We start from the raw sequence: 57,671 nt of genomic DNA on the forward strand, positions 1-57,671 counted from the left end.
GACTATAGTTCTTACGTAATAGTAGAGACATGGGATTACAAATTGTGGCAGAGGCTTCCGTGCCTTACCTCCGTGGGGTGGCAGAAAAGCTCGGGGATGTTCATTACCTCCCCAACGAGGATTTCTCCCCTGAAAACATTGCCGGAGCCGATGCGCTGATAGTGCGCTCAGTGACCCGTTGTACAGAGGAGCTGCTCCGGGGGAGTGCAGTAAAACTGATTTGCACGGCCACTGCCGGTTACGACCACATAGACGTCGACTATTGTCGTAGAGCCAACATTGCTTGGCGTACGGCAGCCGGCTGCAATGCCTCAGCGGTTGCTCAGTACGTAATTTCGGTTTTATCCTCTCTGATTCTAAAGGGGCATTTGTCGGAGCTTTCTGGGCGAACAATAGGCATCATAGGGGTCGGACATGTTGGCAAAGAGGTGGACCGACTTTGCTCGGCCTTGGGAATGCGTGTTCTGCGCAACGACCCACCCAGAGCTGAGCAAGAAGGGGCCCAAGGATTTGCCTCTATCGAACAGATTTGGGCAGAGAGCCACATTATTACCCTACACACCCCTCTCACAAAACAAACGACCCACCCTACTCACCATTTAGTAAACACTCCTTTCCTGGATCATCTGGAGCAGAATCCTCTCCTCATCAATGCAGCCAGAGGGGGGATCTGTGACACCCCTGCTTTGATCAGAGCTATCCACAATGGTCAAATCTCCGGTTTAGTATGTGATTGTTGGGAAGGGGAACCACAAATAGACCGCGAGCTGGTACAGCTCTGCAACATTGCTACCCCCCATATTGCCGGCTTTTCCGCAGATGGGAAAAGCAACGGAGCACGTCTTTGTCTCGAAGCAATAGCTGACTTTTTTGGTGTTTCTTTTCCTGCCAAAGAAAGTATGCAACCACCAGCACCCCAAAATTCCGTGATAGATCTTGATCTTTGGAGCCAGAGTGTTCCTCAATCCGAACTTGTGTACAGAGCTATTTTGCATACACTCGACACGGAACGCACCGACTGCGCTTTGCGAAAAATGCCGGAGCAGTTCGAGCAGATGCGCAAGAGCTATATTTATCCTCGAGAGCCACAGGCTTATCACATCCGTGGTGGAGAGGCAGGTATAAGAGAGATTTTACGAAAGATAGGATTCCAACTGAGCTAAGAAGGATAGCCAGACAACAATCATACCTCTGTGAACAATGAAACAGACAGTAACAACAACCGACGAATACATCAGTCTCAAAGGTGTACGAGTAAACAACCTCAAAGAGATTGACCTGGAGATACCCAGAGGTCGTCTGGTAGTGGTGAGTGGCTTGTCGGGATCCGGCAAAAGTTCTCTGGCCTTCGATACGCTCTATGCTGAAGGACAGAGAAGGTATGTAGAAAGTCTTTCGGCTTATGCTCGCCAGTTTCTGGGACGCATGCCCAAGCCTGAGTGTACCTATATCAAGGGTATCCCTCCAGCTATTGCTATCGAGCAACATGTCTCGGCCAGAAGTCCACGCTCTACCGTAGCCACATCAACCGAACTATACGAATACTTCCGCTTGCTTTTCGCTCGCATAGGCAAGACGATCTCGCCTATCAGTGGAGAGGAAGTCAAGCGAGAGGGGATCAAAGATGTGGTAGAAGCCGCAATGAATTTGGCCGAAGGCAGTCGCTGCTACTTACTGGTTGATTTGTCGTTACCGGCCAAACGGAGGAAAAACGACTACAGTGCCTTAGATCTGCTTCTTCGGCAGGGCTACAGTCGCATGATGTGGCATCAGAAGATTTTGCGCATAAGTGATTATTTGCAAGATCCCTCGCAAGCTCCGGTAGAGGAACTTAAATTGATGATAGACAGGCTGCTCATCGACCACTCCGACTCGGCAAATTTGCGGAGCCGGTTGGCAGATTCGGCCGAAAATGCCTTTTATGAAGGGCATGGTCACTGCCTCCTGCGTGTAGAGCAACCTGATGGACAATGGCAGGAGCTCCTCTTCAGCAAAAGCTTTGAACGGGATGGTTTGGAGTTCAAAGACCCAACACCTCAACTTTTCAGTTTTAACACCCCTATAGGAGCCTGCCCTACATGCAATGGATTCGGTGCCGTAATGGGGATAGACGAACAATTGGTAATCCCCGATCCCACCCTCTCCGTCTACGAGGGGGCAGTAAGCTGTTGGTCAGGTGTAAAAAGCCGAGAATGGCTTGAAGCTTTCATGCAAAATGCCTCGGCCTACTCGTTCCCTATCCATAAGCCTTACCGCGAATTGGCAACAAGCGAACGAGAGTTGCTTTGGAAAGGAGTAAAAGCTCAGAACGGCTACCCCAAAATAGAAGGTATAGACGACTACTTTGCCATGCTCCAGGCCGGAATGCACAAGATCCAAAACAGAGTACGTCTGGCTCATTTCAGAGGGCGTACTATCTGCCCCGACTGCAAAGGAGCACGCCTATCGCCCGAAGCTCTCTGTGTACGTATCGGAGGGCTCAACATAGCCGAGCTATGCGACAAGACCATCGCCGAGGCAACAGACTTCTTTATGCGCTTGAATCTATCCGAGCAAGACCAGTATATCGCCAAGAGGCTCTTGAATGAGATCAATCAGAGACTATACTATCTGGTAGAGGTCGGGTTGGGTTATTTAGGATTGTCTCGCAAAATGGATACCCTCTCCGGAGGAGAAAGCCAACGTATCAGTCTGGCAACTCAACTGGGGAGCAATCTGGTTGGCTCGCTCTATGTCTTGGATGAGCCAACGGTTGGGCTTCACCAAAGAGATACAGCCAGATTGATAGCCGTGATGGAGCAATTGAGAGATGCTGGCAATACTGTTGTGGTCGTAGAGCATGACGAAGAAGTAATTCGCAAAGCCGATTTCCTGATAGATATGGGACCCGAAGCAGGAAGTGGAGGGGGTAGAGTTGTATATAGCGGTGATCCTCGGAAAATCGACAGACAAACACCGGGCTATACAGCTGCTTTCCTAAGCGGTCGCGAACAAATATGCATACCGGCACACACCCGACCCGTGAATCGATACATAGAAGTGAAGGGGGCATACCTGAATAATCTGAAAAATTTGGATGTACGCTTCCCTCTGAATTGCCTCACTGTCGTATCAGGGGTGAGTGGATCTGGCAAGACAACCCTTGTCCGGGATATTTTCTACGAAAATGTTCGCACTCATTTCTATGAGCCGGGAGGAGCTATCAAGGGATGCAAGTCTATCCTCGGGGATCTCAACTTGATAGACGATGTGCAGTATGTAGATCAATACAGCATTGGCAGGTCTACTCGCTCCAATCCGGTCACCTACATAGGAGCATACAATCACATCCGAGAGCTGTATGCACGACAGCCTCTCTCGGATCAAATGGGCTATATGCCTTACTTCTTTAGCTTCAACAAAGAGGGCGGACGCTGCGAAAGCTGCAAAGGAGAGGGAGTTGTGACTGTAGAGATGCAATTTATGGCAGACCTGACTTTGGAATGTGAGGAATGCCATGGCAAAAGATTTAGGAAGGAAATTCTCGATGTGGAGTATCGCGGAGTGAATATCTACCAACTACTCAATATGAGTGTAGATGAAGCAATCGAATTTTTCTCTCAAGATCGAGATGTAAGTATTTGCAAGACGATCGTAAACAAGCTAAACTCCCTTCGGCAAGTTGGTCTGGGTTACATCAAACTGGGACAAAGCAGCTCCAGCCTCTCGGGTGGAGAGAACCAAAGGGTGAAACTGGCCTCCTATCTGGGAGTAGAGCTACTGAAACCCACCCTGTTCATTTTCGACGAACCGACTACCGGACTTCATCTCAAGGACATCAGTACTCTGCTGGATGCTTTCCATGCTCTTATTGACAAGGGGCATTCCATCGTGGTTGTTGAGCATAATATCGAAGTGATCAAGTCAGCCGATTATCTGATAGATCTGGGGCCGGAAGGAGGAGAAAATGGTGGTCATCTGTTGGTTGCCGGTTCTCCCCAGGAGGCCTCTCTATGTGGAGAATCGATGACAGCAAAATATCTCCGCCCCTACTTTCCTCAAGGTTAATGAGTAAGAGGAATCGATCACTCCTTCTATTATTACCCCTCATCCTTGGGGTATCGTATGTATTTGCCGTTCATGGAGAAGCCCCTCTTCGGTCGTACAAGCGCATTCGCCTGATGCAGTGGAATGTGGAAAACCTTTTCGATTGCCAACACGATCCCGAGAAAAACGATTATGACTATCTCCCCGATGGACGCTTGCAGTGGACAAGGGAGCGATTGTTTCGCAAACTCGATCGGATAACGGAGGTAATATCTCATGTAGGGGAAAGCGACTGGCCGACTCTTGTTGGTTTATGCGAAGTAGAGAACGACAGCGTAATGGAGATGCTGGTATCTCGCCCTCCACTCGCTGAACAAGGCTATCGTTATGTAATTTCACACAGTCCTGACAAAAGAGGAATAGACGTGGCTCTACTCTATCGTCCCGACTGCTTTGCCCTACAATACAAAAATGAGATAGAAGTTTGCCTACCGGAAGAGCCACAATTCTCCACTCGAAATATCTTATATGCCAAGGGATTATTACCATCCTGGCGTAGCCTGCATATTCTTTTGTGTCACTTTCCCTCACGTCGTGGCGGAGTTATGGCCACCAGCAAGTACAGGCGAGCTGCTGCCACGCAACTCCTTGCTGCGATAGATAGCATCCGCCAAAAAGAGCCAAGGCCCTTGATAGTGGTAATGGGTGATTTCAACTCCGAACCGTCGGAATTGAATTCGACCGATATGTTGGGATGTAGGAACGTGCAAGAATACCTCTCATCCACAGATACGATTTCCCATTCTTTCGCCCTGATCAATGCCTCCACCTTATCCCCACAGCCCAAAGATCCGCCTGGTAGCTATTTGTATAGATCAGTTTGGAGCAAAATAGATCAGATATTGTATTCTTCTTTTGCACTGCAAGACACAGCCCTGCGTATCCTACCTCAGAGTTTTCGTGTTGTGGCAGCACCGATAGCCGTAGAGCCACGTTCTTTCGGCTCGGTACAAATCCGCCCTCGGCGGACCTACCGAGGGAGTTACTATCACGGTGGAGTGTCCGATCACTTCCCTGTTATGGTAGAGGCCGAAATGCTTATCCCGAAGGGAGGTAAATAATGCAAATCGGATATTTAGCTGTTTGAGGACTACAATCTCCTATTTTGCTTCAGCTCGTCAGCCAAAAGGCCTCTTGTGTTACATAACACCCCCATCATTGCCAAACTTCATATTTTTGCAAAACTTTCATATACAACCTTGATGACAATGCAAGAACTCCAGGCTGTATTTGGACAAAAAAAGGGGGATGGATACACAATAAATGTAATACCTTTGCGTTCCGGAAGGTGAAACTTTCTACTAATTCACATAATCAACTTAGTGTTTTGATCAGTAGCCGGATACCTCATGACTCAAAACCTCTCAATGAGGGGGCAGACCAAGGTTCGGACACCAATGGGACAGCATCGACCCTTTCTGAGGCACCATATGCTTCGGACTGTTTTTCGGTTTTGATGTCTGTCTACTACAAGGAAAATCCCAACTTTTTGCATGACAGTTTGCAGTCGATATTCGAACAGAGCTTGCCGGCACCGGAGGTTGTGATCGTCTGGGATGGGCCATTAACGAAGGAATTAGAGACAATCTTGTGCGACTATAAGCAGCATCACCCTCAAGAGATCAAATACATACGTCTGCCTCAAAACAAAGGTTTAGGGAATGCCCTCAATATAGGCCTTCGACATTGTTCGCACGAGTTGATTGTCCGCATGGATACGGATGACATAGCTCATCGCAATCGCTTTGAACAACAGGTTGCCTACCTGCAGGCTCATCCCGAAGTCGATGTGATCAGTAGTGCCATAGACGAGTTTACAGATTCGCCCGAGGATATTGTCGCCGTTCGTCGATTGCCTGAGCAACATCAAGAATTGGAACGCTTTGCCAAACATCGCAGTCCGATGAATCATCCGGCTGTAGCTTTTCGCAAAAGCAGTGTGCAGCGAGCCGGAGGTTATGTGCACTTTCCCTATTTCGAGGATTACTATCTCTGGGCACGTATTATCCAGCAGGGAGGACGGCTCTATTGTTCGCCAGACTCACTGCTCTCCTTCCGAATGAATCGGGACACCTACGGCCGGCGTAAAGGCTGGCGATACGCCCTGAGTGAAGTTCATTTGCAAAACACTTTCCTCAAAATGGGCTTTATCAACAAAGGGCAGTATGTACGCAATCTGTGCCTTCGTGTCCCCCCTCGCTTCATGCCACGTTCGTTGCTATCGATAATCTACAAACACTGTTTGCGAAAAAAGAGAAAAGCCTGACTTTTCGGATTTTCTTTGTGGTGAAACTCTTCTCGTTCTACCCTTTCAAGCTCCACGTTTGATATTTTGATATATGTCTTGTTCTCTCTCTATAGTCGTGCCCGTGTACAATGAATGTGCAGTGTTGCCAGAGTTGTACGAGAGACTCTCGATAGCAGCCCGTCAGACCTGCTCCGATTACGAATTGATAATGGTGAATGACGGTAGCACAGACAAATCTCTAGGTCTTATCAAACAATTAGCTGAAGCGGACCCACATCTTTTTTACATTGACCTGAGTCGCAATTTTGGTCAACAAGTAGCGATCTCTGCTGGCTTGGACTATTGTCGAGGCAAAGCCGTTGTCATTATAGACGGAGATTTGCAAGATCCTCCCGAGCTGATCCCTCAGCTCTACCAAAAACACATGGAAGGATACGAAGTGGTCTACGCCCAACGCCGGCACAGATCGGGAGAAGGGTGGATCAAAAGAACTACAGCAAAGATGTTCTATCGATTCCTGCACTCAACGTCCCCTGTACATATTCCTCTCGACACCGGGGACTTTAGACTCATAGATCGTAAGATCGTGGATTGCTTAAAACGTATGCCTGAGCGGAACAAATTCCTTCGGGCTCAAATTTCCTGGATAGGCTACCGCCAGACAGCAGTCCTTTTCGACAGAGATCCACGTCGACATGGTAGGAGTGGTTACTCCTTCGGCAAAATGTTCACATTGGCAATAGATGGGATCACAGGCTTCACGACAAAACCCTTGGAATGGGTTGTTCGTTTAGGTTTTTTTGTGTCAATCGTCTCTTTTCTGTTGATTTTGTACGCCCTTGCCTCCTACTTCTTCGTCGGTCAAACGATGAGTGGTTGGACCTCTCTTTTAGTCAGTACAATGTTTATCGGGGGGTACAGTTGCTGGCTATCGGCACAATCGGCAGCTACATTAGTCGCATTAATCAAAATGTTGTAAATCGGCCTCTCTACTTGGTGGCAGAGTCTAACTGTAGCCTCGGTAGTGAGTTGCCAAATCAATGTGATCTGACAACAGCAAATTAGGTTTTAGTATCTTTCTCCAAGTATTACAGAAGTTGCTTCATTGCCTCTCTCGCAGTTTGCGACATTTGCACTTTCGCAAAGACTCATTATCTTTGACGCGAGTAAAAAGAACTTTGAAAACTCAACGATTATGAAAATTAAGTATTTCGTTTCTTTGGCAGTCGCCACATTGGCTATATTGATTTCTTCAACCTCTTGTGTTAATGAAACTTGCCAAGGTCCAATGGACTATCCTTTCTTGGCTCACTCGGATGTCATAGACTCTCCGATACCACAAGAAGGCAAGGTCGTTAATGTGTATGTTACACCGGAACGCTATGCCGCCGCTTGGGAAATTTTAGTGGTAGAGGGAGATGAAAGCCATGTAATTGCTGCTTCTGCTAGCCCTACGGCTGTAACAATTTCTGCTAATGCCACCGGTAAGGAACGTATGGTAGAGATCAAAGCCAGACCAAATGGTCAAGAACGCTGGCTCTTTATCACCAACGCCATTCAGCAGAAATAAGAAGAGATCAGTCCTCGTTGCAGGTACTGCAAAGAAGTATCCCCTAAAAGGCTGTCATCCCCTTGCATTAGAGGTTGGGGATGACAGTTTTTTTGTGCACAACACATTTCCTCGAGCTAAATACAAAACAACATTAAATCAGAATAAAGGACTTATGGGATTTTTCCGTAATCTGTTCGGTACAGCCAAACAATCGACTACAGAAACAAGCAAGTCAGGACAAAGAAGCGATGAAAACACCTCTATCGAAGGCTCTATTTTATCAGAGAAAGAGAAAAGTCGACAAGAAAAACAATCTGAACGGCAAGCTGATACACTTAAGTTCGATGCCATACGTGCCATGCGTGTTGGAGAACTACGATTTGCCCTATCAGCACTGGAGAAGTCACTGGAGCTGAGCACTCAGTTCGAGACACGCTACTATTATTCGGAAGCTCTGCTTATGGCTGGAAACAAAGATGAAGCCCTCCGGCAAATGGGGCTCTTGCTGGATGAAGAACCGAACCACCTACCTACCCTATTAAGTCGTGGCCGATTGTTGTTAGAAATGGATCACTATGCCGAAAGCTTGTCTGATGTGGACAAAGCATTGGCAATTGAAGCCACTCTTGAACCGGACAAAGAAGATCTAAGTCGCTACCAACTCTCCATGATCAAGGCTCGTGCACTCAGAAGCCTGGAACGCTACGAAGAAGCAATCTCTCTCTTGAATTCTCTGTTCGACCTGTACCTGGAAAGGGGACAAATCCTCCTATTAAAAGCAGAGATAGAGATTTCCGCCAATCTCCCCACTGAGGCAGACAAGAGTCTGCAGCAAGCTGTGGAGTTATTGCCAGAAGAAGAACGCGTTCCTTTACTCATGGCACAGTTGGCCCAATCAAGCTACAATCATGAAGCAGCAATCAGATATTACGAACAAGCTTTGAATCTGAATCCTTTTTGTATCGAAGCTCTTGTTGCCAAAGCCAGGCTTCGCAGTGAACTTGGAAATACCGATGCAGCTATTCGAGATCTATTAGAAGCTAAGGAGGGAATGGCTCCTTCCAGAGATCTATTGCAGGCTCTCATCGAACTATACAACTCTCTGGGCAATATCGAAGAGGTTCAGAATTTGGAGAAAGAGCTTTCTGACGAAAAATTTGTCGACACAGAGAGTGGCAAAAACAATTTCGATAATCTTTACAGCGGAGGGATATATTAGACAATGAATCGCAAGCAGAAATGCTATGTTGTTTGGAAAGGACACAACCCCGGTGTGTACGATGATTGGCTTGAATGCAAAGCTCAAGTAGAGGGATACAATAATTCCAAATACAGAGCCTACCCCAACCGAGAAGAAGCAATCGCAGCATACGAAGCTGGCTATCATGCTGCTTCGAAAAGCTCCCGAACAGAGGAAAAAGGAGGGGAGCATAAGCCAATTTGGCGAAGTCTGTCTGTTGATGCTGCTTGTAGTGGTAACCCCGGAGATATGGAGTATAGAGGTGTGTTCACGTGGAGTAAAGAGCTTGTCTTTCATGTGGGGCCTCTACCAGGAGGGACTAACAACATTGGTGAGTTTCTTGCCTTGGTGCATGGTCTGGCTCTGTGCAAACAGAAAGGATGGGATCTACCCATCTATACAGATAGCCGTACCGCGATGGCTTGGGTGCGAGAGAAGAAGTGTAAGACATTGCTTTTGCCTACAAAACAAAATGCGAAGATCTTCGATCTCATCAAACGGGCAGAGAACTGGCTTCTGCATAATACATACACAACTCCCATATACAAATGGGATACGGGAAGCTGGTCAGAAATCCCGGCGGATTTCGGGCGCAAATGAATCAGTTATTTCTCTTTAACCCGGGAAATGAAGCCAGCTATATGTTCCCTAAAGCATCGGCCTATACTCCTCCCTCCATAGTACGACGCATGGAGCAGGATCTCTCATCTGTATTTGCCGCACTAGGGACAGAGAGGGATGCTGTTTTTTGCCCTTCCTCCAAAGGAGATTTATTGCTTTGTGCTGGACAACCGGCCATTGCCTATGCCAAGGAGAGGGACCTTCCACGACATCGGATTTCCAATGAAGCAATGCTCTTGTGTCCATGGGGACCACAAGCTTTCGGCTTTGCAAACTACCAAAAAAGAATAGAGAAGCTGGGGCAAAAATTACTTCCTCTTGCTCCTGAACATCCCCATGTTCGTAATTTGATCGATCGCACAACCGCTGCACGATTGATGAGGGAACTATCTCAAAACCTTGATTATCCTGCCGAACTCGTTGCTATCCCGTTCCACTCGTCTTCCGAGATAACCAATTTGCCACCCTCCTTTTCCGGTCATGCTTTGGCCAAACAACCCTATTCTTCTTCCGGGAGAGGGATTATTCCTCTTTCCATTCCTCTGTCAACAGCAAATCGCCAGGCTATAGACAATGCTCTTCTCCGATCCGGACATCTCATGCTTGAGCGACGACTTGATAGAGTGGCCGACTTAGCATCGGAGTGGGTGATAGAAAAGGAGGGGCAAGTGTACTTGTGTGGTTATTCGGCTTTTCGGACGACTGAGCGTGGCAGCTACATCGGAAATTGGCTCTATCCGCAAGAGGAGATTAGACAAAGGTTATCTGAACTGGTGGGAGGAAAGCTCCTGCGAGAGACGGAAAGAAGGACAAAAGAATTTATAGAGAGGGAATTAGCTCCTTTCTATCATGGTCTTGTGGGGATCGATCAACTTATTTATCGAAATAACGATCGACTCGCTTACTATCCGGCCGTGGAAATCAATCTGCGTATGACAATGGGGCATTTGGCAATTAAGCTCGCTGAGCGACTTCTATCCCCGGGAAGCCGAGGAGTCTTCCGATTAGGGATCGCTTCGGGGGAGGATCTACCTACTCCTTCATTTGATTCGGATGGCCTACTCCGTACGGGAGCTATCAAGCTCAGTTCACGAGCAGCAGATGCTCGTTTCGAAGCTATCATCGTAGCACAGCAAGAAAGCTCTGCACCCCCTTTTAACCAAGTATTCCCAGCTTAGTTTACCTTCCTTTCGTTTGGGATTATCAACTACCTTTGCGCCATATGGATTGGAATACTATATCAACTTTTCTACAAGAGAATGCCATAGAGCTTCTGGCCGCAGCAATAACTTTTCTCTGGATCTACTTCGAGATAAAGGCTTCCATGTGGATGTGGCCATTAGGTGTCATACTTCCTATTTTCTGGATCTATATCTCTATGGAATCTCGCTTCTATGGCAACGTAGTTGTCAATACCTACTACCTGATAACCACGATTATTGGCTGGGTCATGTGGGCCCGCAACCCCAAAGGGACAGAACAAGGCCAAATACGCACACTCTGGGGAAAACTTCTTGCTCTGAGTTTATTAGGTATGGTGCTCCTTGCTGTTCCTACTTATGGTTTGTTGAGCAACTGTTGGGGTTGGTTTGATATTCCGGCTGAGAATACTAGTTCTCTGCCTTGGGCTGATACTTTGGCCACATTGATTAGCTTCGTGGGGATGATATGGTTGGCTCTCAAAGTCAAGGAGCAGTGGTTGTGTTGGCTTTTTGCCAATATCTTCTCTTCTATTATATTCTTTCACACTAGATACTGGATCTCCGGGGTCGTATTTGTGGTTAATGTCTCCCTCTCCGTGATCGGTTACAGACAATGGATTAGAATGCAGAGAGCCCAGTCCCAATCACATTATTCGGCTACTTAGAGATATTTTGCCATGCAACAACACACACTGATAATCCCTGCTATTTCTGCGAGCAATGCACCATTAGTCTCTATTCTGGCTGCTGGAGAGTTTCCAGCCGAAGGAAGCCTGAGTGCTTCCATATTGTCAGCCTCTTATGTAAAGTCTGACCGACGTCTGGTATGTTGCGATGGAGCATTCGACAGATTGCAGAAAGCCGGGTATGGACTGCCGGATGCAGTGGTGGGAGATTTAGATTCTATTTCTGAAAAAAGTCTCAAAGCCTTGGGAGATCAGGTTCATCGTATGAACGATCAAGAGACCAATGATTTGACCAAGACAGTGCATTATGTGCAGAGTCGCTATGCTCCTTCCTCTCTGTGCATTCTGGGTCTTACCGGATTGAGAGAGGATCACACTTTAGGCAACATCGCCCTGCTTCCCTCCTATATACGCATGGGTTTCGAACTGATTGTGGCTCCTACGCCTTATGGATGCCTCTATGCTTTTGAGGGGAAAGCTCGCATTTTCGGTTCTCCCGGCCGGCAAGTATCTCTTTTTGATTTTTGTCATTCACCCCTCAGTACAAAAGGGCTCAAATGGGAGCTTCACCGGCAGGTTTTGTCTGAACTCTGGATGGGGACACTCAATGAGATGCAGGCAGAGAGCTTCGAGGTGAACAGTTCGGCCCCAATTGTTATATCTCTGCAAGACGAGACAAAAAAACGCAGCCGGTGAAAAAGACCCGACAGTCAGTCCAAAGCCGATGGTGGCAAACCCTTTTGTTTTGCCTGTTTTTTTCGGTCATCCCAGCTGTAGCTCAGCGGACCAACACTGGTATAGAGGGAGTTGTGGTAGATTCCATCAGTGGGGATCCACTCCCCTACGTAACAGTTGTTTTTGAAGAAAATAGCCAAGAAGGAACTAGTACGGATGAGAACGGCTACTTCAAACTAACCTCTTCTAAAGGATACCGCAAGGTCGTAGTGAGCTATGTAGGCTTTGCCTCTCAGCATATCACACTCAAACCCGGGGAGATGCGTCGAGGAGTAAAGGTGCGGCTCTCCTCCGAAAGCGTCCATCTATCCACCCTCTTTGTTCGCCCGAAACGGCAGAGATACAGACGCAAGAACAATCCGGCTGTGGATTTAATCAACAGAGCCATTGCGGCTAAGAAACGAAACCGTATTGAGTCTAAACAACGTTATCAGTACGACACTTACGAACGCTTAATTCTCTACAGCGATCACTACCAGCCCGGTCGGAAAATGTTCGGTCTGGATTCTGTCCGTTCGAGACAAATGGCCGACACATCTTCCTTTTCGGATAATCTGATTTTTCCTCTTTCTGTGCGAGAAAAGATCAGTCGAGATACGCACAATGAGGTTGATGGGCGATTGAGCAGAGGTATCGTACGCTATCACAGAGGGATAGAGGAAGAGGTGGATGAAGGTCCCCTATCAGCCAACATAGATGAGATTTTCCGTCCAATAGACATCTATGACGCAAATATCCCCATCCTGTTACAACGTATCCCTTCTCCTCTGAACACTGCCTTTGCCACGAGTTTCTACAAGTTTTTTATTCAGGATACATTACATATCGCTGGGGCCAAGTGTGTAGAACTCACCTTTGTGCCCTTTGAACCTCATGCACCGGGATTCTCGGGGCGTATTCGCTTGGCCCTCCCAGAGTGTGCCGTGCAACATGTAGAGCTGAATATGCCTGTTGCAGCTAATGTCAATTGGGTGCGCAAGCTACGTTTGAGACAAGATTTTCGCCCCATAGTCCTTCCCGAGACATCCGGCCAGGACAGTCTACCCAACCGCATATGGATACCCGACAGGCAAACAACTGAAGTTTTGATCACCGCGGATGATCTTTTCTTGCCCGGAGGCATAGAGGCACATCAGACACGTGTCTTCTATGACTTTCATTTCGATGATGAGGCCGAACCTATGCCAGCCGAATGGAAAGAACGACCTGAAGGATATGTACCGTTCCTTCCTGATACCAAACGTTGGGAAGAACTCCGCCCTGAGCCGATGCCCAACGGAGGATTGGCTGTCTACGAATTGATGAATGTCCTGCAAAAAACCAACAACTATCGTTTCCTGACTTTCCTCACTCGTTCTGTCATGTCCGGCTATGCCTCTTTGCCCGCCGGCACTCTGGATGGAAAAAAGCTAAGCAAGGTAGATATAGGCCCGGTTGAAACTTTTCTCAGCGGAAATGCTGTAGAAGGTTTTCGAGCTCGAATAGGAGGAGGAACCACAGCTAACTTGTCACAACACTTTTTCCTGGATGGCTATCTGGCATACGGATTCAAGGATGAGAAGCTGAAGTATCGTGCCAATCTGACCTATACACCCTTGAAGAAAGAGTACTTTGTGGACGAGTACCCTCGCCGTAATTTGTACCTGACCGCTCAGTCCGACATACTCATCCCAGGAGAAGTTTCCGATGCCGTCTATCGAGGCAATGTGTTGGATATACTCGGAACGAGAAAAAATACTAATCGCACTTATGTAGACAATTATCGTCTGGGATTTGCAGCTGATTGGACCCGCAGCGTTTCTACTCAAATCTATGCCGATTACCGTCAGGTAACACCTACCGGCACACTTGTATATGAATCGGTAGATGAGAACGGCAACCTGCATCGTATCGACAATTATCGAACCACAGAGTTCGGGTTTACTCTGCGGTGGGAACCGATGAGAGTGATCTACAATGGGCGTCGAGGAGCCGAATCCGGCTTCAATCTGACAAAGCGTGGCCCCATATTCAGACTAAGTCATCGTATGGCTTTTGCCGGTCTGTTCGGCAGCGATTATGGATTCCAACGTACGGATTTGTCCTACTATCAGACTTTGCGAATGTCCTTCCTTGGCTTTATAGATATGCGATTCAACGCAGGCATTCTATGGACGAAAGCTCCCTATCCCCTCCTAGCTATTGCTCCCTCCAACAGCAGCTATGTACGTCGGAACGACGCCTTCCAACTTTTATCGCTGACCGATGGGCCGGGCTGCACGCCACCTATCACCTGAATGGATTGATATTGAACCGCATTCCTCTATTGCGAACATTAGGACTGCGCGAAATCGTTTCGGCTCATGTTCTTTGGGGAGATCTGACTTCTAAAAATCAACCACCTGCTCCCGGGCTTTTTATTTTCCCAGAAAATGTTGGTCCAATGCAGAATACATGGTACACAGAAGGAAGCGTCGGGTTGGAAAACATTCTCAAGTTCCTCCGCTTAGAGTATTTCTATCGCTTTTCACAACAAAATAAACCCGGAGTCCCTCGTCAAGGGCTTCGATTTGGATTTGCCTTACGTTTCTAAATAGGGAGTATTTACCCCGGTTTCATTGGAGGTAAGAATCTCTGATCTCCGATGGGTGGGAGTATGCATACCGAACATTACTCTCGAAGAGAAAGTGAAATCCTCTCCCAACCTCGACACAAGGCCAAAAGCCTCCCTACTCATTTAAGCGGGATTTCTCCCGATTTTCTTTTGCCAGTCTCTAAAAGTTGTACAGATCCGAAAGTGATACGATGGGGCATTTCAGCCCGTGCCAATCGAGGACGAAGCCATGCTCGCAATGCTTCTTCGCTCAGAGGATATTCCTTATTGCAACACTCCACATGGGCAGCCAATACCTGTCCGAAAGAAGGATGAGGGATAGGGAAAACCTTGGCGGTAAAGACCTCCGGGTGAGCAGCGATAGTGCGTTCCACCACTTCCGGATAGATATTTTCACCTCCGGAAACGATCATCTGATCGGCACGTCCTTGATAGAAGTAATACCCTTCTTGATTACAACGCATCAAATCGCCTGTGGCCTGCCATTGTTTATCTCGCCCTTGCATAGCCCAACCCGAACGAACCCATAAGACTCCTACCCCATCAGCACTGACCTGCTCCAATCGACAATGCACACCTCGTATGGGACGGCCAAGCGTGGTCTCTGTGTATCGCTCCAAATCATCAGGAGTGGCCAAAAGAAAGAAACCAGCCTCAGAGGTACCATAAAGATTGTAAACCACCTTACCTAACTTCTCGTGTGTCTCTTGAATAAGTTTTCTCTCAAGTCGATCCCCTCCACATATAATACAACGAAGAGAGGCCAGTTGCTCTGCCGAAGAAGATTTTTGAAGCATCCGGGAGAGCATGACAGGTACCAAGGGAGCCACTTCGATACCATGCCTGTGAATAGCTTGCAGAGCTTGCTCTGCGTCGAAATGACGAGTAAGTAAAATTTCCTTGCCCATAACAAGCGAAGTGATGAGCGTTGCCAAACCGAATCCATGGTAGAGAGGGAGGGCTATGTATACATTCCGATAGCGATGTATGCCAATCTGCCGGAGTAGAGCCAAAAGAGGCGGGAGGAATTGTGTGGCAGAAGGGCGTCGAGAAGCAGCCTTGTAATGACCGCTCGATCCTCCCGTGAGCACAGTTAGCTCGCCGCCTCTTCGTATGCGAGGTAGTTTTCCTTGTGGTACCAGATTCCGCGTCAACAGGCTTTCAACATTCTCTATAGTGACAAAAGCAATCGAAAGAGAGGAGGGAAGACTTTTCTCACGGAGATTTTCGTCGAGAATAAGCAAATCATACCTTCCTCCCTTATGAAGCAACTCATCCAACTTCTCTCCTCCCATCTCGGTATTGAGCAGATGCGTATGCACGCCAAGACGAGAGAGAGCGGGCAAAAGTAATACAGCCATGCTGTGATTGCGACAGAGAAGTCCGACTCGTTGCCCAGCCTTGAGCTCATAGTGCCCCTGAAGCAAGTAGGCTAACTGTGTTGCTCTTTGATACAACTCGCTATAAGACAAAGAAGCTCCGTCGGAGGGGAGAAGAGCTGTTTGATGCGGATAAGTCTGGGCAGAAAAACGCAAGAGAGCCATGAGGGTAGTACCCTCAGAAAGCAGGCTCTTTACCCAGCGATACAATCCCTTAGGAGTAATGAAATGCAGCTTAATAAGAGTCTGAAAGACAGAATATGTCTGGGATGTCTTCATAAGAAGTCGGAAGTGTGTGTTAGAAAATCTGCACAATGGTGTCTCCTTGCACTTGAATTTGTACCCTGTATAAGGGTATCTCGTCGTCTTAAAGGGGCTGCTTCAAAACATAGATTTTGAAGCAGCCCCTTTTTGTTGCTACCTAAGACTATCTAAGGTCTTTTACTTTTGATTTTCGTAATCAAATGCCATCATTAGCTTGACCAGTTTTTGCTCTGCTTTTTCGAGCGCATCAGCCCGTTCTCCAGTAGTTGGTACGTATCCCCCGGCCTGCAAAGTGATGAATGTATCCACATTGCTTAAAGTCTCATCGATGATAGGCATTGCTTTTTCTGGATCTTCCTCAGACAGTTTAGCCCTAATACTTCCCGCAATCAGGTTAGCATTATCTCCAATTGAGATAGCAAGTGTATCCATCAGACTGAATGTGCGTGACTGGTTAGAAGTAATTCTCCAGTTTACAATGGCTTTTGCCAAGCCTTTGATCCATTTCTCACGCAAGGCTTTGGGAGCGACCAGACATTCGCCAAAGACATTTTGAGAAGGAGTCCAACCCTCACTTATCAGTTTTTTGATGGTACTATTAGACATTTCAGGCTCAAGCTGGTTGGTAGAAACACAGAACAATCGTCTCAAATCAATAGCAATATCAGAAACGAATAAACCACTGGCACGGCTGTTACTCGGAATCCATTTTCTGCTCAAACTTCGATCTTCCCCTTCAAGAAAAAGCATAATTTCTTCTTCCGAAAGGACTCGCCCTGTTTCATCTCTTACAATAGCTCGATTATTGGGTCTGTCACTTCTATCAAACGAAATATCTTCCGTACTCAGCCCGGCTAAAAGGGGATGGAGACCTCTCATAGCTGAGATAGAGAGAGGACTTCTTCTTTTTAATGTTCTCCCTCTATCCTCTTGTTCTTGCCCCTCTCCTTCCTCCAAAGTCTTTTTCTTCTTTTTCTTGTCCTGAGATTTTTTTTCAGCTTTCATCCAGCCTCCGAAGAGTTGGTCTACATAGGAAGGGTCACAAGTAGCATAGACCTCACCCTCTTTAAGTTCCTTTTGCTTGGTCACATCAAAGAGAAAAGTCGTAGGGCTCGGGGTTTCTCCCAAGTACTCGCAAATCGCATCCAATATGGACCTTTTGACCTGTTGCCCACTTGAGAAAGGAATACGACGACTAAATTGAGGGTCGTAGTAGTATTTCTGACCATCTGCAACACAGAAAACAGTGTGCTCTGCTCTTTTGAGCGTACGGATATAAATGGTGTTCATAGTCTTGTATGTTTATTGTTTATGATTGTTTTTCCACAAAGGTGTAATCAAACTTGAGCAATGTATTGAAATAGACGAACTCCTCATTGGTCATCAAATGCACCTCGTCTTTCAAAGTTTTCAATTGTGCCAAATCGTCCTTGTCTACTCCTGCCAGCATCTCCGTAAGAGCTTCTATAAACTGCTTCTTGGTTTTTACATCAAAAAGTTTCTTTTCGATCAGATTCTTCCGTTCTGTCCCCGAAGCCCCTTGCCTATAGCGCAGAATTAGATTTGCCAATTCTGCAGTATAGTCCGTAATCTCTTGCTTATTCCTTGACAACATAGCAATTAACCAGGTTTTATATGATTGATAAATATTTATTTCTTCTTCTTTCTTGATTGTGAAAGTCTTTGCCTCCAGCATATATTTCTCCAAATTTTTCGGGCGCAATGCTTGTAATCCTATACTTCCTAATTCACAAGCCCTTTTGATATGTCTTCCGTACAAGGCTTGAAAATCTTTACTGTCGAAACGATCAGCCCCTTCGTAGAGCTGTCTGTAAACATCTCTTAGCCTCGTACCCGATTTCAAATAGATGGGAATAAATCCGATCGTTTTATTAGTCTGTCCAAAGCTGTAGACGTAGGAGGTCAATTCTCCGTTGGGATAATGCCGTGAAAGGCTAAAAAACAGATTGGACCAATCAACTGTATTGACCTCTATCTGACTCTCATTCACCGCAAATATGCCTTCATTTTCGAGGGTTGAGAAATCAAAGTCTTCGCGATAACTTTTCCCCAATCTGTAAGTGAGCCACTGCCCATTCCAGGAGTTTATCTGATTGCCTCGCAATTTCTCAAGAGTGGGGTCGTTCAGGTACTTGCGATAATATCCCCATCCTTCAAATACGAGTAGCAACAGTTCGGGGTCGTCGATCAAGAAGTTGTACCCTCCTGCTACTCCAATGCCCAGCCCCGAGCCAATCCAAGAACAATAGATATCCTCCTTGTCACTCTCTGTAACAATATCGGTTGTGAGCCCCGATGTACTCGCAAATTCTGTTTCTTCCGATGCAGGGTAGCCCAAAGCAAAACTGGCATCAGGAGATTCGTTCTCTATTTTGTCGTAAAGGTTTTCCAGCTTCTCCTTCCTTTCGTCGGGAGTCAAGAGGTGCACCTTCTGTCCCTTACTCATCTGGACAAAGGGGGAATTGGTCACCCACTGCATATACTTAGGATGATTAAAGAACAACTCGAAATAGACCTGACTAAAGAACTCTTTGGCAGATAACTTTGAGTTATTTTTCTCGTTAAAGGCTTTTAGGAACGTCTTTCCAATTACAGAGGTTATCATATTATCACTCCTACATTGTTGTTTATCATATCAATATCTAAGCCCATTTCGGAGGAATAGGCTTCGTCCGGCACAATGAAAGGGCGGTTTCCCTTTTCGAGTTGTCTCCTTTGTGCCACAGCGGAGAAATAAGAGGGTATTTCCAACTGAAGTCTTGTCTCCAAATCTCCTTTCTCATATTCGTACACATCACTCTCTGTTACGCAAACAACGCTATCGATATCCAGTAACTTGAATAGTATCGCCTTGCTGTTGTGCGTCAGACAGTCTATCGTAATTCTGCCGTCGGCCTTGAAAATCGAATGCTCTTCGATCTCCAAAAAGTCGATAGAAGTAAATACCTCATCTATTTTGGACTGCAATTCTCTTTCTCGTAAAGGTTGGGCGTCTTCCAATACCTCAAACGATTTTTGCAGGATGTCCACATCATAAGGTTTGGCCTCTTTCTTACTCTCAGACGGGGCTATCACATAAATATCTTTCAGCTGCCCAATACGCTCCTTACTTCTTTTGCGATTGATTCGCCCGAAACGCTGGATCATGGCATCCAGAGGGGCACACTCGGTAATCATCACATCAAAGCTTATATCCAAGCTAACCTCCACAATCTGTGTTGCTACCACAACGCAAGCCTCATCCGAGGTATTGAACTGATGCAATGACCTACCCTCTTCATCAAGACCAAGCAAAGCTCTCTCCTTTTCATTTCGGTCTTTTCTTTTGAAACGACTGTGCAACAACAAAGAAGGTATCCATGGATATATCTCCCGAATTTGCTCATAGACTTCCTGAGCCTTCTTCACCCGATTTTGTACAATGAGGATTTTCTCTCCTTTCTCGATGGCCTGCCCTATGAGGGAGAAAAGGGATTCAAAAGAGGTCGCTTTGTGAATGATGTGCCGGTCATACCTATCCAACTCTTCGGAAGAGAGTTTTATTTCCAAAACATCGTCTCCCAAAATCTCCCCTATTTTGCGATAGAGCAAAGAAGGCATTGTAGCAGTACCGATGTGTACTCTACAGCCTATTCTCTTTAGGATCTGGACCAACTTCAATACAATAGCCTGCGATATGCCCGAGTAGGTATGTACTTCATCCAGAATAACATCACAGTCCTTCAGGTCAAGCAGCATGGCCTCATATCCTTTCATCCCGAAAGCCAAAGCCGACAACTGATGGGGAGTCAGTATCTTGACGGCAGAACCGATGTGCGACTGGAGTACCGTCTCCTCGTCTCTTCCCCGACGTTTTACGACCTGCGAGGTGGAGTGAAGCAAACGTATGTCGAGCTCCTGATTATCTCTCTCGAGATCATTGGCCACTCTCTGATACATGGCATTGATCGAAGCCTGGTAAGGAAGGGTATAAAAGACACGTCCGCTACATCTGCGGAACAGGTAGTCCGTCTTGCCTGCTCCCGTAGGGGCAACTACAATAGTATGCTTCTGGGGAGCATTGGCATCCAACAGCGAAAGAGAATAGAGAGGGTGAGGACGATTGTAGAAAGACAAATCAGGGCTTCTGAAGAGACGGGGAAGAAATGTTTGCACTGCTCCCGAAACTGCGGATGCAAAATGATCTGCTCCCATCAAGAGCCCTCTCCATTCCGAAACAGCTCTTTCTCTTGTCCGTTCTTCGCAATAATCAATAGAGTACTGCAAATTGTCAATAGCCTCCTCTACGGATATGTGCCGGTAAGGAATGCCCAGAGCAAGCAATACTTTCCAAGCTCTCTCGGACCATTCTTGCCACCTACCCAAATGGTAATCTACATAGTCGCACTCCTCTTCCAAATCAAGTAATCCCAATCCTGAAATGTCTCTCCTGACTGACTTATGATGGCCTACCACCATCTCTATGAGTGCATTCCACTGTTCCTTGGGAAAGGCAGAGAGGAAAAAGAGAGAGGCTATCTCGTGACGAAAAGAAGTACTGCTGGGTTGTGGAGCTTTTTCCAAACGATCCTGAAAAACATGATGTGCCTTGCCTATATCGTGCAGAATGGCTCCATTCCGAGCAATATTTATATCCACAGAAAGATGGTTCGCCATCTTTTCTGCGACCAAAGCAACCTGCTCTGTATGGGCAAGCAATGTAGCTCTCTCAGGACCCGATTTGGCAAACAAGTCGTCCATCAGTAACTCTTGACCGGAGAGCCCACTATTTTTAGCCAACCATACATCTGTTCCCCTGTTTTTCTGTTAACACCCACAGGGAAGGAGCGATCATTCCTCTCAAAAATAAGCTCGAAACCGGCCATCTGCTCTTCATCATCAAACTCACTTTCGGACAAGACCAGCATCTCTTGAGGAAACACAATGTCTTCGTTTCGTACAAGACAGATATGCTGAGAGAAGGCACGTTGGGCATCTTCCTGCTCTTTGAAAGCCAAGTAGAGCACAGGGTTGATGAGCACACCACGTATAATAATGGAGGTATCCCTCCGATACAAATAGTCACTTCCCTTCCTTGTCCTATTCCATCCCCTTGTTTGCATCATCTCCTGCTGTTGAGAGATTTGCTCATAAGAGAGCCTGTGTCTGACAATCTTCTGAATGCCGGAAACACTCAATAGCTCGGGAAAAAGTTTCCTCTCAATCCCCTCGACGATGCTGGGCGTTAGAAATTGTTGAGAGAAAGTCTCGCTATCTCTCACACTGGTCCACGGTTTGATGAAGCCGAAAGGGCCGGTATATTTCACAACATAAAGAGTTCTATCCATGGTCGTCTCTATTTTAGTGCCCCAAATCCTATTCCGGTGCTATTACCAATACCCACATTCCACGCAAAAGCAACCATTTCTGGACTCCCCTCCACGACTACGGGACAGAGATTAGCCTTGTTCTTTATGCCCTTGTAAGAGATGAGTTTGACCCTGGGATTGGGATAATCTCGGTCGAAGTAGACTTTCACATCCTCTGCTTCCAACCCTGCCATACGCGCCTTGGTCTTTAGTGTTTCGGTCATAAAAAGGTCTGCCTCCTTGTCCTGGTAGGTGTAATGCGTTTCTTTGACTTCGTTGTGTCTTTTTATAAGGACTGGACTGGCTAAGAAGAAACGCTCCTTTCGAGAAAAGTCCGGTGTAGGCTGAAGACGGATATCGACCACTCGTGTACCTGCAAACATTTCGGGTTGCTCCAAAATACTTTTGACCACTCTTCGTGCCGGCTCAGAATCATAAAAATTGAGAGTAAAGAAAGAGCCGTCCAGTAGCTTGATACCCTCTTTAGTCGTCTCGACATTCTGAAACCACGAAAATGAGTACAAACTCACTTGCCCATGCTCGCTATTCTCTCTTCCCAGCCATTTATGTACACAACCCGTGAGTAAGGATTGATAATTAAAATCGATCGGCCGATTAGAAGCCGATACCTTTATGTATAGTCTCATATCTTGATTGAATTATTTTTCCAAACAGTCTTTAAGGAATACATTTCACAAATCTTTCTAATCCAAAATAGAACACAACGAACGGAGCAGACATAGCTGGCAGGTCTTTCTGTAGAAATGCACTACGAGACCTCAAGCCTACCCTATCACGCTCAAAAAAGCGAGATCAGCCCTTCGGGCTCTCCTATCAAAAACCGCAGCGATTTTATTCGGATAAGAAAACAGAAATATGTTTTGCAAACATACAAATTAGATTCTATTGTCCTCTGATATGGATAAATCGTAGATTTTTTGTTTAGGAAACTTTGCACGGACTCCTAAATGGCGATTAAATCTTGCCTTTTATTGGCTCTGTGGAATGCGTTGATCTTGAAGGCATTGAGATGGAGCACACAAGGAGTATACTTACCATTATGAGCAAGCTCGAATATTGAAAATAAGGCAGCGAGTGCCAGAGGATAGAGGAATGCTCTCATCCACATATAATGTACAAGAGAAGGAGAAGTCTCCAGCTAAGAGCTAACGGAGCAGGCGATAGAGATAGAGCCAGCGTAGTAGAGGAGTGAAGAGGTGTGTCAGGGGAGCCGTAAGCCGAGCCCACCAAGGGACATAAAACAACCGTCTGCCGGTAGCCAAGCGAAGCAAAAGCATAGCTCCCTCGTCTGCGGTGTAGCAAGGTAAGTGCCTATAAGCCTTATTCGCCTGCGACATAGAGGTCGCCACTAATGGCATGTAGGCGATACGCACCTGAATGCCTTGTGGAGGGAGTTCCATTTGAGCTGTTCGGCACCAGAGATCAGCAGCTCCTTTCGAGGCATGGTAGGCTGACCAATGGGGAGTTTTCGGGTAGAGCAAACTCACCGAGGAAGTATAAATGATGCCCCCTTTAGCTCGCTTCAAACTGGGTATCAGCGCAAGAGCCAAGTGCACCATAGCTCTATAATTCAGGTCAATAGTGCGATCAAAGTCGTGTGCACGATCCAGACTCTCGAGAAGGGGCCTACATATAGATTTACCTGCATTGGCAAAGAAATAATCGACCGAAGGCAGCAGGCCGGGAAGCTCCTCACAAAGTTGCTCCAAATCATCTCTTCGACGCAAATCTACGGCTCGGTATATAGCGTGGCAACCTGCTCGCTCCGCCTCCTGGCAAAGAGCTTTTAGCTCTGTCTCCCGGCGAGCAATGAGAAGCAAAGAGGCTCCACAGCGAATCAATCGTCGAGCCAATGCAGCTCCTATGCCTGATGAACCCCCCGTAATGACAACCCAACGCCCCTTGAAGTGCACCTTTAGACGGTGTTCGGAGCAGCGAGGGGTAGGATAAAGCAGATGCATAACTGTGGTCGAAGAGAGAGGATCGGCCGAAAGGTACTACAACTAACCGAAACCGTTGCATTTCTCCGGCTCTGTTTAGAGTCCAAAAGAATCCCTCTCGATATGCCTCATTCTATTTATTTCTATGTTTTTCCATTTACACAGAAAGGCACTTTTTTCTACTCGAATTAGGGCTATTTTGATCGTGTTTTTCCTCCTTTTTTGATCCCCATAGGAGATATTTTTTGCTAACACAGGGGAAAAGGAAATTTCTCTCAGGAGAGAAAATCGACCCTCTCAGAACGCCCTATTCATCGGCATTCTGGAGGGTGGTAAAAAAGAGAATAAGAAGGAGGTTGCATACACTTGTCCACAGACCCTTTTTCTCCTCTATTTTCCGGTTTCCGCCACGACCAAAATTTACAAAACACACCAACTTCAATAAATAGAAATAGGTAATACCTTCAAGATTTCTAGAACAGCCTTTTGATAATCCACGCAACAGTCCTTAGAAAAAGGGAGACCTTTGTGCACAGATTGCAAAATACAGTAATCTTGAAGGGATTGAGACTGAGAGTGGGGAGTATACCTATCGTTATAGCCACGAATGCCAAGACGACAAAGCAAGTAGCGTGTCATGCAACGGTTTCTTAAGAGCAAAAAATATCTCCTGATAGAACAGCACTCTATCAGGAGATATCTTTCAGTTTTCTCAGAAAGCAAAAAAACTACTTTCTAATGACGGGAATTGACCTTTCTCCGACCTTGACAAGGTAAGATCCCTGTGGCAAATGAGACACATCAAAATCGGCAGCTCCATCCTCATTGCACTTTGCATTCATAATTGCTACGCCTTCAACAGTAAACAGTATTACCTCAACAAAGGCCTCAGCTCCTCTTATCTGAAGATTACTGGACATTGGATTAGGATACAGCTGCACTTGCTCTGATTGTACAACCTCTGCTGCAATTGGCTTCGACCCCATGTAGCGTATGGGCTGACCTCCGTTGTAATCTTCACATAACCATCCCTTTTCCCAAGCCAATCTCACATCTTCCTCATAACAAACATTCTCCTCCTTGTCGGATTGAGTATCTATAATACACAGCTTATTGTTATTTATGGGATGCGGATAGCTATGATCTGGTAGTGATTGAATAAAACGGGAGGTTGCTTCCCCATCCATTTTGTTCCTTTCGGCAAAAATTGAAAATAATTTATCCAGACCCGTTACATCTAGTTCTCGAAGAGCATTACTCGATACATCCATTATTGCCAAATCCTCTGCTTTATGAAATTCCGTAGAAACTACCAAGGTTTCCAAATTTTGATTGTTATTTAGTATAACCCCATTGAGCTTCTTTGCACGAGAAAGATCCAAACTTGACAGGTTAGTCTGCGAACAAGTTATTCCCTCCAGTTCTGCAAGCATAGACAAGTCAAGATTTGAGAGCGGATTATTGGAGCATCTCAAAGTCTGAATTTTCGTATTTGCAGCAAGATTTAAGTCTCTCAGGTTGTTATACGAACAATCTAAAAATCTCAACTCTTTCAACTCCTTTAGCTCCAAAGATTGCAAATTAGATGCACTGCAGTCGACATACTGAAGTTTTTTATTGTTCACAAGTGATAGGTCTAGCACTTGTGTTGAGGAACAACGAAGGTACTCCAACTCTAAATTCTTACTGAGATCTATCGAGTTTAGAGGGATCATTGAGCAAGATAAAATTTTCAATTGTGGGCAATTCAAAACATCCACCTGTGTTACTAAAGCATCTGTTATCTTGAAGGATGTTACTGTTCCATAAATTTCCACATCAAAAGATGGTTGATCGGGGTCTTGCGACTTCAGCTCGTAAGATACCCATTCTCCATTTTTCCAATCTTGAAGATTTTCAATCCCATTACTTTTGATGACAACAGCATCCTCTGCAACAATTAACAACGGCAATACTCCTGTAAATTTGTACGGAGAACCGTCTTGAGCTACAGAAGGATCGAACTTAAAAGTAATACAAGGCTCTGTTTGAGCTCTCGCTGTAACGAGCGAGAGAAATGAGACAATAAACAATACTGTCATTCTACAAAATAGCTGCAATATTCTTTCCATAATTTTATTTTTCCTATTCCTTAAAACACTCATTCTAACGATGAACAATACCTAGAACTCCTCCTTTCTTCACCTGCTGAATCATTATCGCCGTCACCTCTCCAAACGAGTATTCCACATTCCAGCGCAATAATAAAAAAAAAGCTATTTCCACCCAATCTCTTTGAGCATAGCCTTCCCTAACGCACTCTTATCATTACCTTTGCAGACTAGGTCTGCATACAAGATGCATGGGGACATACAACTGCCCCGATAAATTCAGTCAGACCCAAGAGGATAATCATATATATATATATATATCAATATCAAGATGAATTGGTTTGAATGCAAAGTTTCTTACGAGAAAACAGCCGACACCGGCCTTACAAAAAAAGTTGTAGAAAGTTATCTGGTCGATGCGCTTAGCTTCACTGAAGCAGAAGCTCGTATCATCAAGGAAGTGACTCCTTTTGTGTCAATGGGGGAATTTAATGTGAACAATATCAAACGTGCTAAGATAGCAGAGCTATTTACCTCTGCCAATGAAACAGAGGATCGCTACTATCGAGCTAAGGTTTTATACATTACACTTGATGAAAAAACAGCCACCGAGAAAAAAACTCCTGCCACAATGGTGGTGCAAGCCTCTTCGCTCGAGACAGCGGTCAAACGCCTGATAGAAGAGATGAACAAAGGAATGGCAACCTATGAAATTGCCTCTATAACCGACACCAATATTATAGACATCTATCCATTCGAGGGAAACCTAAAGGAGGTCAGCCGATGATTGCAGAGCGATTGGATGCCGTGCGGAGTGGCCTGCCGAGCACAGTGCGGTTGGTAGCCGTCTCCAAGTTTCACCCGGCAGAAAGCGTAATAGAGGCCTACCGTGCCGGGCAACGTCATTTCGGAGAGAACAGAGTACAAGAAATGGTCGGTAAGGCCGAAGCTCTGCAAGATATTTGCCCCGAACTGCAATGGCATCAAATAGGAACATTGCAACGCAACAAGGTAAAATATATCGCCCCCTTTGTCTCATTGATAGAAAGTGTAGACTCGATCAAGCTGGTAGAAGAGATCGAACGGCAAGCCGAACGAGTGGGGCGTGTGATAGACATCTTGCTGCAGGTACATGTAGCAGCCGAAGAGACCAAGAGTGGATTTGCCTCGAACGAGCTTCTTGAGGCAGCCCGGCTACTGGCCACCCCGGGAGCCTATCCTCACATTCGCACTTGCGGACTGATGGGAATGGGCACTCTTACTTCCGATGAGGAGCGTATCCGCTCTGACTTCAGGCAAATACGTCATCTTTTCTCATCCCTCAAACAAGGCTGCTTTGCTACATCCCCACACTTCTGCCAGCTCTCCATGGGAATGAGTGGTGACTATCGCATTGCCATAGAGGAAGGCTCTACTTCCGTACGCATCGGCACGGCGATCTTCGGAGAACGCAACCACATCTGAGACAGCAGTTTAGAGTCCAAGATTTAGCAACACTTTTGTTTGAGGCTTCCATTCGCTCCACAATCACAATACAGCAAATACAATACTCAAAAGGGAGACCGAAACAGATATTATGACAGAGACCAATCAGAATCAACAGTCGCAAAACCGCTGTCCTCGTTTGTGGCGGCGATATGGGGTACCGGTGGCAGTCATTCTTTTCTTCGCTGCCCTGTCCCTCGCATATTTTACCCCAGCAACATTCCAGGGGCGGGAGCTCTTCCAGCAAGATGTAGCCGGAGCCAGTGGCACGGCACAAGACGTGCGCGACCACGAAAAGGCTACCGGCGAACACTCCTACTGGACCAACAGTCTTTTCGGAGGAATGCCGATGTACCAAATCTCCCCCTCCTACCCCTCCACACAGGCCCTGCAGAAAGCACAATATGTAGGTACCCTTCGCCTGCCATTCGACCTGCTGGGGTCCTATGCTTGGCTGCTCTTTGCCATGCTTGGCGGATTCTACCTCTTTATGCGTTCCTTGCGACAAAAAATCCTGCCATCGATCATAGGAGCCGTGATGTGGACTTTTTCCAGCTACTTCCTTATCCTGATTGTAGCCGGACATATCTGGAAACTCACTGCTCTGTGTTTCATTCCTCCGACCATAGCCGGGATGGTTTGGTGCTACCGGGGCGAATATCTCAAAGGAGGCTTTGTGACAGCTCTCTTTGTAGCCTTGCAAATTCTGGCCAACCATGTGCAAATGAGCTACTACTTCCTCTTCGTGATGGCTGCTCTCTTTGTGGCTTTTCTGGTCGAAGCCATTCAGCAGAAACAACTCAAACGCTTCGGGATAGCCTCGCTTACCTTGCTATTTGCAGGCATCGTAGGTGTAGCTATCAATCTCACCAATCTATACCACACCTACCAATACTCACAAGAGACCATGCGTGGTGGCTCTGAACTGACCCTCAAACAGCAAGAAGGCGGAAATAGTGCCTCTCACGAAAATAAGAGTGGACTGGACAAAGACTATATCACGCGCTGGAGCTACGGCAAAGGAGAGACTTGGAGCTTACTTGTCCCCAATGTAAAGGGGGGAGGCAGCGGATACATGGGAGCCAGCGAAAAAACAGCGGAGATCATAATAGACAAGGTCTCTCATCCCGAGATAAGGAGTTATGTAGCCAGTAGCAATCATTACTGGGGGGATCAGCCTTTTACGGCCGGTCCTGTGTATGTGGGGGCTTTCGTACTTACTCTTTTCATCTTTGGTTGCATTCGAGTCAAAGGACCCATCAAATGGGCTTTGCTTGCTGCCACCATACTCTCCGTACTGCTCTCTTGGGGGCACAACTTGATGTGGCTCACGGATTTGTTTATCGACTACTTCCCGATGTACAACAAGTTCCGCACAGTGTCGAGCATTTTGGTGATAGCAGAATTTACGATACCGGCCCTAGCTATACTGGGGTTGAGCGAGTTGCTTCGTCATCCGGAAGAGGCTCTCAAAGACAAGTGGGCCATAGGTCTTAGCTTGGGGCTTACTGCCGGAGCCGCTCTGCTATTTGCCCTCTCTCCTTCTCTCTTTTTCGATTTCCTTTCTGTGCAGGAGCAAAACCATTTTACTCAGGTAATGGCAAAAAATCCACAGGTTTATGGTCAAGTGATAGATAGTCTCACTTCCGTGCGTATGGCAATCTTCCAGGCTGATGCCTGGCGCAGCTCGCTGATCATCGTCTTGTCGGTTATTCCCATTGTCCTGTACCTGTATCGCAAGCTCTCGGCCATACCCACTCTGTTGCTGGTAGGTGCAATCACGTTGATCGATCTTTGGGTGGTTGACAAACGTTACCTTAATGATGTCCATTTCATCAGCTCGCAAATGGTCAAGGCACAGGCAGCCCCGAAGAGCATCGCTGACGAATTGATTTTGGCTGACAAAACACCTGGTTTCCGTGTACTAAATCTCTCCGTAGATACATTCAACGACGCAACAACTTCTCGCTGGCATCACAGTGTAGGAGGGTATCACGCAGCCAAGCTGCAGCGATACCAGGATCTGATCGACCATCAGCTATCCAAGCGCAATCCACGCGTATTGGCCATGCTCAACACTCGTTATCTACTCATACCCGACGAAAAGGGTCAACCTCAGGTAATCCCCAACGCAGCAACCTATGGACCAGCTTGGTTTGTCAGTGAGATAAAGTGGGTAGAAGATGCCAATGCAGAGATGAAAGCTCTCGATACACTCGATCTGAGAAATATTGCTGTGATAGACAAACGCTTCGACTCGCAAACTTTGCGTTCTATACCCAAACTAACTGACAGCACAGCCCGTATCGATATAGAAAGTCATACCCCCAACAAACTTGTGTATAGAACCGAGAGCAAAGAACCAGCTTTGGCGGTATTGAGCGAAATCTATTATCCTCACGGTTGGAAAGCCACGATAGACGGACAACGGGTAGACATTGTCAGAGCAAACTATGTACTTCGGGCTATCGCCATACCGGCCGGAGAACACCGATTGGAGCTTAGCTTCGAGCCGGACTCCATACATAGAACAGAGCGTATAGCATACGTCATGTTCTACCTCCTTGTAGCAGCCGCCATCGCTTTGGTCTTGAAGCAGTTTGTTCACCTGCGAGCAAAAAAGATGGATAATAAAGAAGAATAACGAGCAACCTAATCCGTATTTTCCGGGTTTTACTGTCGTAGTTTTCCTTTAGGGTAAAAGAGCTGTTTTTTAGGAGTCTCACCCAAATAAAAATTTACAAGGAGAAGCAGTAAACACAGATAACCAGGAATAAAAAAGCGATGAAAATAATATCCTACAACGTCAATGGACTAAGGGCTGCCGTAAAAAAGGGGTTAGCCGAATGGTTAGCACAAGAGTCTCCAGATGTATTTTGCATACAAGAGACAAAGCTCCAACCGGATCAATTCGACCCGACTCCTTTTGTCGAAGCCGGATACCCCTATTCTTATCTCTATTCAGCCCAGAAGAAAGGCTATAGCGGAGTGGCTATCCTCTCCAAGATAGAGCCGGACAAGGTACAATCCGGCATGGGTATAGAGGCTTATGATAATGAAGGACGTTTTATCCGGGCCGACTTCGGCGACCTCAGCGTTATCTCTGCGTATCACCCCTCTGGACAAAGTGGAGATATACGTCAGGCTTTCAAGATGCAGTGGCTCTCGGACTTCCAAGACTATGTAGGCGAACTTCGTGCAAGCCGGCCAAAGCTGGTACTCTGCGGTGATTACAATATTTGCCATGAAGCTATAGACATACATGACCCGGTGCGCAATGCCACGGTAAGTGGGTTTCTGCCCGAAGAGCGTGCCTGGATGTCTCAATTCTTGGCCGATGGATACACAGACTCATTTCGCCACCTCTATCCCGAAGCAGTCAAATATTCGTGGTGGAGCTATCGAGCCGGAGCAAGAGCAAAAAACAAAGGATGGCGTATTGATTACTGTATGCTTACCGATAACCTTCGCTCCGAACTCAAAGAGGCCGAAATACTCAACGACGCTGTACATAGCGACCATTGCCCGGTAAGTGTTACACTTTGATGACTTCGTCTGAACAAAAGGATAAAGAATTGAGCCAGTAAGAAGCCTGAAACGTCATTGGGTCCCAATCCGACTTTATTGTTTTACTTTTGCCGGAGACTTGCTTGCGTGGCATGACTTAGCACAAAACAACGCTATTCTTAGATCAGCATGAAAAAAGTATTTCATCTACTCCTGCTCGGCTTGTTCCTCTGTACGGCAGCTTCAGCCCAGCAGCAATACATCAAGGTACCAGTAGCATTCTACAATCTGGAAAACCTCTTCGATACGGAAAAAGGGCCAAACCAAGACTCCGACTATCTTCCGGAAGGACGCAACAAATGGACGGAGGAGCGATACAAAGAAAAGCTCTCCAATATGGCCGATGTAATTAGTCGCATCGGGGGGAGAGGTCCGGCGGTGATCGGAGTATCGGAAATAGAAAATCGCCGTGTCCTGGAAGACTTGGTAGCTCAACCGCAACTGGCGCACTTGGGATACAGCATCGTTCATTATGATTCACCTGACTTGAGAGGGATTGACTGCGCACTGCTCTACAGACCAGAGATCTTTCGACTCACCAATAGCAGTGCACACCCGGTGAATATCCCTGGAGAGCCTCATATCAAAACACGAGACGTTGTTCTTGCTTCGGGTAAGATAGATGGGGAGAATTTCCACTTTCTGGTGGGGCACTGGCCTTCCAGAGCCGGAGGAGAGGCAGCATCCATACACAGACGTATGGCCGCAGCCCGTGTAATGCGCACCCTCACAGACTCCATCGTATCGGCCGATGAAACAGCCAAAGTGATTCTCATGGGAGACTTCAATGATGACCCCACATCTCCCTCTGTAGCGAAAGGTCTGGATCTAAAGGAAAAGGCTGATCCTTTAGCCTACAACGAACTTTTTACCCCCATGCTTCGGTTGTACAAAAACGGGATAGGCACATTGGCCTATCGTGATGTTTGGAACCTTTTCGACATCATTTGCGTCAATGGCAACTTAACAGGGAACAACTACAGCAGTTTCCGGCTATATCAAGATCCTAATACGGAGCATCTGGCCTTTGTTTTCAACAAACCTTTCCTTCGTCAAAAAGAAGGGAAGTTCAAGGGATACCCTCTCCGCACAATGGTAGGAGGGGCCTATCAGGGCGGATACAGCGACCACTTCCCTGTGTATATCTATCTAGTGAAAGAGATAAAGCAGTAAGTTTCGGGTTGCCCGATTATCACTATTTTTGCTCCGTCTTCACTCATTTCTCCAAATGAGAAGAGAGAAGAAAGACCACGTTCAGCTATTATCCAGAAACAATACTACAGAATAAATGGCAACGACAGCAGACTTTAGAAATGGTATGTGCCTCGACATCGATGGCCAGTACTACTTCATCGTGGAATTTCTCCACGTAAAGCCCGGCAAAGGTCCGGCTTTTGTTCGCACCAAATTGCGCAACGTATCTACAGGTCGCATCCTTGATAAGACATGGAACAGCGGTGTGAAAGTAGAAGAGGTGCGTATCGAGCGTCGTCCTTATCAATTCCTGTATCAGGATGAGATGGGTTACAACTTCATGCACCCCGAAACATTCGACCAGATAAGCATCCCGGGAGAAGGGATCCAGGGAGTGCAGTTCCTGAAAGAGGGCGATATGGTAGAGGCAATGGTACATGCTGCCAGCGAAACAATCCTCACCTGCGAACTCCCCCCACACGTAACCCTACGTGTTACATACACCGAGCCGGGTCTCAAGGGAGACACTGCAACCAACGCTCTTAAACCGGCTACCTTGGAGACAGGAGCCGAAGTACGTGTACCTCTCTTCATCAGCGAAGGAGAATTGATCGAAGTCGATACACGAGATGGCTCTTATGTAGGTCGTGTGAAAGAATAATTGCCCCAAAATCCCGACAATCGCCTTGTTGGTATTTCGGGATATGTCAATTTGTCAGAATGCCAGCTCCGAAATTCGGAGCTGGCATTTCTTTTGCACGTAGATAGAGTGTAATAGCAAAACAAACTAAAATCAAAATATTTAACAATGAACAAAAAAGGGCGTATTGGGGTAACGAGCGACAATATATTCCCCGTCATCAAGAAGTTTCTCTACAGTGACCACGACATTTTCCTGCGTGAATTGGTTTCTAATGCTGTGGATGCGACCAATAAACTACGTACTTTGGCATCAAAGGGAGAAGCCAAAGGAGAGTTGGGAGAGCTCAGTGTACGCATACAAATAGATCCCGAGGCAAAGACTCTCACCGTATCGGACCGGGGGATAGGGATGACTGCCGAAGAGCTGGATCGCTACATCAACGAAATTGCCTTTTCCGGAGCTGAGGAGTTTCTCGAAAAATACAAAGACGACAAAGCGAACATCATCGGACACTTCGGTCTGGGATTCTATTCGGCTTTTATGGTAGCCAAAAAGGTAGAAGTATTCACAAAAAGTCACCAAACAGAAGCTCCAGCCGTCTACTGGAGCTGTACTGGCGATCCTGACTATGAAATGACGGTTGGGGACAAACAAGACAGAGGTACCGATATAGTACTGCATATAGATGAGGAAAACAAAGAATTCCTACAACCCGAACGCATATCGGAATTACTAAAGAAATATTGCCGTTTTCTGAATGTGCCAATCATTTTCGGCAAAGAACAGGAATGGAAAGATGGCAAGTATCAGGACACCGAGCGAGACAATCAGATCAACGACACTACCCCGGCCTGGACGAGACAGCCGGCCGAGCTGAAAGATGAGGATTACAAGACTTTCTACCACGACCTCTACCCAATGGGGGACGATCCGCTCTTTTGGATACACCTCAATGTGGACTACCCTTTCAACCTCACAGGTATTCTCTATTTCCCGAGGGTAACAAATCAGATAGAATTGCAACGAAACAAGATACAGCTCTACTGCAACCAAGTATTTGTAACTGACGAAGTAGAGGGTATTGTACCGGACTACCTGACTTTGTTGCATGGTGTGATAGACAGCCCGGACATCCCTCTCAATGTCTCACGCTCGTATCTGCAAAGTGATGCCCGCGTCAAGAAAATATCCTCGCACATCACCAAGAAAGTAGCAGATAGGCTGGAAGAACTTTTCAAAAAAGATCGCCAGACATACGAGGAGAAATGGGATAGTCTAAAAATCTTTATCGCTTATGGAATGCTCACCGATGAGAAGTTCTATGACCGAGCACTGAAATTTTATCTCTTTACCGATACCGAAGGCAAGCACTATACCTACGAAGAATATACCGAGCTGGTACGTGGCGAACAGACTGACAAGGACGAACGGTTGGTAATGCTTTACACAACATCGAAGGATGAGCAATACGTACATGTAAAACGCGCTACAGACAAAGGATACAGTGTGCTGGTAATGGATGGCCAATTGGACGTCCATACCATGAGCCGTTTGGAGCAAAAGCACGAAAAGACAGCTTTCGTACGTGTAGACAGTGCCACCTCAGACAAACTGATCAATAAGGAAGAAAAAGCGGGAGTCAGCCTAGGACAAGAGGATAGCGATATACTCAGGGAAGTATTCGGAGCATGTCTGCCTACAGTGGACAAAAAGAGCTTCCACATACAATTAGCCTCCATGGGTGCCACAGCCGATGCCGTAACAATCACACAGGATGAGTTTATGCGTCGTATGCAGGAGATGGCGAAATTGCAACCCGGAATGAATTTCTATGGTCAGCTACCGGACAGCTACAATATCGTACTCAATACCGACCACGAATTGATTGTGCGTATACTGAATGATACCAAAACGCAAACAGACAAAGAGCTAACAACAGTGCGCCAACAGCTGAACAAACAGAAAGAGGAAGTAGCCAAATTGAGTGCCAAACAACAAGGCAAAAAGGATGAAGAAATCCCTTCCGCAGAGAAAGAGGCCTTAGAAAAAGCTCGTAAGGAAGAAGAAAAAATCAAAGCTGAAATATCGGAAAAGCTCAGCCAATATGGGAAATCCAATGAACTCATAGGTCAACTTCTGGACTTGGCTCTGCTCTCCGGAGGACTGCTTACAGGAGAAGCACTGGCCAACTTCGTGAGCCGTTCGCAACGCCTGCTCTGAGATAAGTAGTTTTAAGCTTTCTCTCTCCTCTCTTAGTGGAGGTCTTCCTTTAGATCTCTATCTTTGGAGTGTCTCACAGTAAGTGAGGGTGTGCCGAGATAAATTCGACACGCCCTTACTTATTTTTTTCCATAACGAGGCCGAGGACAGCAGAGCATATTTTCCAGCTGTAAGTACACCTCAATAGCAAAAAGGAGCCGTGCCAAAATTGAATTCTAACACAACTCTGTTACTTGGGTAGATTAATTAGAGAGTCTTCTTGTGCATATTCCGGAAACAAAATGTTCCTAGAATGGTCAAAGCATAAACTATGCTCCCACCTACAGTAATCCAGAAAAAGAAATCATCCCTGTCGAATGTGAAATAGAGCGAGATCAAAAAGTACATCAAAAACAATATCGTCCTTACACACTCCAAAAGAAGTGTTTCTTTTCCATCCCTACTGGTGTGATTATTTGTGAATATCCTCATAACAAAGTTATCTCCTAATATTTGTTACCAGCATCATAAGGAAAGCACACTTTACTATTGATCTTTCCTTATTGCCGAAGGTATAAACAATGGGCCATTCGGTAAAATATCTTTATGAGAAACATCTAATAACACCCATGCGATAAGCATGAAACATCGTTTTGTTATTAGCATACCCTCACGAAATTTAGACTAAGTGTTGCTTTTTTTTCGTAGAGTGTATAACCTCCGAAGGACAAAAAGCAGAGGGAAGAAGTTTCCACAAAAAAGACTACCTTTGTGGGGTTAATATGCGTATTGTATGCACAAAGCAGTATTTCGCCTCTTCTTGGTATTTGCCTCTCTGATCATGGGACTTAGCTCTTGTTCAGAGTTTGTGCGTGTACAGAAGTCGGCCAATAACAATCTGAAGTACGCCTACGCAAAGAAATACTACGAAAGTGGGAAGTACAGCAAGGCTATTGACCTGCTACAGGAAGTTGTCCCCGTATTCAATGGATCGGCAGAAGGGCCGGAATCTCTCTATCTGCTTGCCGACTCGTATTACAAAGACAATCGCCCTATTGCCGCTTCGGATTTCTTCGTTCGCTACTACAGTTCTTACCCCAAAGCCCCCAAAGCTGAGGAAGCTCGTTACAAGGCAGCCATGGGATTTTACGAAGCCTCTCCCGAAGCCAGACTCGACCAATCGGCTACCTATGAAGCTATTCAGGAGATGCAAGCCTATTTGGATTTCTATCCCGAAGGAGTACATGTGGAGAAAATCAAGCAGATGCTCTTCGATTTGCAAGACAAATTGGCCTACAAGGAATATCTCCACGCAGAGTTGTACTACAATTTAGGACTCTATATGGGTAATAACTACCGGGCTTGTATCATCACAGGCAAAGAGGCTCTCAAGGAGTTCCCCTATACGAAATATCGAGAGGATTTTCTCTATCTCATCCTCAGAGCCAGCTATAAAGAAGCTTCTTTTAGTGTGAACGAAAAAGTTCAGACCCGATACAGAGAGGTATTGGATCAGTATTATGCTTATATCAACGAATTTCCTGACGGTAAGTATCTGCGTCAGGTAAGACAGATCTATGAATTTGTGTCTAAGCATATATCCAAAAACGTATAAACATCGAACAATAATATATGGAACTGAAGAAAGTAAATGCCCCTACAAACACTGTCACAAGAGACACCTCTGTATTGAGTGCCGATACCGGTAATATCTACGAGACGGTGAGGATCATAGCCAGACGAGCCAATCAGATAGCTCAAGAGGTTAAAAAAGATTTGGAACAGCAGTTGCAGGAGGTAGCTTCGTATTCCGACACATTGGAGGAGGTGTACGAGAACCAAGAGCAGATAGAGATATCCAAAGCCTATGAGCGTATGCCTAAGCCCGTACTCATCGCAACAAAAGAGTACGAAGATGGGGTTCTGAGGTACTATATGCCGGGAGAGCAAGCCAAAGTATCCGGTCGTGTAGAAACCCCGGAAGCCACCGAAGGGTCTCAAGAAGCATAAACAAAGGAAAAGCTATGTGGCAACGAATACAAACCCTTTGGCTATTGTTGGCAGGAGTAGCAATGACTATGCTACTCTTTCTTCCTTTGGCAGTAGCCTATGGGGCCGATACTTATGAGATCACTACAGCCGGTATTCGCAGTATGAGTGCGCAGTTGGTAAAACCCACTTGGGGGCTATTTTTTGTAGACTTTCTCTCTGTATTGGTCTCTTTTATCACCATATTCTTATACAAGAGGCGCATCCTGCAGATCAGGCTGTGTGTATTCAACATCTTGCTCATCTTGGGCTTGTTGGTATACTTCGCCATGATCGCATACAGCTTTATCTCAGCCGAAGGGCTCAGCTTCAGCTTCAAACTATGGATGAGTTTACCATTTGTAAGTATCATCCTACTCTATCTGGCGATCCGAGGGATCGGAGCTGACGAAGCTAAGATTAGAGCTCTCAACCGCCTGAGGTAAGACAGAGAACAAGGCCTGACTGAGCAGACACATTTATTTGAATTTACTTTCGTAGTTACATCTACTAACAAAGAATAGAGAGCCGATTCGTCGGCTCTTGTTTCATAGCAATCAAAGATCGATATATGGACCGCAAAGTACGGGTGCGTTTTGCCCCAAGTCCCACAGGGGCTCTGCACATAGGTGGAGTACGCACGGCATTGTACAATTATCTCTTTGCCCGCAAGCACGAAGGAGAGATGATACTAAGAATAGAAGACACCGACAGCAATCGGTTTGTCCCAGGGGCTGAGGAATACATCATAGAGGCCTTGCATTGGCTGGGAATTCATTTTGATGAAGGGGTCGGATATGGAGGAGAGTATGGTCCGTACAGACAAAGTGAGCGAAGGGACATTTACAAAAAATATGTCGATCAGCTACTGCAAAATGGGAAAGCTTACATAGCTTTCGACAGCCCGGAAGAATTGGAAGCGAAACGCAAAAAGATAGAAAACTTCCAATACGATGCACATACCCGTATGCAGATGCGCAACTCCTTGGTGCTACCTGCAGAAGAAGTCTCCTCCCTTATTGAAGAAGGACATCAGTATGTTGTTCGTTTCAAGATAGAGCCCAACGAAGACATACACGTACAGGATATGATACGTGGGGAAGTGGTAATCAATAGCTCCGTGTTGGACGACAAAGTCCTCTACAAAAGCGCAGATAATCTCCCAACTTACCATTTGGCAAATATCGTGGATGACCACTTAATGGAGGTCTCTCATGTCATTCGTGGGGAAGAGTGGTTACCCTCAGCTCCTCTTCATGTTCTCCTCTATCGTGCTTTTGGCTGGGAAGACGCTATGCCTCGCTTTGCCCATCTCTCTCTTCTTCTCAAACCAGATGGCAATGGCAAACTAAGCAAACGCGATGGAGACCGACTCGGCTTCCCCGTTTTCCCATTAGACTGGATTGACCCAAAAACAGGAGACAAAAGCAGTGGATACCGCGAAGCCGGATATTATCCGGAAGCAGTGATCAATTTCCTTGCCTTGCTGGGGTGGAATCCCGGGGAGAATGCGGAAATTATGAGCATGGACGAGCTGATACAAAAATTTGAACTGGAGAAATGCAGTAAGAGTGGAGCCAAATTCGACTATGAAAAGGCTCGTTGGTTCAATCATCACTACCTACAGAAACAATCCGTTACGGAGTTGGCAAAGGCTTTCCTCCCTATTTTGAAAGCTCACGGCTGTGAGAAAAATGATATCCAATTGGTGGAAAAAGCGGTCTCTTTGACAAAAGAGCGAGTGAATTTCGTATCGGAATTGTGGGAGCAATCTTCTTTCTTCTTTGTGGCACCAGAAGTCTATGACGAGAAAACAGTAAAAAAACGCTGGAAAGAAGACTGTGGCACTTTGCTCTCTGAAATGTCGGAACAAATCGCAGCTCTTCCGAATGTAAAAGCCGAGCCGACAGAACAGGCTATCAAACAATGGATAGAAGAACATCAATATCCCTTAGGTAAGATCATGAATGCTTGTCGTCTGGCTCTTGTAGGAGAGGGAAAAGGACCTCATATCTTCGATATAATCGAACTCCTCGGACAAGAAGAAACTATCAAACGTATCCGACTTGCCATCGAAAGACTCGGATGAAATATTTCTACCACTTTATCGGGATTATCTATTCCTCCCTAATCAAGCTGGCGGTCTTCTTTAGCCCCAAAGCTCGGATGATGCAGCGAGGGCGTTGGAGATTATGGGCACGGCTACGCCAACGTATAGAACCGGGGACAGAGTACATTTGGGTTCATGCCGCTTCTCTGGGAGAGTTTGAGCAAGGACGTCCACTAATTGAACGTATAAAAGCGGAATACCCCGAAGAGCGAATACTGCTCACTTTTTTCAGTCCATCGGGTTATGAGGTACGCAAAAACTACGACTTAGCCGATGTTGTGTGCTATCTCCCTGGAGATAGTATCAATAACGCCCGACGCTTCATCCGGCAAGTCAATCCTAAAATGGCCATTTTCATCAAATATGACTTTTGGCCATGTTTTCTATTGGAACTTCGTCGTTTACGGATTCGCACCTATTTAGTTTCTGCAACATTCCGTCCATCCCAACTCTTCTTCAAATGGTATGGAGGAATATACAAGGCACTGTTGAAATGCTTCACCAAACTCTATGTGCAAGACGAAGCCTCCAAGATCCTGCTGGCTAAGCACGGGATCACAGAGGTCGAAATCACAGGTGATACGCGTCTTGACAGAGTTATTTCAGTCAGTAATAACCAGAAACCTCGCCCTCTATTCGAGGTTTTCCGAAACTCCACATCAAATCCGATCATTGTAGCAGGTAGTACATGGCCTCCCGATGAGGAAATCCTGTTGAGATATTTTAATGCTCACCCCGAAGTTAAGTTGATCTTAGCTCCGCACGAGATAAATAAGCCTCACTTGTTGGGCATTATCTCACATATCAAGAGACCTTTTGTCCGACTCTCCGAGGCCCAATTAGATACAATAGCAGACCAGGATTGTATTATCATCGATAGTTTTGGGCTCCTCTCCTCCGTCTATCGCTTCGGCAACTTAGCATACATTGGGGGGGGCTTTGGCAAGGGGATCCACAACACACCCGAAGCCGCTGTTTATGGTCTTCCAGTATTGTTTGGGCCTCGTTATCACAAGTTCAAAGAAGCTATAGGCCTAATAGAATCTGGGGGAGCCTTCTGCATCAATAGCTTGGACGAATTTACTCAAAAGGTCAATCATCTCTTTTCCGATGCCAAATCACTCAACTCTTCAGGAAAAGCGTCTCACGATTATATCTTCCGTAATGCCGGAGCCACCGAAAGAATTTTGGCTGACATCTTTGATTCTTGATCCCAGAAAACTTTTGGCTTTCCGTCTCTTTCTCCCTTTGCTCCGACAAGCCCATGTATCCCCCTGAGAAAAATTGGATAGTAAAACTCTGGCTCTGTTGGAAATACGCCGGAGCCATATTACTCATTTGGACTATCATCCTCCCTCTCATAGCCACCTTTTCTTGTGGATTAAGCAAGAGAGCTGAGCTGCCACAGTTTGCCTCACACACTCCGATATACAGAGAATGGCCCCGGCTGTCTGTACAAGAATTAGATAGTCTCCGGGAGATATACGGAAGAAATAAGCTTTTTCTGGAAGAGTATATTGAGCCGACTTTGATCGCTCTCTCTTATTATCCCGAATTGAGAGACGTACCAATCGAGTTTAAGTATTCGTCCGAAGCCACTACCATGGCAGCCCGTCCGATCTCTGGTTTTCTCTTGGGAAAAAGAAAATATGGAGTACTGATCAACGGAGATAAAAATTTTGAGGGAGTTTTGCTACAAGATACCCCATTCAATGCCCAAATTGGAATCATCGGCCACGAATTGGCCCATATAGCAGACTACAATAGAAAAAACATTTGGGGGATTTTGGGCTGCCTTTTTCGTTATTTAGATCAAGACCGTAGGCCACTATTCGAAAAAGAGACCGATATGGCTACAATAGAGCGAGGGCTCGGTTGGCAACTTTACGACTGGGCGGTCTATGCCATGTACCACAGTCCTAAAGCGACTGAGAGATACAAAGAATTTAAGCAGTACACTTACATGAAACCGGAGGAAATCTCCTATCTCATCAGACATTTCTCAGGCTACGCCTCCGTAAAAGACTCTATCTCAACTTTCTCCGAAGCAATAGGAAGACAGTAACATTGAACACTATTAAGAAGCCTCTATAGGGCAGAATTACTTCATCCAAATCTATCTCAAAGAAAAGAGGATGTATCATAATGATCCTGAAATGGATTTTCCAGCTATCAAAAAAAACTATAAAGACATCTTAATCATACAAGAAAACCGCTATCAAATAGGATTTCATCCTTTTGGTAGCGGTTTTTCTATATAAATGATGGTACCCTTAACTCTAAACTGAATTACGACACTCCCTCACTCTTCTTCTGTTTTTCCTTCTGATATGAGAGTCACAACTCCATCTCGGAGCTGATAAAGCTCGAGTGTCTCCGGGCAACTTGCAAACCCTTCCTCATCAAAATTCAATCTATGGGCCGCACGGCTAACCCAGCCGATTTGCCTGGAGGGATTGCCTACCACAAGGGCAAAGTCGGGTACGTCTCTTATCACTACTGCTCCAGCTCCTACCAACGCATACCGCCCAATTACGGTGCCACACAAAATCGTGGCATTGGCTCCGATACTCGAGCCCTCTTTCAGCAAAGTCTTTTTATATTCGGCCTTCCGGCTAATAAAAGCTCTGGGATTTAGCACATTGGTAAAAACACAGGATGGCCCCAAAAACACATTCTCTTCACATTCGACCCCGGTGTAGAGTGTTACATTGTTTTGCACACGGCATCCATCTGCCAAAACAGCATGAGGCATCATCACAACATTCTGCCCCAAGCTACAATTCTCACCAACCTTGGCCCCACGCATTAGATGACAAAAATGCCAAACATAGGTACCCCGTCCTACTTTACAGCCACGCTCTACAAGAGAGGAAGGATGAATGTAGATCATATCACTATCAACATAAAAAAGAGACCCCCTGCACACCTAAGCAGCCTAAAAAGACCGAGGGAGCATCCTGATTAAAAAAAGACACTCAACACTTTTAACGCCGACAAATGTAAGCAAATAATCCCTTATACAGGGCTTTTTGCACTTAGTCTATCCCTCTTATTGATCAAAATCTTCTTTTCAAAAAGAGAAAAGTATCCGAATTGTCCTTTTTTTCTGTCCTACTCCTACAAACAGAGACTGTTGCATGAGCTCCTACCAAATCCTCCAAGAAAGCATTTTGTTATGTACTATTTTGTTTATTTAAGTTCTTTGCTTGAGGTTTTTTTCTACTCTAATTCGAGGCTTTTGGCCTCGATTTTCCTGTGATTTTTTGATATCCATAGGAGTCGTTTTTTGCTGACACGGGAGAGAACGAAAATTCTCTCCTGAGAAAAAAAATATTCTCTCCTGTGTTAGCGAAATTTCTCTCAGGAGAGAATTTTGGCCCTCTCAGAACGTCCTATTCATCGGTATTTTGGAGAGTCATCATGAGCTAAAAAAAGAGGAATAAATTCGCTTGTCTATACAGCCCCTTTTTCCTCTATTTCTTCAGTTTTTGCAGCAAGCATGAATTTACAAAACATATCTATTTTAGCGACAGAAAACAGCCACTTGAGCCTCTTGCATGGACTCCAAAAAGGCAATCAAAACTCGCCTTTTTGTTGACTTCGCAGAATGCGGTAATCTTGAAGGCATCAAGACGAAAGGCACAGAGAATATACTTGTCGCATATGGCCAAGCCCGAATGTTGAAAATAACATACCAGTGCCACATTATGCCACAGTCTCAAGTAACGCTCCTCCCTCTTCCTTTCCAAACTTCTATTCTTCAACAAAAGGCCAATAGGATTTCCTGCCTCCTTTTGCCTCTCCTTTATCCATTCTCGCCTAAATTTGGGTTCTATAAGCATCTTTAGGCGAGCTTCTTTGTTCTCTACAGTAGAAAGGTTATCGACAAAACTCATGTTAAACATCGACGGACAAGACAAAGATCTTCTACAGTCTCCCTCTCTTCCGGGCAAAACAATGCGTAGGCATATCTATCGCTTGGCTTTGCCTAATATCATATCAAATGTAACCGTGCCACTGCTCTCCATGGTAGATGTTGGTCTGGCCGGCCATTTAGGTCGCCCAGAGGCAGTCGGAGCGATAGGGGTTGCCTCCGGAGTAATCTCGCTTGTCTATTGGTTGTTTGCTTTCCTTAGAATGGGGACTACTGGCTTCACTGCTCAGGCTTATGGGCGTAGCGATGTCACAGGCATTCTCATTCAGCTCTGTAGAGGTCTCTTGCTTGCCATAATACTGGGTATCATTATTTGGTTCGCCAGAGACCTCATGTATGCCGTTGGCATTTTTCTATCAGCCGGAAGCCAGTCCATAGCAGACGAGACAAAGACCTACCTACAATACGCCTTCGCGGGGGCCCCGGCGGCTCTGATGCTCTATGTCCTGAATGGTTGGTTTGTGGGCATGCAAGATACACGCATTCCCATGTGGGTAGCTATCGGACAGAATGTGCTCAATATTCTACTCAGTCTCATTTTGGTGAAATATGCAGGACTGGGGGTTGCCGGTTTGGCTATAGGAACAGTCTCAGCCCAATATGTGGGTGTATTGGCTTTACTGACAGCATTTGCAGTCAAATATACTCGACTCCTTGCCTTAATCTCCCAACGGCATTTTGTATCGACTCTCCATTTGGCTGTCTCAATGGGGATGGGAGGATTACTGCTGCTACGTACTCTTTTGCTGAGCGGAATCAGTCTATTTTTCACCTACGCTTCGGCTAAATTCGGAGCAAACACCTTAGCTGCCAATATTCTACTTATGCAGCTATTCACTCTCTTTTCGTATTTTCTCGATGGTTTGGCTTATGCCGGAGAGGCTCTTGCTGGCCGATATATAGGGCAACGCAATCCCTACCGATTTGCTCTAATGCGCAGACAGTTGTTCCGAATTGGTTTTTTTGTTGCTACTGCCATTGCTTTGCTTTATCTGCTATTCCCTTCTTTCCTACTAAGACTATTGACCAACGATGCGACTGTCTACAATGAAGCGATGAGCATGGTTTTCTGGATATCCTTAATTCCGCTGTGCAGTTTTGCAGCTTTCTTGTGGGATGGGATTATGGTGGGGGCCACAGCTTCGGGTATGATGTTGGCTACAATCTTGTTCGGAGCCATGTGTTTTTTCTCTTGCTATTTCATTTCGGTTGGCAACCTTGGCGTATGGGGTCTTTGGCTCTCTTTCGATCTCTATTTACTCTTTCGCTCCCTCGCTTCGTGGAAATTGGGTAAAAGACTGAGATGTAGCTACTAAGTTTCTCTCCTGCGCTACAAATCGACTATCTCTTATTACGAGGATGAAAAGTCTCTATCTGTACTCGTAGTTGCTCTCGATCTATGTGTGTATATATTTGGGTGGTAGAGATGTCCGCATGCCCCAACATAAGTTGTATAGCCTGCAAATTGGCACCTCCTTCCAATAAGTGTGTAGCAAAGCTGTGCCGAAAAGTATGAGGACTGATCACCTTGTCTATCCCTGCAGCCAAGGCAAGATCTTTGACAATCCGAAAGACCATGATTCGGGATATAGCCTTTCCCCTTCTGCTAAGAAACACATATTGCTCCTCTCCTTTCTTTGGCTGCGGAAGCTCTTCTATTCGAGACAAATAAGCCCGTATTGCAGCCACGGAGGGAGGGCTCATAGGCACTAATCGCTCTTTACGTCCCTTGCCGGGAATACGCAAAAAGCCCTCGTCGAGAAACATATTGGGGTAAGAAAGGGAGCATAACTCCGATACACGCAATCCACAGCTATACAAAAGTTCGATGATAGCACGGTTTCGCAGAGCAAAGGGAGTAGATGGGTCTATGACAGAGATCATCCGATCTATCTCATCCACACTGAGAACTTCAGGCAATTTGCTTCCTAAGCGGGGAGATTCGAGAAGTTCGGAAGGATCTTTTGGCAAATATTCATCCAAAACAAGAAATCGGCAGAAACTCCGAACTCCAGCTATAATGCGAGCAATGGAGCGAGGAGAAATCCCCAAATCGTAAAGCTCGGCCACAAATAGCTGCAGGTGCTCGTAGGTGAGGCCTCTCAATTGCAACCCCTCGGTCTCTATGTAAGAAAGCAATTTAGCTGCGTCACCGGTGTAGGCGGCACAGCTATTGTCAGTCAGATTTAACTCTAATCGAAGATAATCGGTATAACCGTCTAAGAGAAGTTGTTTGTCCGACATAAGTTCTCGCCTTCCTGCATCATAATTAGGGAGCAATGGCAGATCGTCCGGACTCCGATACATCATCGAAGTCAGAGAGAGTACAAAGTGAAAGGGTATGGCCATCCCACTCTGCCCAAGAATCGTAACGAATCCAATCCCCCAACAACAAAATACGTTTCTGTTCTGGCAAGGCTAAATCCACAAGCAAGTGTCTATGACCAAACATGAAAAAGTCTATCTCTGGATGCTTCTCCAAGTAGGCTTTGGCCTGTACTACAAGCCATTCATTTTCCAAATCGAAATAATCATTGTGGTAAGCATGAGGCACACGCCCCTCAGTTTGCTTCTCAAGCCCCTTACGACGTGAATGCAGCGAAAGCCCATAGGCCAGCCCGACAGTCCATCGAGGATGTATTGCTGCATAGAGTTTTCTCAATATCGGGTTGCGAAAAATACGGTATATCAGATCATTCCTCTTTTTCTGACAACGATATTCACTATCTCCATGAGAGAGACGGAAGCGTTTGTTTCCGTCGGTGAACTCAATGGCAGTGTGGTGCACCTGTGCGCCCAGTTCTTTCTCGAAATAGTCTGTCATCCAAGGATCATGATTGCCGGCCAGAAAATGCAACTCCACACCATCATCCGCCATCATGGCACATTGCCCGAGGAAGCGCACAAATCCACGCGGAACAACATATTTGTACTCAAACCAATAGTCAAACATGTCACCCAAGAAATATATGGCCTTGGCTTCTGCTGATATGGAACTGAGCCAACGCACCAATTTGCGCTCTACAGCCATAGAATCAGCATGGTATTGCGACCCCATATGTACATCAGACAGGAAATAGATTTTTGTCCTCATACTTTTCCCTGGCGTCTATCGGACAGACTTACATAAAACCCAACTCAAGCAGAGCTTCTTCACTCATCATCTCTTTGCTCCACTCCGGCTCAAATGTAATATCGACCTGCACATCACGAATACCTTTCACACTGCCGACCTTCATTTTCACATCCTCGACGATAAAATCGGCAGCCGGACAGTTGGGAGCTGTAAGCGTCATCGTGATGTGAGCCAATCCGTCGTCTTTGATGTCTACCTTGTAGATCAATCCCAAATCATAGATATTCACGGGGATCTCCGGGTCGTAAACCGTTTTGAGCATCCCTACTATATCTTCTTCTATCTGCAAAAATTCATTATCCATACCTATGAGAGTTTTTCTAACGAAAGAACCATCTACTACACCTTTCGTTGCAACAGCTAAAGTAACACAAAGGATGCGAACCGGCTGTTTGGCTCCGATCGATAAGAAAAAGACAACCGGCCGTTCTTTTGACAAGAACGGCCGGCTGTCTTGGTTGTACCTCTGATTAGGTAGGGATCAAAGGAATAAAAACTGTTGGTTAGCGCACTCGGCGAAAACGTTGTCCAGGCAAAGAGAGCAAATCTCCGGAAATGCGGTAGTCGTATTCTGTTTGAGTTTGCTTTCCTTGCTTGGAAGTAGAAGATATATCGAGTGTATAGAGGACATTATCTTTTGTTCGATAATAAACCTCCCTGCCATCCTCTATAATCCTGTCTCCGACACGCTTGTATATACGGCCTTCAGCTGTGTACACATAAGTAAGTGTTTGATCGGAGGGGACAGTAGGCCCTCCTTCCAGATAAGGCATCCAACGTCCGATAATCTCCGGATCATGTTGTCCGCTGATATAAGCGTTCTTGTCATCTATATCCTTGTCACAAGAAGTCAAGCTCAATGAGCCGACCAAGACAAGAGTGAAACAGATGAACAGCAAACTTATTTTCTTCATAAACGATGGTATTATTCTCATGGTATTATTCTCTTTGTGATTGTTTGTGCCGGATGCAGAAAGGGTTCTCTCAAAAGTTTTCCGGGAAACGATCAAGGTATTTATGACAGAGAGCTATTTCCTCTGCAGTGAGGACCTGACTGAGGCGTTGTCGGTTACGTTTTGTGATCGTAGAGCAAATCATACGAAGGTCTGCAGAAAAAGATTGATCCTTCGCATCCTCCACATTAATACGAATCTTAGCCGGCATCAATACTTCGGAAAAGAATTCTTCCGGATGATTGGCCATACCCAACAATTCATCCTCATTACTAAAAAGGATAGAAGCTCGGCAGGTAATGCCCGGCTTAACCTCTAATACTTCTCTATAAGCATCAGGATAAATTTCCGTCTGTTGCCTGACAAGGGGTCTGGGCCCCACAATACTCATATCACCGACAAAGACATTGAATAGCTGTGGTAACTCGTCCAGCTTGTATTTGCGGAGAAAATAGCCGGCAGTGGTAATTCGCTTGTCTCGCTCTCCTATAGTAATCAACAGTCCTGATTCCCACTCCTGACGAATCATAGAGCGAAATTTGTACAATCGAAAATCTCGTCCCTTGCATCCCACTCTTTTTTGGACAAAAAAAACTGTACCTGGAGAATCCAACTTGATCCAAACGGCTATCAACAACAACAACGGCGACAAGAGCAAGAGGCCCAAGCCCGATGCCATGAGGTCGAAAAGTCGCTTTCCTGTGTAAGCCATTTGATGCTCAACTACTGTATTGCTACCGATGTATGGAAGGCAAAGATAATTCAAAGCCTCCAAAGAGCAGTTCTAACCTTCCCTCGCCAATTCTTGCAAATTGACAATTCGACGTATCTGCCCATTGCTGATAATGAAAAACGTAGGCAAAGACTGCACGCCAAAACTATATAAAGACTCCTGCTTCGCATCATTGACTGTGATCCAAGGCAGAGTACGAACTGCATTTTGCCAGAAAAAGAGATCTCTATCAATACCTACCTCATATATCTCCAGTCCCTGTTTTCGATGCAGGCGACGAAGCTGCTGTACCAAATCGGGAGACCAATCAGCCTCATGAGAAGTAAAGACCAGAAGGAGCTTGCTGTGCGTCTTAGCAACATCAGCCAAGTCCTGAGCCTCCCCTCTCTTGTCTATGAGCTTTAGTGGAGGTAAGGCCGAGTGTTCTACACTATCAGACAGAGCCAGCTGCTGTCCGGTGTAGGCTCGCATTTGACGAATGGCTGCAATCCCGAGGAGAGTCAGTTGCCTAAGCTTGTCTGTATAGGGAGCTTGGGGGTAATATATTTCATAAGCAGTTGCTACAGCAGCAAAAGCTCTGGAGTCTTCAGGATTCTGCACATCGAAGTAGAGCAACCCTTCTTTGTCCTGAAACAAAGCGTAATAAGCCTCGGCCGATCTGGGATTGGGGAATATATACTTCTGAGAATACTGTTTTTTGAGGTAATCGACCTCTGCTGTCACCTTCTCTTTGTATTCAACTGGGGAAAGTTTCTTCTCTCGAAAAAGAGCTGCCAGACTATCTATACGAGCGGATGTTTCCACATTAAGCATACGTATTTGCCGTATTTTTCGGTTGCAGCTATCCGTTTCCTCAAGACTATAATCCCGTCCAAAATTTGAGGCTTTGGCACGTATATGAGTGCGACTAAGAGAATCCACAGCCAGATAGATATAGTCACTACCGAACCGTAAAGAATAGAAAGAAGGATAGTAATGCCCCTGCACTCCAAAAGCAAAACGACCATCGGCGGCAAGAGAAACCGAATCAATCATTTCACCTGCACTATCTCCCGTACGCAGCAGATAGACCATACTCCCTTCGGTAGCCCCGTCTATTTGTCCACTGATATTATATCGAGATTCTTCTTTGTTACAGCTCGCCAAAACAAACACAGCCAAGGCGATTGTCAGTATCTTCTTCATCATCCCTACAATAAAAACGTATGCTGAATCGGTATAATTATAATAGTTACCTTCCCCCACTGGAGTGAACGCCCAGAAGCACTCCTTTAGTATACAATCACAAATGACTGGCATACCCAAAAGAAACCTTCTCCGACCAAGAAGTAGAGGATAGTTGCAGTCACAATCATTCCTCCTCCAGCTCTCTACCACCCAAGTTAAGGATACGTTCGCAAAACTACGATAAAAGAAATACTCCCGCATAAAAACGATTCTATCTCCAGACTTCACAAGACAAAAACCTCTCGCAGAGGTCAATTTTGGGCCTTATAAACCAATGGGGCTGTATCATAAACTATGACACAACCCCACTGTTTTTCTCTTTACAGAAGTCCTATTCAACCAATATTTTTGCATAGCGATGGGGGTTATCCATTGACTTCAAGACATATATGCCAGTCGGAAGGCCCAAGGTAGAAACCTGACCATAACCCATACGGACCAATCGCCCATCCATGCCGTACAAATACAATTGTCCCGAAACTTCGCTGACTGCGACTCCAGACAGGCGATCATAGCGGTACCATCCCTCTGGGTTCTGAACAACCGGCAAAGCCAACGGACGATGATATACACCATCTATACCGATATCATGAAAAGGATTTCTCTTCCACCAATCAGTTTCGTAGACTGTACCGTCCGGAGCTACATAGCCTCGATACCCATCAATATTTGCATCCTTCAGTGGGACATCACACCATCCTATGCCAGTAAAAGTCCCGCCAATGGGATAGAGCTCATCTTCAAGTCTAAAAGGGTGATCTGCATAACAGTATGCGAGAAGGGGACGGCTCTTTCCTGAAAGGAAAAGGCAATAGCAATGAACAATACTTCCATCCCTTTGTTTTGCAACAAAGGTTAACTCCAACTCAGCCTCTCGGGGAGTCCCATTGTCGTCTATCGTAACTGACCAACGCTCTCCTACCTTTTTGTTGGGAGAATGAAACAGGTTACGGACTGCCTTCTCTCCCTCATCTTGGCCCCAAATATCTCCATTGGGCTGGACATATAGATAGGAAGTAAAGACGGATACTACTTGTTTGAGATAGTTGTATCGCGTGCGTACAACCGTTTTCTTGATCTCTGTATCCAAGGTTTCTTCAGCGGTCACCTCATTGACTATAACGCCAATGCAACGCTCTGCTTTGTTCATGTCATTGTCAGGAGGGCCAATCATCCAGCCAGCACTTTCCTGATTGTAATACCACTTTCCTCCCACAGGGAGAAGATCTTGTGTGGCCTCTTCTGTCTGCGCTTGCAACCTCAGCCCAAACCCAAATGCAAACAACAAAAACACCAACAATGTAATTTTCCTCATTGTCCTACCCTATTTATTAGTTTGATAACAGTATTCAAAAAGGTCTCTTAAGTCAAGGAGCAAGCAAAGGGCTGAAGAGAAAGCAAGAATCCAGACTACAATGGGATAAAAGAACGGAGAATGAACAAGATTTCAATCAGTGTAGAACGTTTTCTAGCAAACTCCACTCTCTTTCTCTGTCAGCTACACAAAGCTAATTATTTTTTTACTCAATAAAGAAACCCTATCTCCACGAAAAGCTCTCCTTGGGATTAGAGCGACATGCTCTGAAAAGCTTAGGTGCTTTCCGTCAAAAGCAATAAAGCTTTTCGGAGAAAGCTTAGGAGGAATTCTTACCCCTCTCAAAACGCCTTATTCATCGAGGTTCTGGGAGAGGCCTTTTTGGAGAAGAAAATTGCGAACAGAAAAGACTCAGAAAGCCAATAAAAAAGCAGAGGAAAGCTCCATCCCAACGATGGTAAACAATACACTTACAATCTGACCACAAGATATACTAACATCTTTCGCAAAACAACTGTCAAGCATAATAGACAAAGCCTTGCATTAACCTCATTATGTATCTTTGCCACATCAATAAAAACAACAGACACATAAAAATGGAAAAGATAAACTTCGTCGAAGAACTCCGCTGGCGTGGCATGATACACGATATGATGCCCGGTACAGAGGAAGAACTGAGCAAGGAGCTTTGCTCCGCCTATGTAGGCATAGACCCTACAGCCGACTCCTTACATATCGGTCATTTGGTATCGGTGATGATGCTGAGACATTTGCAACGTGCCGGACACAGACCTATCGCCCTGATAGGAGGTGCCACCGGAATGATCGGAGACCCGTCGATGAAATCGCAAGAGCGCAATCTGCTTGACGAAGAAACGTTGAGACATAACCAGGAGGCTATCCGCAAGCAACTCGGTAAATTCCTCGACTTCGACACCAAAGCTGAAAATGCAGCTGTGTTGGTTAATAATTACGATTGGATGAAAGATTATGGCTTTTTAGCTTTCATCCGCGACATCGGCAAACACATCACAGTGAATTATATGATGGCCAAAGACTCTGTAAAGAAACGCCTGGCAGCCAATACGCAATCGGGACTGTCCTTCACCGAGTTTAGCTATCAATTACTGCAAGGGTACGACTTCCTTTATCTCTACCGTCACTACAACTGTCGCCTACAAATGGGTGGGTCGGATCAATGGGGAAACATCACCACCGGTACCGAACTAATCCGCCGCATAGAAGGAGGAGAGGCTTATGCTCTCACCTGCCCTCTCATCACCAAAGCCGATGGTGGCAAATTCGGAAAGACGGAGAGTGGCAATATCTGGCTGGATAGAGAGCGTACTTCTCCCTACAAATTCTATCAATTCTGGCTCAATGTAGGTGACGAAGATGCAGTGAAATACCTCAAGATATTCACCAATCTCAGTCGCCAAGAGATTGAAGAGCTGGCAGCCGAACAGACTGCAGCCCCTCACTTACGTCCTGCTCAGCGCAAATTGGCCGAAGAGCTGACCGTGATGGTACACAGTCGTGAAGACTACGAAATGGCTGTCGAAGCATCCGAAATTCTCTTTGGCCGAAGCACCAAGGAACAGCTTACACATTTGGATGAAAATACTCTTCTGGAGATATTCGAAGGGGTACCTCATTTTGAGTTCGATGCAAAGACGCTCACAGAAGGAGTTAAGGCAATCGATCTGCTCACAGACATAGCTGCCATATTCCCTTCCAAAGGCGAAATGCGTAAGACAACACAAAACGGTGGAGTGAGCCTGAACAAGGAAAAGTTGAGCTCGCACGAAGATCTCATACGAACAGAAAACCTTTTGGCCGGTCGTTACCTCATCGCCCAAAAAGGAAAGAAGAACTACTATTTGCTGATAGCTCGCTAAATGTCTTTCTTGCGCCATCTGCTCCCTTTGTGCTTACTGCTCAGTCTCCTTGGAGTGCAGACACAGCATCTCGATGCACAGGATTACTACTTGGCAGCCACCCGGGAGCCGGCTCTTGATTCGATACAGCCATACAAACTTGGTCTGAGCTGGCAAGCAGAGAGTTTTTTCCGAAACAACGAGTACAACTCATCCCTTTTCACCGGTTATACTCTGCCGGGCTATCGACTGTCGGCAACCTTTGACTATCGGGTAGATGCTCTCCATGGTGCACGACTTTCCGTGGGAGCCTACTCTCTCCAGTACTGGGGTGCCAGTCGCTATCCGGCAGCATCTGCATACCGGGACATCGGTTATTGGAGTGACCTTAAATCAAGACGAGGGATCAGGGTGCTGCCTTTCGTTCGAGCTGAGATCAAACCGGGACCTCGTTCAATCCTTGTTTTGGGAAGCATATATGGAGGAGCTTCACATCGGCTCATCGAACCACTCTACAATCCGGAGCTCAACCTCACCGCTGATCCTGAAAATGGGTTACAGTATCGATACCAAGGAGACCGGCTGACAACCGACCTTTGGATAGACTGGCAAAGCTTCATATACAAGCGCGATGATCATCAAGAAGCCTTTGCTGCCGGGATGCATACCAAATGGATTATAGCTGGTGAGTTGGAACAAAAGCTCTGGCAGATGAACCTTTCCCTGCAGGGCACAGCAGTACATCGAGGCGGAGAATACAACCTCACACAGAATGATACTGTACATACCTGGCTCAATGGTGCTGCTGGTCTCGAAGCCCTTTGGTTGCTACCAACATCCAAACGCAATGTGCTGTCAGCTTCGGTCTACGCTTTAGGCTATTCACAACGCAGTCGCCATTACCCATTAGACAAAGGGTTCGGCACCTTTGTCGATGTGCATATCAGTGGCTCTCATCTGGATGCGGGTGCCAGCTATTGGCAAGCACGGGACTGGGTAGCTCCCTTAGGGCTCCCGTTTGCCAATGGGCTGAACCACAAAGGCGAGCCTCTCCCTCACGGACGCTCCTCTTATCTCAAAGGGTATGCCGATCTACACTATAAGTGGAAACACGATCTGTCCTTTGGTCTAAGTGCTGCTGTTTGGTACCATCCTCTGGCTCCTCAGTCGGGTATCAGTCACTATTTAGGCCTCTACTTAGCCATAAAACCTTCTGTTATATTCATCAGATAGACCCTACCTTAGGGTTTTGTATACCTTTGCAGCAAATATCGATTTGCTCAATTATCAGATTTAACCCAACAAATTAGATATGATGCAACGTTTGGAAACTATCGCTGCGCTGCGTGCCGCCGTGGCTGATTTGCGTGCCGGAGGCCGCACCGTAGGATTGGTACCGACAATGGGGGCCCTGCACGAGGGGCATATGAGCCTTGTTGGCAAAGCTCGTAGCCATGCCGATGTGGTTGTTGTAAGTGCCTTCGTCAATCCGACACAGTTCAATGACGCTCATGACTATGAGACCTATCCCCGTACACCGGAAGCAGACGCCCAAATGCTCGAAACTGCCGGTGTAGATATTCTCTTTACTCCCGCTGAAACAGAGGTATATCCCGAACCGGATACAAGAGTTTTCGATCTGGGCAGTGTGGCAGATGTAATGGAGGGACCTCGACGTCCCGGCCACTTCAATGGTGTATGCCAAATCGTCTCGAAACTTTTCGACTATGTACAGCCGGATTATGCTTTCTTTGGAGAAAAAGACTTCCAGCAGATCGCTGTAATCAGAAGAATGTTAGAGATCACCGGACAAAAAGTAGAGATCGTGCCCTGCCCTATTGTGCGAGAAGACGATGGGTTGGCCAAAAGCAGTCGCAATGTACGTCTCTCCGCACAACAACGCTCCATAGCTCCCCAAATACACAGCATCATGGATCGGTCAAAAGCTCTCAAAGCCGACATGCTCCCGACTGATGTACGAGACTTAGTGGTAAGCCAAATAAATACGCAGCCCGACCTAAAGGTAGAATACTACGACATCGTTGACGGACGCACCTTACTACCGATAGCCCGTTGGAGCGATACTGATGATCCGGTAGGCTGTATTACAGTCTACTGTGGTGAAGTGCGACTGATAGACAACATACATTATTGATATAACAACATTGCTGACCCTGCATCTACCCGATAAGTTCCGCATGAGGGCCAGATTTAGACTTGGCCTGTGCTTTGCCTTGCTTATACTGGCAGGGTGTCGGGCTCGCATACCGAAAGAAAACCAGACAACGGACAGTGTAGAGATTGTTTCCGTCAATCCTATACCAAAGCTAGAACCACACCTACCAATAGAACCTCTCATACAACAACGGCAAATGAGAGCTGTATGGATCGCTACCATATATGGCTTGGATTGGCCAAAGCAAGTTGCTCGGAATGCGAAAGAGGAGGAACAACAAAGGCAAGAATTTTGCGAAAAACTCGACAGACTAAGTAAACAAGGATTCAATACCGTATTCCTACAAGTCAGACACCGCGGTGATGTGATCTACCCCTCCCAGTATGAACCTTTTGCCACTGCTTTTAGTGGTAAGCGGAAAGCCATGGGCTATGATCCTTTGAGCTTTGCCATAGAGGAATGTCACCGCCGAGGTTTGCAAATTCACGCTTGGATGACAACTTTCCCCCTTGGAAAGGGCAGGCTGAGCCAGTATCCTCCTCGCAGTATCCATCCCGATTGGTGCATCAAACACCGTGGAGAATGGCAGTTGGACCCCGGAAAACCCGAGGTGAGAAATTACATAGCCGATTTGGTAAGTGAGTTAGTGAGACTCTATCCCGGATTAGATGGCGTGCATCTGGACTATGTACGCTATCCCGATTTTGCCGATAGCTTCGCCGACGGAGCCTCTTACAAACGCTACGGACAGGGAAAAAATAAAGCCGAATGGAGACGAGAGAATATCTCCCTCCTATTAGAGCTTGTCTACCGTGCAGCTCAGGCCGATACCGGACCAAGACTGCTTAGCTGTGCTACTTTGGGGCGATTAAGACGCCTGCCTCAGTACCCTACAATCGGCTGGACTGCTTATGAAGATGTCTATCAAGATCCTGTGGATTGGGCTAAAAGGGGAGTTGTAGATTTCATCGTACCGATGATGTACTACAAGGGGAATTATTTTGATCCTTTCCTGATCGACTGGAAGAAACAAATTCCCAATCTGACCATTATCCCCGGCTTGGGCCTATACCGCTTGGCTGAGCCGAAGTCGACATGGACAGCACAGGAAATAGATTGGCAAATGGAATTGGCTAAATCTCTCAATCTGCCGGGAATTTGCTTCTATCGGGAACAGCAACTCACTCTCAACAAAGAGATAGAAGAGGTTATACTCAAACATTTCTCCGAGCCAGGTATGCCTCTACTCTTTCCTCACAAGGCGCAAAAGCCTTCTTAGGCAAAGACGTGTCGGATTACATTGGCAAAAACATCTCGATCCTCCCCCCTTGTACACCTACCTCCATATTCCTTTCTGCCCCAGTCGCTGTATATATTGTGACTTCTATAGCCAGACAAAGAGAAGATTGATTCCTGAGTATATCGAAGCTCTGATGCACGAGATTCGCTACCGTCACGAAAAGCAAACAGATCTCTCCACTCTGCAAAGTATCTATTTCGGAGGAGGGACTCCCTCGCAGTTGCAACCCGAACACATAGCTCGATTGATAGATTTACTTGAGGATGTCTACGGGATAGAGGAGAAGGCGGAAATCACACTCGAAGCCAACCCAGAAGATTTGACAGCAGAATATGTAGAGCAAATAGCAGCTTTACCAATCAATCGTATCTCAATGGGGATCCAATCATGGCAGGATAAAGACTTGCATTTTTTACGCAGAAGACACACAGCAAAGTCAGCTGAATCGGCAGTCAAGCGTTGTCAGGATGCAGGCTTAGACAATATCAGTCTAGACCTCATCTATGGTCTGCCACAGCAAACCCTCCCTCTGTGGCAAAAAAACCTACAGCAGACAATCGCACTACATCCTCGGCATATCTCAGCCTATCATCTTATATATGAGGAAGGGACTCCCCTCTATCATCTCTTATCTACAAAGCAAATCTCAGAAATAGACGAAGAATTGAGCTTGGATCTTTTTTCTTGCCTCATCGACACATTGTCCGAAGCCGGATATGAGCAGTACGAGATCTCCAATTTTGCTCAAAAAGGATACCGAGCAGTACACAACTCAGCTTACTGGCAGGGTAAACCTTACATGGGCTTCGGCCCGGCTGCTCATTCCTATGATGGCAGGACCTGTCGCAGGGCAAACACTCCGGATTTGGATCTCTATCTACATGCAACAAATAGAGGTGAAGACTCACCACACACGGACGAACTACTCAGTCCAACAGATCTCATCAACGAAGCTGTCTTATGTGGGTTACGCACAGTAGAAGGTCTTATGCAGAGCTCCTTTGTAGAACGATTTGGAAAAACTTGTTGGCAACAAATCAGAAAGAAAGCCCTACCCTACCTACAGAAAGGCTTACTTGAGGAAAACTCCCAGGGAATAAAACTTTCTCGAGAGGGAATCTTCCTATCCGACACTATAATGAGCGATCTTTTCTGCTGATCAGCCCTCGCCCCCCACTACCGAATAATTGGTATTTTCTATTACCCGATAGCGAACATATCGCTTGTATTATAGTCACAAATAACTATTTTTGCAGCATAAGAACGTATTCACATACGAAACACAACCTCGTCTGCCTTTCAAGTAAGAACAATAACCATTAAAAGCAATAAGTATATGTCTATCAAAGGAACTCAAACAGAACAAAATCTACTCAAATCTTTTGCCGGAGAATCACAAGCTCGCTCTCGCTATACTTTCTTTGCCAGTGTTGCAAAGAAGGAAGGTTATGAACAAATCGCTGCTATCTTCATGGAAACAGCCGAGCAGGAAAAAGAACACGCTAAACGCTTCTTCAAATTTCTCGAAGGAGGTATGGTGGAAATCACAGCCTGCTATCCTGCCGGGGTGATTGGAACAACAGCCGAGAACCTTGCTGCAGCTGCAGCCGGTGAAAATGAGGAATGGACAGAGCTCTATCCCGAATTTGCTCGCATTGCCGAGGAAGAAGGTTTTAAGGATATTGCAAATGCGTTCAAACAAATCGCCAAAGTAGAGGAGCAACACGAGCTTCGCTACCGGACTTTGCTGGAGAGAGTTCAAAAC

48 protein-coding genes (1 of these 48 only partly in view) are annotated in these 57,671 nt (G+C 46.1%); 32 read left to right on the plus strand and 16 right to left on the minus strand.

Features of this window, described 5'->3' with window-relative positions; translation table 11 throughout:
* The first annotated feature begins 29 nt into the window (after positions 1–29).
* The 12 genes from DQN70_RS00265 (at position 30) to DQN70_RS00320 (ending at position 14,646) form a co-directional block, all read left to right on the plus strand.
* Entirely contained in the window at positions 30–1,163 is a 1,134-nt protein-coding gene (locus tag DQN70_RS00265; protein WP_023939806.1) for a 4-phosphoerythronate dehydrogenase, read from the plus strand.
* A gap of 37 nt (positions 1,164–1,200) precedes the next feature.
* Complete coding sequence (uvrA, locus tag DQN70_RS00270; protein WP_023935837.1) at positions 1,201–4,047, plus strand: excinuclease ABC subunit UvrA; 2,847 nt, start codon at positions 1,201–1,203, stop codon at positions 4,045–4,047.
* Positions 4,047–5,147 (plus strand): endonuclease/exonuclease/phosphatase family protein, encoded by a 1,101-nt coding sequence (locus DQN70_RS00275; RefSeq protein WP_023939808.1) that lies wholly within the window; start codon positions 4,047–4,049, stop codon positions 5,145–5,147. Before uvrA ends, DQN70_RS00275 begins: the two co-directional genes overlap by 1 nt.
* 227 nt (positions 5,148–5,374) lie before the next feature.
* A complete protein-coding gene (locus tag DQN70_RS00280; RefSeq protein ID WP_231968833.1) occupies positions 5,375–6,352 on the plus strand; it encodes a glycosyltransferase in 978 nt (325 codons plus the stop codon).
* Between the two features lie 97 nt (positions 6,353–6,449).
* On the plus strand, positions 6,450–7,313 hold the full coding sequence (locus DQN70_RS00285; RefSeq protein ID WP_231968834.1) for a glycosyltransferase family 2 protein: 864 nt from the start codon (positions 6,450–6,452) through the stop codon (positions 7,311–7,313).
* Positions 7,314–7,529: 216 nt separating this feature from the next.
* A complete protein-coding gene (locus DQN70_RS00290; protein ID WP_023935828.1) occupies positions 7,530–7,904 on the plus strand; it encodes a hypothetical protein in 375 nt (124 codons plus the stop codon).
* Between the two features lie 154 nt (positions 7,905–8,058).
* Positions 8,059–9,105: a tetratricopeptide repeat protein gene (locus DQN70_RS00295; RefSeq protein ID WP_023939817.1), complete on the plus strand. Its 1,047-nt coding sequence runs from the start codon at positions 8,059–8,061 to the stop codon at positions 9,103–9,105.
* 3 nt (positions 9,106–9,108) lie between these two features.
* On the plus strand, positions 9,109–9,726 hold the full coding sequence (locus DQN70_RS00300) for a ribonuclease H1 domain-containing protein (RefSeq protein WP_023939819.1): 618 nt from the start codon (positions 9,109–9,111) through the stop codon (positions 9,724–9,726).
* Positions 9,675–10,925: a hypothetical protein gene (locus DQN70_RS00305; RefSeq protein ID WP_143742793.1), complete on the plus strand. Its 1,251-nt coding sequence runs from the start codon at positions 9,675–9,677 to the stop codon at positions 10,923–10,925. Before DQN70_RS00300 ends, DQN70_RS00305 begins: the two co-directional genes overlap by 52 nt.
* Positions 10,926–10,969: 44 nt before the next feature.
* The gene (pnuC, locus tag DQN70_RS00310; protein ID WP_023935820.1) at positions 10,970–11,614 is read left to right on the plus strand and encodes a nicotinamide riboside transporter PnuC; all 645 of its coding nucleotides are present in this window, start codon (positions 10,970–10,972) and stop codon (positions 11,612–11,614) included.
* A gap of 12 nt (positions 11,615–11,626) precedes the next feature.
* Entirely contained in the window at positions 11,627–12,331 is a 705-nt protein-coding gene (locus DQN70_RS00315) for a thiamine diphosphokinase (RefSeq protein ID WP_023935818.1), read from the plus strand.
* Entirely contained in the window at positions 12,328–14,646 is a 2,319-nt protein-coding gene (locus DQN70_RS00320; protein ID WP_052521766.1) for a DUF5686 and carboxypeptidase-like regulatory domain-containing protein, read from the plus strand. The genes DQN70_RS00315 and DQN70_RS00320 overlap by 4 nt, the downstream gene beginning before the upstream one ends.
* A gap of 436 nt (positions 14,647–15,082) precedes the next feature.
* Here DQN70_RS00320 and DQN70_RS00325 read toward each other — a convergent pair whose 3' ends face one another.
* The 8 genes from DQN70_RS00325 to DQN70_RS00365 form a co-directional block, all read right to left on the minus strand.
* Complete coding sequence (locus tag DQN70_RS00325; RefSeq protein ID WP_023935812.1) at positions 15,083–16,621, minus strand: AMP-binding protein; 1,539 nt, start codon at positions 16,619–16,621, stop codon at positions 15,083–15,085.
* Positions 16,622–16,783: 162 nt separating this feature from the next.
* Entirely contained in the window at positions 16,784–17,896 is a 1,113-nt protein-coding gene (locus DQN70_RS00330) for a hypothetical protein (protein ID WP_023937044.1), read from the minus strand.
* A 19-nt stretch (positions 17,897–17,915) separates the two neighbouring features.
* The gene (locus tag DQN70_RS00335) at positions 17,916–19,232 is read right to left on the minus strand and encodes a hypothetical protein (RefSeq protein ID WP_023939830.1); all 1,317 of its coding nucleotides are present in this window, start codon (positions 19,230–19,232) and stop codon (positions 17,916–17,918) included.
* Entirely contained in the window at positions 19,229–21,406 is a 2,178-nt protein-coding gene (gene cas3, locus DQN70_RS00340; protein ID WP_231968842.1) for a CRISPR-associated helicase Cas3', read from the minus strand. Before cas3 ends, DQN70_RS00335 begins: the two co-directional genes overlap by 4 nt.
* Entirely contained in the window at positions 21,367–21,954 is a 588-nt protein-coding gene (locus tag DQN70_RS00345) for a hypothetical protein (RefSeq protein ID WP_023937047.1), read from the minus strand. Before DQN70_RS00345 ends, cas3 begins: the two co-directional genes overlap by 40 nt.
* An 8-nt stretch (positions 21,955–21,962) precedes the next feature.
* Positions 21,963–22,622, minus strand: coding sequence for a CRISPR-associated endoribonuclease Cas6 (cas6, locus tag DQN70_RS00350; protein WP_023937049.1), 660 nt, complete (start codon positions 22,620–22,622; stop codon positions 21,963–21,965).
* Positions 22,623–23,141: 519 nt separating this feature from the next.
* Positions 23,142–23,957 (minus strand): SDR family NAD(P)-dependent oxidoreductase, encoded by an 816-nt coding sequence (locus tag DQN70_RS00355; protein ID WP_023937055.1) that lies wholly within the window; start codon positions 23,955–23,957, stop codon positions 23,142–23,144.
* Between the two features lie 707 nt (positions 23,958–24,664).
* Positions 24,665–26,047, minus strand: coding sequence for a T9SS type A sorting domain-containing protein (locus DQN70_RS00365; RefSeq protein WP_023939840.1), 1,383 nt, complete (start codon positions 26,045–26,047; stop codon positions 24,665–24,667).
* 304 nt (positions 26,048–26,351) lie between these two features.
* Between DQN70_RS00365 and DQN70_RS00370 the strand changes: the two genes are divergently transcribed.
* From DQN70_RS00370 to DQN70_RS00435, 13 genes are all read left to right on the plus strand, one after another.
* Positions 26,352–26,813: a DUF4494 domain-containing protein gene (locus DQN70_RS00370; protein WP_162831714.1), complete on the plus strand. Its 462-nt coding sequence runs from the start codon at positions 26,352–26,354 to the stop codon at positions 26,811–26,813.
* Positions 26,810–27,490: a YggS family pyridoxal phosphate-dependent enzyme gene (locus DQN70_RS00375; protein WP_023939843.1), complete on the plus strand. Its 681-nt coding sequence runs from the start codon at positions 26,810–26,812 to the stop codon at positions 27,488–27,490. The genes DQN70_RS00370 and DQN70_RS00375 overlap by 4 nt, the downstream gene beginning before the upstream one ends.
* 112 nt (positions 27,491–27,602) lie before the next feature.
* Positions 27,603–30,155, plus strand: a complete 2,553-nt coding sequence (locus DQN70_RS00380; RefSeq protein WP_023939845.1) for a YfhO family protein — start codon at positions 27,603–27,605, stop codon at positions 30,153–30,155.
* Positions 30,156–30,295: 140 nt separating this feature from the next.
* Entirely contained in the window at positions 30,296–31,057 is a 762-nt protein-coding gene (locus DQN70_RS00385) for an exodeoxyribonuclease III (RefSeq protein WP_023937065.1), read from the plus strand.
* Positions 31,058–31,207: 150 nt separating this feature from the next.
* Positions 31,208–32,251, plus strand: a complete 1,044-nt coding sequence (locus DQN70_RS00390) for an endonuclease/exonuclease/phosphatase family protein (RefSeq protein ID WP_023939847.1) — start codon at positions 31,208–31,210, stop codon at positions 32,249–32,251.
* 115 nt (positions 32,252–32,366) lie between these two features.
* Positions 32,367–32,933, plus strand: coding sequence for an elongation factor P (gene efp, locus DQN70_RS00395; RefSeq protein WP_023937068.1), 567 nt, complete (start codon positions 32,367–32,369; stop codon positions 32,931–32,933).
* A gap of 147 nt (positions 32,934–33,080) precedes the next feature.
* Positions 33,081–35,135 (plus strand): molecular chaperone HtpG, encoded by a 2,055-nt coding sequence (htpG, locus tag DQN70_RS00400; protein WP_023939849.1) that lies wholly within the window; start codon positions 33,081–33,083, stop codon positions 35,133–35,135.
* 772 nt (positions 35,136–35,907) lie between these two features.
* Positions 35,908–36,729, plus strand: a complete 822-nt coding sequence (locus DQN70_RS00410; RefSeq protein WP_023939853.1) for an outer membrane protein assembly factor BamD — start codon at positions 35,908–35,910, stop codon at positions 36,727–36,729.
* Positions 36,730–36,746: 17 nt separating this feature from the next.
* Positions 36,747–37,124, plus strand: coding sequence for a DNA-directed RNA polymerase subunit omega (locus DQN70_RS00415; protein WP_023937080.1), 378 nt, complete (start codon positions 36,747–36,749; stop codon positions 37,122–37,124).
* Between the two features lie 14 nt (positions 37,125–37,138).
* On the plus strand, positions 37,139–37,588 hold the full coding sequence (locus DQN70_RS00420) for a DUF4293 domain-containing protein (protein WP_023937081.1): 450 nt from the start codon (positions 37,139–37,141) through the stop codon (positions 37,586–37,588).
* 125 nt (positions 37,589–37,713) lie between these two features.
* The gene (gene gltX / locus DQN70_RS00425; protein ID WP_023937083.1) at positions 37,714–39,231 is read left to right on the plus strand and encodes a glutamate--tRNA ligase; all 1,518 of its coding nucleotides are present in this window, start codon (positions 37,714–37,716) and stop codon (positions 39,229–39,231) included.
* A complete protein-coding gene (locus tag DQN70_RS00430; protein ID WP_023939854.1) occupies positions 39,228–40,463 on the plus strand; it encodes a 3-deoxy-D-manno-octulosonic acid transferase in 1,236 nt (411 codons plus the stop codon). The genes gltX and DQN70_RS00430 overlap by 4 nt, the downstream gene beginning before the upstream one ends.
* 53 nt (positions 40,464–40,516) lie before the next feature.
* Positions 40,517–41,317 (plus strand): hypothetical protein, encoded by an 801-nt coding sequence (locus DQN70_RS00435; protein ID WP_111759304.1) that lies wholly within the window; start codon positions 40,517–40,519, stop codon positions 41,315–41,317.
* A 237-nt stretch (positions 41,318–41,554) separates the two neighbouring features.
* Here DQN70_RS00435 and DQN70_RS00440 read toward each other — a convergent pair whose 3' ends face one another.
* Positions 41,555–42,145: an acyltransferase gene (locus DQN70_RS00440; RefSeq protein ID WP_023939857.1), complete on the minus strand. Its 591-nt coding sequence runs from the start codon at positions 42,143–42,145 to the stop codon at positions 41,555–41,557.
* Positions 42,146–43,212: 1,067 nt separating this feature from the next.
* Between DQN70_RS00440 and DQN70_RS00450 the strand changes: the two genes are divergently transcribed.
* Positions 43,213–44,505, plus strand: a complete 1,293-nt coding sequence (locus DQN70_RS00450; protein WP_036890098.1) for an MATE family efflux transporter — start codon at positions 43,213–43,215, stop codon at positions 44,503–44,505.
* Positions 44,506–44,530: 25 nt separating this feature from the next.
* Here the strand turns inward: DQN70_RS00450 and DQN70_RS00455 are convergent, their stop codons facing one another.
* From DQN70_RS00455 to DQN70_RS00485, 7 genes are all read right to left on the minus strand, one after another.
* Positions 44,531–45,433: a site-specific tyrosine recombinase gene (locus DQN70_RS00455; protein ID WP_023939858.1), complete on the minus strand. Its 903-nt coding sequence runs from the start codon at positions 45,431–45,433 to the stop codon at positions 44,531–44,533.
* Between the two features lie 25 nt (positions 45,434–45,458).
* Entirely contained in the window at positions 45,459–46,283 is an 825-nt protein-coding gene (locus DQN70_RS00460) for a UDP-2,3-diacylglucosamine diphosphatase (RefSeq protein WP_023937096.1), read from the minus strand.
* Positions 46,284–46,311: 28 nt separating this feature from the next.
* On the minus strand, positions 46,312–46,629 hold the full coding sequence (locus DQN70_RS00465; RefSeq protein WP_036888248.1) for an iron-sulfur cluster assembly protein: 318 nt from the start codon (positions 46,627–46,629) through the stop codon (positions 46,312–46,314).
* Positions 46,630–46,828: 199 nt separating this feature from the next.
* Entirely contained in the window at positions 46,829–47,239 is a 411-nt protein-coding gene (locus DQN70_RS00470) for a hypothetical protein (RefSeq protein WP_023937098.1), read from the minus strand.
* 70 nt (positions 47,240–47,309) lie between these two features.
* Entirely contained in the window at positions 47,310–47,990 is a 681-nt protein-coding gene (locus DQN70_RS00475; RefSeq protein WP_081711889.1) for a sugar transferase, read from the minus strand.
* A 72-nt stretch (positions 47,991–48,062) separates the two neighbouring features.
* Positions 48,063–49,199 carry a lipoprotein gene (locus tag DQN70_RS00480; RefSeq protein ID WP_023937100.1) on the minus strand — a complete coding sequence of 379 codons (1,137 nt, stop codon included), beginning with the start codon at positions 49,197–49,199 and terminating at the stop codon, positions 48,063–48,065.
* A gap of 370 nt (positions 49,200–49,569) precedes the next feature.
* Entirely contained in the window at positions 49,570–50,553 is a 984-nt protein-coding gene (locus DQN70_RS00485) for a hypothetical protein (RefSeq protein WP_111759306.1), read from the minus strand.
* 605 nt (positions 50,554–51,158) lie between these two features.
* Here DQN70_RS00485 and tyrS point away from each other — a divergent pair.
* From tyrS to rbr, 6 genes are all read left to right on the plus strand, one after another.
* The gene (tyrS, locus tag DQN70_RS00490; RefSeq protein ID WP_036888252.1) at positions 51,159–52,451 is read left to right on the plus strand and encodes a tyrosine--tRNA ligase; all 1,293 of its coding nucleotides are present in this window, start codon (positions 51,159–51,161) and stop codon (positions 52,449–52,451) included.
* Positions 52,452–53,663: a hypothetical protein gene (locus tag DQN70_RS00495; protein ID WP_023937814.1), complete on the plus strand. Its 1,212-nt coding sequence runs from the start codon at positions 52,452–52,454 to the stop codon at positions 53,661–53,663.
* A gap of 82 nt (positions 53,664–53,745) precedes the next feature.
* Positions 53,746–54,585, plus strand: a complete 840-nt coding sequence (gene panC / locus DQN70_RS00500; RefSeq protein WP_036888254.1) for a pantoate--beta-alanine ligase — start codon at positions 53,746–53,748, stop codon at positions 54,583–54,585.
* A gap of 10 nt (positions 54,586–54,595) precedes the next feature.
* Positions 54,596–55,885, plus strand: a complete 1,290-nt coding sequence (locus DQN70_RS00505) for a glycoside hydrolase family 10 protein (protein WP_052115598.1) — start codon at positions 54,596–54,598, stop codon at positions 55,883–55,885.
* A 49-nt stretch (positions 55,886–55,934) separates the two neighbouring features.
* Positions 55,935–57,065, plus strand: a complete 1,131-nt coding sequence (gene hemW, locus DQN70_RS00510; protein ID WP_042226049.1) for a radical SAM family heme chaperone HemW — start codon at positions 55,935–55,937, stop codon at positions 57,063–57,065.
* A gap of 177 nt (positions 57,066–57,242) precedes the next feature.
* Positions 57,243–57,671, plus strand: partial view of a rubrerythrin gene (gene rbr / locus DQN70_RS00515; RefSeq protein WP_023937807.1) — the 5' portion only. 144 nt of this gene lie beyond the right edge of the window; only the first 429 of its 573 coding nucleotides appear in the window; its start codon is at positions 57,243–57,245; its stop codon lies off the right edge, out of view.

This window comes from Porphyromonas crevioricanis, from assembly GCF_900476255.1.
GTDB lineage: Bacteria > Bacteroidota > Bacteroidia > Bacteroidales > Porphyromonadaceae > Porphyromonas > Porphyromonas crevioricanis.

Excerpts from the sequence above, each read along its gene's own strand:
- DQN70_RS00410 (WP_023939853.1), top strand. The coding sequence starts at position 35,908 with ATGCACAAAGCAGTATTTCGCCTCTTCTTGGTATTTGCCTCTCTGATC.
- DQN70_RS00450 (WP_036890098.1), top strand. The coding sequence starts at position 43,213 with ATGCGTAGGCATATCTATCGCTTGGCTTTGCCTAATATCATATCAAAT.
- DQN70_RS00415 (WP_023937080.1), top strand. The coding sequence starts at position 36,747 with ATGGAACTGAAGAAAGTAAATGCCCCTACAAACACTGTCACAAGAGAC.
- DQN70_RS00390 (WP_023939847.1), top strand. The coding sequence starts at position 31,208 with ATGAAAAAAGTATTTCATCTACTCCTGCTCGGCTTGTTCCTCTGTACG.
- DQN70_RS00265 (WP_023939806.1), top strand. The coding sequence starts at position 30 with ATGGGATTACAAATTGTGGCAGAGGCTTCCGTGCCTTACCTCCGTGGG.
- efp (WP_023937068.1), top strand. The coding sequence starts at position 32,367 with ATGGCAACGACAGCAGACTTTAGAAATGGTATGTGCCTCGACATCGAT.
- DQN70_RS00345 (WP_023937047.1), bottom strand. The coding sequence starts at position 21,954 with ATGGATAGAACTCTTTATGTTGTGAAATATACCGGCCCTTTCGGCTTC.
- DQN70_RS00420 (WP_023937081.1), top strand. The coding sequence starts at position 37,139 with ATGTGGCAACGAATACAAACCCTTTGGCTATTGTTGGCAGGAGTAGCA.
- DQN70_RS00380 (WP_023939845.1), top strand. The coding sequence starts at position 27,603 with ATGACAGAGACCAATCAGAATCAACAGTCGCAAAACCGCTGTCCTCGT.
- DQN70_RS00305 (WP_143742793.1), top strand. The coding sequence starts at position 9,675 with ATGGGATACGGGAAGCTGGTCAGAAATCCCGGCGGATTTCGGGCGCAA.
- pnuC (WP_023935820.1), top strand. The coding sequence starts at position 10,970 with ATGGATTGGAATACTATATCAACTTTTCTACAAGAGAATGCCATAGAG.
- gltX (WP_023937083.1), top strand. The coding sequence starts at position 37,714 with ATGGACCGCAAAGTACGGGTGCGTTTTGCCCCAAGTCCCACAGGGGCT.
- DQN70_RS00355 (WP_023937055.1), bottom strand. The coding sequence starts at position 23,957 with ATGCATCTGCTTTATCCTACCCCTCGCTGCTCCGAACACCGTCTAAAG.
- DQN70_RS00470 (WP_023937098.1), bottom strand. The coding sequence starts at position 47,239 with ATGAAGAAAATAAGTTTGCTGTTCATCTGTTTCACTCTTGTCTTGGTC.
- DQN70_RS00290 (WP_023935828.1), top strand. The coding sequence starts at position 7,530 with ATGAAAATTAAGTATTTCGTTTCTTTGGCAGTCGCCACATTGGCTATA.
- DQN70_RS00335 (WP_023939830.1), bottom strand. The coding sequence starts at position 19,232 with ATGATAACCTCTGTAATTGGAAAGACGTTCCTAAAAGCCTTTAACGAG.
- DQN70_RS00365 (WP_023939840.1), bottom strand. The coding sequence starts at position 26,047 with ATGGAAAGAATATTGCAGCTATTTTGTAGAATGACAGTATTGTTTATT.
- DQN70_RS00495 (WP_023937814.1), top strand. The coding sequence starts at position 52,452 with ATGTCTTTCTTGCGCCATCTGCTCCCTTTGTGCTTACTGCTCAGTCTC.
- DQN70_RS00385 (WP_023937065.1), top strand. The coding sequence starts at position 30,296 with ATGAAAATAATATCCTACAACGTCAATGGACTAAGGGCTGCCGTAAAA.
- DQN70_RS00275 (WP_023939808.1), top strand. The coding sequence starts at position 4,047 with ATGAGTAAGAGGAATCGATCACTCCTTCTATTATTACCCCTCATCCTT.
- uvrA (WP_023935837.1), top strand. The coding sequence starts at position 1,201 with ATGAAACAGACAGTAACAACAACCGACGAATACATCAGTCTCAAAGGT.
- DQN70_RS00440 (WP_023939857.1), bottom strand. The coding sequence starts at position 42,145 with ATGATCTACATTCATCCTTCCTCTCTTGTAGAGCGTGGCTGTAAAGTA.
- DQN70_RS00300 (WP_023939819.1), top strand. The coding sequence starts at position 9,109 with ATGAATCGCAAGCAGAAATGCTATGTTGTTTGGAAAGGACACAACCCC.
- DQN70_RS00485 (WP_111759306.1), bottom strand. The coding sequence starts at position 50,553 with ATGAGGAAAATTACATTGTTGGTGTTTTTGTTGTTTGCATTTGGGTTT.
- htpG (WP_023939849.1), top strand. The coding sequence starts at position 33,081 with ATGAACAAAAAAGGGCGTATTGGGGTAACGAGCGACAATATATTCCCC.
- DQN70_RS00460 (WP_023937096.1), bottom strand. The coding sequence starts at position 46,283 with ATGAGGACAAAAATCTATTTCCTGTCTGATGTACATATGGGGTCGCAA.
- DQN70_RS00375 (WP_023939843.1), top strand. The coding sequence starts at position 26,810 with ATGATTGCAGAGCGATTGGATGCCGTGCGGAGTGGCCTGCCGAGCACA.
- DQN70_RS00480 (WP_023937100.1), bottom strand. The coding sequence starts at position 49,199 with ATGATGAAGAAGATACTGACAATCGCCTTGGCTGTGTTTGTTTTGGCG.
- DQN70_RS00315 (WP_023935818.1), top strand. The coding sequence starts at position 11,627 with ATGCAACAACACACACTGATAATCCCTGCTATTTCTGCGAGCAATGCA.
- DQN70_RS00295 (WP_023939817.1), top strand. The coding sequence starts at position 8,059 with ATGGGATTTTTCCGTAATCTGTTCGGTACAGCCAAACAATCGACTACA.
- panC (WP_036888254.1), top strand. The coding sequence starts at position 53,746 with ATGCAACGTTTGGAAACTATCGCTGCGCTGCGTGCCGCCGTGGCTGAT.
- DQN70_RS00465 (WP_036888248.1), bottom strand. The coding sequence starts at position 46,629 with ATGGATAATGAATTTTTGCAGATAGAAGAAGATATAGTAGGGATGCTC.
- DQN70_RS00430 (WP_023939854.1), top strand. The coding sequence starts at position 39,228 with ATGAAATATTTCTACCACTTTATCGGGATTATCTATTCCTCCCTAATC.
- DQN70_RS00330 (WP_023937044.1), bottom strand. The coding sequence starts at position 17,896 with ATGAACACCATTTATATCCGTACGCTCAAAAGAGCAGAGCACACTGTT.
- DQN70_RS00325 (WP_023935812.1), bottom strand. The coding sequence starts at position 16,621 with ATGAAGACATCCCAGACATATTCTGTCTTTCAGACTCTTATTAAGCTG.
- cas6 (WP_023937049.1), bottom strand. The coding sequence starts at position 22,622 with ATGAGACTATACATAAAGGTATCGGCTTCTAATCGGCCGATCGATTTT.
- DQN70_RS00455 (WP_023939858.1), bottom strand. The coding sequence starts at position 45,433 with ATGTCGGACAAACAACTTCTCTTAGACGGTTATACCGATTATCTTCGA.
- DQN70_RS00475 (WP_081711889.1), bottom strand. The coding sequence starts at position 47,990 with ATGGCTTACACAGGAAAGCGACTTTTCGACCTCATGGCATCGGGCTTG.
- DQN70_RS00435 (WP_111759304.1), top strand. The coding sequence starts at position 40,517 with ATGTATCCCCCTGAGAAAAATTGGATAGTAAAACTCTGGCTCTGTTGG.